Source organism: Psychrobacter sp. 78a-MNA-CIBAN-0178 (genome assembly GCF_040309625.1).
In the GTDB taxonomy this organism is placed as follows: Bacteria; Pseudomonadota; Gammaproteobacteria; order Pseudomonadales; family Moraxellaceae; genus Psychrobacter; species Psychrobacter okhotskensis.
Map to the genome: position 1 here is coordinate 1 of NZ_JBEOOZ010000012.1, position 57,671 is coordinate 57,671.

At 44.2% G+C, this 57,671-nt stretch carries 45 protein-coding genes and 2 tRNA genes (1 of these 47 running past the window's edge); 27 read left to right on the forward strand and 20 right to left on the reverse strand.

What is annotated here, in order from left to right; genetic code table 11:
- Window positions 1–88: 88 nt before the first annotated feature.
- Window positions 89–349, reverse strand: a complete 261-nt coding sequence (locus AAEY80_RS08410) for a DUF1289 domain-containing protein (RefSeq protein WP_173240416.1) — start codon at window positions 347–349, stop codon at window positions 89–91.
- Between the two features lie 187 nt (window positions 350–536).
- On the opposite strand from AAEY80_RS08410, the gene AAEY80_RS08415 reads away from it, so the two are divergent.
- From AAEY80_RS08415 to AAEY80_RS08425, 3 genes are all read left to right on the forward strand, one after another.
- A complete protein-coding gene (locus tag AAEY80_RS08415; protein WP_025653178.1) occupies window positions 537–1,169 on the forward strand; it encodes a YqiA/YcfP family alpha/beta fold hydrolase in 633 nt (210 codons plus the stop codon).
- A gap of 110 nt (window positions 1,170–1,279) precedes the next feature.
- Entirely contained in the window at window positions 1,280–3,166 is a 1,887-nt protein-coding gene (gene parE / locus AAEY80_RS08420) for a DNA topoisomerase IV subunit B (protein WP_025653179.1), read from the forward strand.
- 143 nt (window positions 3,167–3,309) lie between these two features.
- On the forward strand, window positions 3,310–4,005 hold the full coding sequence (locus AAEY80_RS08425; RefSeq protein ID WP_051395076.1) for a lysophospholipid acyltransferase family protein: 696 nt from the start codon (window positions 3,310–3,312) through the stop codon (window positions 4,003–4,005).
- 82 nt (window positions 4,006–4,087) lie between these two features.
- Here AAEY80_RS08425 and budC read toward each other — a convergent pair whose 3' ends face one another.
- Window positions 4,088–4,870 (reverse strand): meso-2,3-butanediol dehydrogenase, encoded by a 783-nt coding sequence (gene budC / locus AAEY80_RS08430; RefSeq protein ID WP_025653181.1) that lies wholly within the window; start codon window positions 4,868–4,870, stop codon window positions 4,088–4,090.
- 417 nt (window positions 4,871–5,287) lie between these two features.
- Between budC and AAEY80_RS08435 the strand changes: the two genes are divergently transcribed.
- A complete protein-coding gene (locus AAEY80_RS08435; protein ID WP_025653182.1) occupies window positions 5,288–6,730 on the forward strand; it encodes a hypothetical protein in 1,443 nt (480 codons plus the stop codon).
- A gap of 294 nt (window positions 6,731–7,024) precedes the next feature.
- Here AAEY80_RS08435 and AAEY80_RS08440 read toward each other — a convergent pair whose 3' ends face one another.
- Entirely contained in the window at window positions 7,025–8,728 is a 1,704-nt protein-coding gene (locus AAEY80_RS08440; protein WP_025653183.1) for a mechanosensitive ion channel, read from the reverse strand.
- A gap of 498 nt (window positions 8,729–9,226) precedes the next feature.
- Between AAEY80_RS08440 and bamJ the strand changes: the two genes are divergently transcribed.
- Complete coding sequence (gene bamJ, locus AAEY80_RS08445; protein ID WP_025653184.1) at window positions 9,227–9,958, forward strand: BamJ family beta-barrel-assembly machinery protein; 732 nt, start codon at window positions 9,227–9,229, stop codon at window positions 9,956–9,958.
- A 139-nt stretch (window positions 9,959–10,097) separates the two neighbouring features.
- Here bamJ and argA read toward each other — a convergent pair whose 3' ends face one another.
- Window positions 10,098–11,420: an amino-acid N-acetyltransferase gene (argA, locus tag AAEY80_RS08450; RefSeq protein WP_025653185.1), complete on the reverse strand. Its 1,323-nt coding sequence runs from the start codon at window positions 11,418–11,420 to the stop codon at window positions 10,098–10,100.
- 468 nt (window positions 11,421–11,888) lie between these two features.
- Between argA and AAEY80_RS08455 the strand changes: the two genes are divergently transcribed.
- Complete coding sequence (locus AAEY80_RS08455; protein WP_025653186.1) at window positions 11,889–12,488, forward strand: hypothetical protein; 600 nt, start codon at window positions 11,889–11,891, stop codon at window positions 12,486–12,488.
- A 306-nt stretch (window positions 12,489–12,794) separates the two neighbouring features.
- Here the strand turns inward: AAEY80_RS08455 and AAEY80_RS08460 are convergent, their stop codons facing one another.
- Window positions 12,795–13,814, reverse strand: coding sequence for a patatin-like phospholipase family protein (locus tag AAEY80_RS08460; protein ID WP_350588177.1), 1,020 nt, complete (start codon window positions 13,812–13,814; stop codon window positions 12,795–12,797).
- Window positions 13,815–14,172: 358 nt separating this feature from the next.
- Between AAEY80_RS08460 and recG the strand changes: the two genes are divergently transcribed.
- From recG to AAEY80_RS08505, 9 genes are all read left to right on the forward strand, one after another.
- Window positions 14,173–16,536: an ATP-dependent DNA helicase RecG gene (recG, locus tag AAEY80_RS08465; protein ID WP_350588178.1), complete on the forward strand. Its 2,364-nt coding sequence runs from the start codon at window positions 14,173–14,175 to the stop codon at window positions 16,534–16,536.
- 437 nt (window positions 16,537–16,973) lie between these two features.
- A complete protein-coding gene (locus tag AAEY80_RS08470) occupies window positions 16,974–17,885 on the forward strand; it encodes an OmpW/AlkL family protein (protein ID WP_350588179.1) in 912 nt (303 codons plus the stop codon).
- 360 nt (window positions 17,886–18,245) lie between these two features.
- Window positions 18,246–19,607, forward strand: coding sequence for an efflux RND transporter periplasmic adaptor subunit (locus AAEY80_RS08475; RefSeq protein ID WP_350588180.1), 1,362 nt, complete (start codon window positions 18,246–18,248; stop codon window positions 19,605–19,607).
- On the forward strand, window positions 19,604–22,708 hold the full coding sequence (locus tag AAEY80_RS08480) for an efflux RND transporter permease subunit (protein ID WP_025653193.1): 3,105 nt from the start codon (window positions 19,604–19,606) through the stop codon (window positions 22,706–22,708). Before AAEY80_RS08475 ends, AAEY80_RS08480 begins: the two co-directional genes overlap by 4 nt.
- A gap of 168 nt (window positions 22,709–22,876) precedes the next feature.
- Window positions 22,877–23,491, forward strand: a complete 615-nt coding sequence (locus AAEY80_RS08485) for a YceI family protein (RefSeq protein ID WP_025653194.1) — start codon at window positions 22,877–22,879, stop codon at window positions 23,489–23,491.
- A gap of 557 nt (window positions 23,492–24,048) precedes the next feature.
- Window positions 24,049–25,071: a DUF1852 domain-containing protein gene (locus AAEY80_RS08490; RefSeq protein ID WP_025653195.1), complete on the forward strand. Its 1,023-nt coding sequence runs from the start codon at window positions 24,049–24,051 to the stop codon at window positions 25,069–25,071.
- A gap of 63 nt (window positions 25,072–25,134) precedes the next feature.
- Entirely contained in the window at window positions 25,135–26,163 is a 1,029-nt protein-coding gene (locus tag AAEY80_RS08495) for a methionine synthase (protein WP_350588181.1), read from the forward strand.
- 205 nt (window positions 26,164–26,368) lie between these two features.
- Entirely contained in the window at window positions 26,369–26,872 is a 504-nt protein-coding gene (locus tag AAEY80_RS08500) for a flavin reductase (protein WP_025653197.1), read from the forward strand.
- Between the two features lie 66 nt (window positions 26,873–26,938).
- Window positions 26,939–27,754, forward strand: coding sequence for a sulfite exporter TauE/SafE family protein (locus tag AAEY80_RS08505; RefSeq protein WP_201575389.1), 816 nt, complete (start codon window positions 26,939–26,941; stop codon window positions 27,752–27,754).
- A 146-nt stretch (window positions 27,755–27,900) separates the two neighbouring features.
- Here AAEY80_RS08505 and AAEY80_RS08510 read toward each other — a convergent pair whose 3' ends face one another.
- The 8 genes from AAEY80_RS08510 to hisF form a co-directional block, all read right to left on the reverse strand.
- Window positions 27,901–28,710, reverse strand: a complete 810-nt coding sequence (locus tag AAEY80_RS08510; protein WP_201575387.1) for a hypothetical protein — start codon at window positions 28,708–28,710, stop codon at window positions 27,901–27,903.
- A 396-nt stretch (window positions 28,711–29,106) separates the two neighbouring features.
- A complete protein-coding gene (gene glmS / locus AAEY80_RS08515) occupies window positions 29,107–30,951 on the reverse strand; it encodes a glutamine--fructose-6-phosphate transaminase (isomerizing) (RefSeq protein WP_201567171.1) in 1,845 nt (614 codons plus the stop codon).
- 191 nt (window positions 30,952–31,142) lie between these two features.
- Window positions 31,143–32,519: a bifunctional UDP-N-acetylglucosamine diphosphorylase/glucosamine-1-phosphate N-acetyltransferase GlmU gene (gene glmU, locus AAEY80_RS08520; RefSeq protein WP_101210847.1), complete on the reverse strand. Its 1,377-nt coding sequence runs from the start codon at window positions 32,517–32,519 to the stop codon at window positions 31,143–31,145.
- Between the two features lie 163 nt (window positions 32,520–32,682).
- Entirely contained in the window at window positions 32,683–33,264 is a 582-nt protein-coding gene (locus AAEY80_RS08525; protein WP_101210846.1) for a phosphatidylglycerophosphatase A family protein, read from the reverse strand.
- Between the two features lie 3 nt (window positions 33,265–33,267).
- Window positions 33,268–34,311 carry a thiamine-phosphate kinase gene (gene thiL, locus AAEY80_RS08530; protein ID WP_201599763.1) on the reverse strand — a complete coding sequence of 348 codons (1,044 nt, stop codon included), beginning with the start codon at window positions 34,309–34,311 and terminating at the stop codon, window positions 33,268–33,270.
- 2 nt (window positions 34,312–34,313) lie between these two features.
- Window positions 34,314–35,426, reverse strand: a complete 1,113-nt coding sequence (gene nusB / locus AAEY80_RS08535) for a transcription antitermination factor NusB (RefSeq protein WP_350588182.1) — start codon at window positions 35,424–35,426, stop codon at window positions 34,314–34,316.
- A gap of 262 nt (window positions 35,427–35,688) precedes the next feature.
- Window positions 35,689–36,210: a 6,7-dimethyl-8-ribityllumazine synthase gene (ribH, locus tag AAEY80_RS08540; RefSeq protein ID WP_025653207.1), complete on the reverse strand. Its 522-nt coding sequence runs from the start codon at window positions 36,208–36,210 to the stop codon at window positions 35,689–35,691.
- Window positions 36,211–36,508: 298 nt separating this feature from the next.
- On the reverse strand, window positions 36,509–37,291 hold the full coding sequence (hisF, locus tag AAEY80_RS08545; protein WP_201599761.1) for an imidazole glycerol phosphate synthase subunit HisF: 783 nt from the start codon (window positions 37,289–37,291) through the stop codon (window positions 36,509–36,511).
- Between the two features lie 188 nt (window positions 37,292–37,479).
- Between hisF and AAEY80_RS08550 the strand changes: the two genes are divergently transcribed.
- The 5 genes from AAEY80_RS08550 (at window position 37,480) to AAEY80_RS08570 (ending at window position 41,720) form a co-directional block, all read left to right on the forward strand.
- The gene (locus tag AAEY80_RS08550) at window positions 37,480–38,730 is read left to right on the forward strand and encodes a homoserine kinase (protein ID WP_350588183.1); all 1,251 of its coding nucleotides are present in this window, start codon (window positions 37,480–37,482) and stop codon (window positions 38,728–38,730) included.
- Between the two features lie 47 nt (window positions 38,731–38,777).
- Complete coding sequence (locus tag AAEY80_RS08555) at window positions 38,778–39,110, forward strand: hypothetical protein (RefSeq protein ID WP_227523180.1); 333 nt, start codon at window positions 38,778–38,780, stop codon at window positions 39,108–39,110.
- Window positions 39,111–40,019, forward strand: a complete 909-nt coding sequence (locus tag AAEY80_RS08560; protein WP_201575373.1) for a class II glutamine amidotransferase — start codon at window positions 39,111–39,113, stop codon at window positions 40,017–40,019.
- Window positions 40,020–40,092: 73 nt separating this feature from the next.
- Window positions 40,093–41,256 carry an AAA family ATPase gene (locus tag AAEY80_RS08565; RefSeq protein ID WP_350588184.1) on the forward strand — a complete coding sequence of 388 codons (1,164 nt, stop codon included), beginning with the start codon at window positions 40,093–40,095 and terminating at the stop codon, window positions 41,254–41,256.
- Entirely contained in the window at window positions 41,253–41,720 is a 468-nt protein-coding gene (locus tag AAEY80_RS08570; protein ID WP_025653214.1) for a type II toxin-antitoxin system VapC family toxin, read from the forward strand. The genes AAEY80_RS08565 and AAEY80_RS08570 overlap by 4 nt, the downstream gene beginning before the upstream one ends.
- 3 nt (window positions 41,721–41,723) lie before the next feature.
- Here the strand turns inward: AAEY80_RS08570 and AAEY80_RS08575 are convergent, their stop codons facing one another.
- Entirely contained in the window at window positions 41,724–42,293 is a 570-nt protein-coding gene (locus AAEY80_RS08575; protein ID WP_025653215.1) for a YchJ family protein, read from the reverse strand.
- A 45-nt stretch (window positions 42,294–42,338) separates the two neighbouring features.
- Complete coding sequence (locus AAEY80_RS08580; RefSeq protein WP_025653216.1) at window positions 42,339–43,055, reverse strand: metal-dependent hydrolase; 717 nt, start codon at window positions 43,053–43,055, stop codon at window positions 42,339–42,341.
- Window positions 43,056–43,168: 113 nt separating this feature from the next.
- On the opposite strand from AAEY80_RS08580, the gene AAEY80_RS08585 reads away from it, so the two are divergent.
- Together AAEY80_RS08585 and AAEY80_RS08590 are read left to right on the forward strand one after the other, a co-directional pair.
- The gene (locus AAEY80_RS08585) at window positions 43,169–44,221 is read left to right on the forward strand and encodes a DUF3025 domain-containing protein (RefSeq protein WP_025653217.1); all 1,053 of its coding nucleotides are present in this window, start codon (window positions 43,169–43,171) and stop codon (window positions 44,219–44,221) included.
- A 288-nt stretch (window positions 44,222–44,509) separates the two neighbouring features.
- Window positions 44,510–47,347, forward strand: coding sequence for an aconitate hydratase (locus AAEY80_RS08590; protein WP_201616825.1), 2,838 nt, complete (start codon window positions 44,510–44,512; stop codon window positions 47,345–47,347).
- A 179-nt stretch (window positions 47,348–47,526) separates the two neighbouring features.
- On the opposite strand, the gene AAEY80_RS08595 is transcribed toward AAEY80_RS08590, so the two are convergent.
- Window positions 47,527–48,180 (reverse strand): LysE family translocator, encoded by a 654-nt coding sequence (locus AAEY80_RS08595; RefSeq protein ID WP_025653219.1) that lies wholly within the window; start codon window positions 48,178–48,180, stop codon window positions 47,527–47,529.
- A gap of 402 nt (window positions 48,181–48,582) precedes the next feature.
- Between AAEY80_RS08595 and AAEY80_RS08600 the strand changes: the two genes are divergently transcribed.
- A complete protein-coding gene (locus AAEY80_RS08600; protein WP_201567449.1) occupies window positions 48,583–49,482 on the forward strand; it encodes a DMT family transporter in 900 nt (299 codons plus the stop codon).
- A gap of 317 nt (window positions 49,483–49,799) precedes the next feature.
- Here AAEY80_RS08600 and AAEY80_RS08605 read toward each other — a convergent pair.
- From AAEY80_RS08605 to gltX, 4 genes are all read right to left on the reverse strand, one after another.
- A tRNA-Glu gene (locus tag AAEY80_RS08605) sits at window positions 49,800–49,875 on the reverse strand.
- A gap of 155 nt (window positions 49,876–50,030) precedes the next feature.
- Window positions 50,031–50,106: transfer RNA gene (locus AAEY80_RS08610), tRNA-Ala, on the reverse strand.
- Between the two features lie 122 nt (window positions 50,107–50,228).
- Window positions 50,229–50,588 (reverse strand): hypothetical protein, encoded by a 360-nt coding sequence (locus AAEY80_RS08615; RefSeq protein WP_201567447.1) that lies wholly within the window; start codon window positions 50,586–50,588, stop codon window positions 50,229–50,231.
- Between the two features lie 127 nt (window positions 50,589–50,715).
- Window positions 50,716–52,245, reverse strand: a complete 1,530-nt coding sequence (gltX, locus tag AAEY80_RS08620) for a glutamate--tRNA ligase (protein ID WP_350588187.1) — start codon at window positions 52,243–52,245, stop codon at window positions 50,716–50,718.
- Between the two features lie 383 nt (window positions 52,246–52,628).
- Between gltX and rsmH the strand changes: the two genes are divergently transcribed.
- The 4 genes from rsmH to AAEY80_RS08640 form a co-directional block, all read left to right on the forward strand.
- Window positions 52,629–53,672 carry a 16S rRNA (cytosine(1402)-N(4))-methyltransferase RsmH gene (gene rsmH / locus AAEY80_RS08625; protein WP_407074196.1) on the forward strand — a complete coding sequence of 348 codons (1,044 nt, stop codon included), beginning with the start codon at window positions 52,629–52,631 and terminating at the stop codon, window positions 53,670–53,672.
- Between the two features lie 526 nt (window positions 53,673–54,198).
- A complete protein-coding gene (gene ftsL, locus AAEY80_RS08630) occupies window positions 54,199–54,681 on the forward strand; it encodes a cell division protein FtsL (RefSeq protein WP_101211361.1) in 483 nt (160 codons plus the stop codon).
- Window positions 54,678–56,768: a peptidoglycan D,D-transpeptidase FtsI family protein gene (locus AAEY80_RS08635; RefSeq protein WP_101211360.1), complete on the forward strand. Its 2,091-nt coding sequence runs from the start codon at window positions 54,678–54,680 to the stop codon at window positions 56,766–56,768. The genes ftsL and AAEY80_RS08635 overlap by 4 nt, the downstream gene beginning before the upstream one ends.
- Before the next feature lie 70 nt (window positions 56,769–56,838).
- Window positions 56,839–57,671 carry the 5' portion of a UDP-N-acetylmuramoyl-L-alanyl-D-glutamate--2,6-diaminopimelate ligase gene (locus AAEY80_RS08640; protein WP_025653230.1) on the forward strand. 877 nt of this gene lie beyond the right edge of the window, so only the first 833 of its 1,710 coding nucleotides appear in the window; its start codon is at window positions 56,839–56,841; its stop codon lies off the right edge, out of view.

Here is a 57,671-nt window from a genome sequence, read left to right on the forward strand (position 1 = left end):
TTTTATGATTATGTTTGATGATCGTATAAGCAGGCATTTAATCTAAATGGCAGTTACACAGAATCTGGGATGGACTCCCTTTAACCTTTTAAAACAACTCACCAATCTCAATCACTTCTTCAAAATCAAATCCTAGCTGTTCGCCTTTACGCTGTTTCATTTGTTCGATACGTTGCTTGCGTCCAGCGACGAGCCGTAATACCTCACGGCGCTGCTCAGTCGTCATGTCATGCCATAACTGCCGCTCAGGACGACTGCGCAGGCAACCAAAGCAATAGCCTTTTTTATTGCTCGTGCACACACCAATACACGGATTGGCAATCTCGAACAGCTCAAACTGTTGATTCATGGCGGCTCCATCGCACTTATCGTTATTCCCTTAACTTGTCTTATCTTATTTTGAAACACTATTATGTCGTAAATAACGAATAATAGTGTGCCGCTTTATTGTTACTGTTTTTGGTGAGGCAATGCTATGCTTAGCTTTTATAGTCTATATAAAGTCATCATAACAAAATTAATAAGTGAGATTGTACGTGAACATTATTTATATTCATGGATTGGATAGTGATGCCAACTCGACCAAAGGCATATTATTAGAAAGCTATGGCCAGCAGCATCATGCTGATATTAACGTATATCGCCCTGATCTTAACAGCGCCCCTGAGCAAGTGTTTGAGCAACTAGTTAAATTGGTAACCGAACTCAATAAAGAAGACAAAACTGTACTGATTGGCAGCTCGTTAGGAGGCTATTTTTCTACCTTGGTGAGTAATCATACAGGTTGCCCCGCACTATTGCTAAACCCTAGCACTCAGCCTCATGTTACTCTACAGCGTTTTTCTGACATCTCAGTATCAAATAAAAAAAGCAGTGACGAGTTATCTCATAGTAATGTCCTGCATACGACCGCTGGCGGTTGGGAAATAACCCCTGCGGATTTACAATGGTTTGCAGATCATCAATTGGTATCCATTAATTATCCGAATAAAATTGAGGTCTTGCTAAAAGAAGATGACGAGCTGCTAAGTGCTGAGCTATCAAAAGACTTTTATCAAACGCAGGGAGCGACGGTAACTGTGCAAGCGGGTGGCGATCATAGATTTACGGATTTTGGTGAGCAATTACCGATGGTGATAGATATGCTACAGCGTTTGTTATCGACTTAAAGAGACGACATTATCTGACGTGAGCGATAGACTATTGGCCTTAACATCGCTATTTTTCGTTATAATGGTTCAATAGAATGAATGATCTGTGAATATTAAGGGAAGCATTTGTGAGTGAATATAATGCGCAATCGTTAGAAGTTTTAGAAGGGCTTGAGCCGGTACGTCGTCGTCCCGGTATGTATACGGATACCACGCGCCCCAACCACTTGGCACAAGAGGTGATTGATAACTCAGTGGATGAGGCATTGGCGGGTTATGCTAAAACCATCAAAGTTCAATTGTATAGTGATGGCTCGCTGTCAGTTGAGGATGACGGGCGCGGTATGCCGACCGATATCCATCCTGAGTTTAAACAGTCAGGGATTGAGCTGATTTTGACCCGCTTACATGCTGGTGGTAAGTTTTCGACCTCTAATTATGAAGTTTCAGGTGGTCTGCATGGCGTTGGTATCTCGGTCGTCAATGCGCTATCCACGCGAGTGGAAGTCACCGTATGGCGTGATAGTACCCAGTTTGAAATGGCCTTTGAAAATGGTGCACCAGTTACGCCTTTGACGGAAACGATCAGCTCAAACAAGCGTAAACGCGGTACTAAAGTACATTTTTGGGCGGATGGTAGTTTCTTCGATACGCCAAAATTTAATGTTAAACAACTCAAGCACAATCTAAAAGCCAAAGCGGTGTTGGCCGCGGGTTTGACGATTGAGTTCGTCGATGATATTAATAATGAAAAAGTTGTCTGGCAGTTCGCTGATGGCGTCGTTGAATATTTAAATGAACAGTTAGATGGTCTTGAAACTTTGCCTGAAGCACCGTTCTATTATAATTACGATGCGAAAGCGGGCGAACGTGCCGCCATTACCTTTGCCTTGTCTTGGTTGCCAGATGGGGGTACGCCCATTCAAGAAAGCTATGTGAACCTTATCCCGACGGCTCAGGGGGGCACGCATGTTAATGGTCTGCGCACAGGTATTTTAGAGGCCTTACGTGAGTTCTGTGATATTCATAACTTATTGCCGCGTAGTGTCAAGCTGACCGCAGAAGATGTATGGGATGGGGTCAATTATATCCTGTCGCTTAAGTTTTCTGAACCGCAGTTTTCAGGGCAAACCAAAGAGCGTTTATCGAGTCGAGAAGCCGCTGGCGCAGTACAGACATTGGCAAAAGATGCCTTTAGTTTGTGGTTAAATCAGCATGCCGATATGGGTGCTCAGATCGCCGAGTTGGCGATTAATAAAGCAGGACGTCGCCTAAAATCTGCCAAAAAAGTCGCGCGTAAAAAGATTACTCAAGGTCCTGCCTTACCGGGTAAATTGGCTGATTGCCGTGGTGATTTACGTGATGGTGCAGAGTTATTTTTGGTGGAAGGAGATTCGGCGGGCGGTAGTGCCAAACAGGCACGAGATCGTCATTATCAGGCTATATTGCCACTGCGCGGTAAGATTCTAAATACATGGGAAGTATCCTCAGATACCGTGCTGTCGAGCCAAGAGATCCATGATATCGCCATCGCTATCGGTGTCGATCCAGCGTCAGACGATTTGTCGGAATTACGCTACGATAAGGTGTGTATTTTAGCGGATGCGGATTCTGATGGCCTACATATTGCCACGCTCATCTGTGCGTTATTCGTCAAGCATTTTCCAGCGTTGGTTGATGCAGGTCACTTGTTTGTAGCCATGCCGCCGTTATATCGCGTGGATGTCGGTAAAGACGTGCATTATGCGTTAGACGAGCCTGAACTTGCACACATTTTGGCCAATGTACCCGGCAATAAAAAAGCACAAATTACCCGCTTTAAAGGGCTGGGAGAGATGAGTGCAGAGCAGCTACGTGAGACGACCATGAATCGTGATACCCGCCGCTTAGTCCAGCTAGACATGGACGACATGGTATTAACCAACAGTGTGATGGATATGCTGTTGGCGAAAAAACGCTCTGCGGATCGTAAGACTTGGCTTGAGGACAAAGGTAACTTGGCTGATATCTCATAAACTATAGTAACAACGAGCATTACATAGGCTGATGCTCGTTGTACGATTGAGTAAGAGGCAGCACAATAAAAGCCTGCAAAAGGAAATTTAGTGACATAAGGTTAATGTTATTATATCGCTATCTTTCATTATCTGGTGCCGTCATGACATCGAAGTTTAGCCGTCGTTCTAAGCCTATTGCCGCTAGTTCTACACGCTCTAAAATATTACCAAAGCTTAGCAGAAAGGATTTGGGTGACTTAATTCCCAGACGTGGCGGTGCTATTACGCCAGTTATCGGTGCGCGTTTGTTAAAAGTATTAGGCTGGCGTACTGTTGGCGATATTCCAAATGTGTCGCAAGCAGTGGTATTGGCTTTGCCGCACACTTCTTATTTGGATGGCCTCTATGCATTGCCCGGTTTGTTTGCTATTGATTTAAAAGTTAGCATTATGGGTAAGCACACACTATTCAAAGTCCCAGTACTGTCACAGATATTACTATGGTTGGGTATTATTCCCATCGATCGTGGCAATAAGGGCTCAGTGCTACAAGCAAGTATTGCTAAGTTTAAGACTGGTGAGCCGCTGTTTTTGGGGCTATCTCCAGAAGGCACTCGCGATTATAGAAAAGAGTGGAAAACCGGTTTTTATTATTTAGCAGTGGGCGCTGATGTTCCTATTTTGCCAGTGGCATTGGATTATAAAACCAAAGAAATACGTTTTTTGACCGCTGTCTATCCTACTGGAGATATCGAGGCTGACTTGCCAAAAATCTATGCTCAATATAAAGGCGTATTACCAAAATATCCTGAGCGCTTGTCGCAGCCACTACAGGATGTTAATCAATCAGCCGATTAGATATGTCTTGCGAATATGAGTATTTAAGCCTCTTAGGGATGGCTAGCAAAATACTCATATTCAATTACAAAGAGAGCAATAGCTAAAACTGAGGCTGACCGTTAGAAGCACTAACCCCGCCGTCCACCGCAAGATTGACGCCAGTAATCATCGACGCATCGTCACTTGCCAAAAAAGTAATGGCAGCGGCAATGTCCTCTGGCGTGGCCAAACGACCAAGTGGACAACGATCTAAGAATTTATCGGTCTTGGCATCATTATCTTGAATGGCACTGGTCATGTTTGTCTTAGTCACGCTCGGATTAACCGCGTTGACACGTACCCCATCAGGACCATGATCTAAAGCCAGCGTCCGTGTTAGATTGCTAACGCCAGCTTTGGCGGCATTGTAAGCTGCCATATTCCAATCACCGCCGACCCCTGACAATGATGAGACATTGACGATATTACCTTTGGTTGCTATCAAGTGCGGCATGGCTGCCTGACAGACGTAAAAAGTACCATTTAAATTCACATCAATCGCTGACTTCCAGTCTTCAGCCGTTAGCTCAGTAATTTTACCTTGAGTGGCTTTGCCCGCATTGTTGACCAAAACATCGATTTTTTCAAACTTATCGATGGCTCTTTTAATCATTTCTTGTACTTGGCTCTGCACACTAATATCACAGGTAATGGTCATATAATTATCGGTATGAATCCAAGTGCGATCTGTCGGAAACTCCTTAGCGGTTTCTGCCAAACTGTCAGCTGTACGTCCTACTAAAACGACGCTAGCGCCTTCTTGAGCAAAACGAATGGCAGTTGCGCGACCGATACCTGAGCCGGCCCCTGTGACGATGACGGTTTTTTCTTTAAAACGTTTCATGATGTTCAGTCCTTGTTATCATATGCAGATAATAGTCACTACATAAAAAATGAGTAAGCAAACCCTAAGTGGTGGGTGAGTTATAAATCGATGCATCAGCTTTGCTGCTTTTATGTCATCATAACAAGTCATTGCTTTGAAAGCGACTTTGTATAATTGCACTTATGTATAGTCAGTGAAAAGTAATATTGATACCTCACGCACTGTTGATATCCATTTTTCTTGCTTGCTGTGTCTACGCTGACAGAGGCTATAAAAAATTGATATCAGCAATAAGGTCGCGTTTTTAGGATATTTTGACTATAGTTTAGTTTTTCTTTAGCGAAGAATGCTTATTATCCTTGCAAGAAGGGCATTATCGTTCTCAGTGGCATTATGGGATGCGTTATATTCAATTGATAATAAAAGGTTGGAACTGTGTTAAATTCGACTACTGCCACATCTGAATTGGGTTATTTAGCTGATGAATTGGTTTGTTATCTGCAAGCAGCTGCGTCAGAGATTGTTTTACCTAATCTCCAAACCATAGAGGCGCGTTATGAGGCTCGGCAGTATCACTATCGATTGCCATTAGGTAAGCTCCAACTATTAACGCTCACGGTAACTCTGCCTTCTGAGACGAGCTTGGCTAAGATTGAGTCAGTGCGGATGGCAGCAGTCAAAGCAGCGCTGGCATGGCATAAGAGTTACACCTCTCAAAGTAAAGACGCTCAGCTGCTCAGCTATGACGTATTGATCGTCGATATCCAGTTCGGCGAGTATGCTAAAAGTAGTGACAACAATGATAGTGACAATAACAGTGATAGTAAAATTAATATTGAAAACAATCGTCGGTCGAGTGATTTAGTAAAGCGTGTGACGCATGAATTTGCTGCACGCTACTTTATGGAAGATTTAGTCGTTGATATAAGTGACAGTGGTCAGCAACTTCAAATATTCAGCTGGCATGATTGGTGTTCGATAATGCTAGCGTTGCAGACACCATGCGAGCTATGGCGGTTTTTGGGATATCATCTAGAGCAGCTACAGCAGTCGGTATCTAGTCACATCGCGAGCTTTGAGTCCGAAGAAAGAATTATCAGGCAGTTTTTAAGCAGTGTATCTTTATTTAACCACGCTATCACGGTCGATAACGCGCTTATCAAGTACGGTATTCAGCAAGCGCCCAATTCTGCATTGATAGCCATGAGCCTAGCGCAAAAGAATCAAAGCAAAACGGCACCGATGTATGAGAAACATATGGCGCAGGCCGCGACACTTTGGTCGCAGCTTAGTGCGCAGATGATTCATACGGTCAGTGCAGAGCTAAAAGCTAAGGCAGATAAAGAGTCAATAACACCCTCATTTTCTGTTTGGCAGCAGCAACTCTTAGATGAGTCTTTGTTTTCGCGGCATGAGCTTATCCGCACTTTATATAGACACCCAAAACAACAGCAGGCGTTGCAAAAAACTGGCTATGTAGTACATCAGCATTCGTATGAAAATCTCGGTCGGCATTATGTGCTGATATTCTATGGTCAAGATGGGCAGGGGCAGAATAGTAAGGCGGCTATTCAGCCAAACTTACAGCAGATTGCGCAAGATGTTGCCACGCGGCTACCGATGGCTGAGCTGCATCACGTCATTGTACTTGGTATAGACTTTATCTCTGAGGCAGGCGAGACCTTTATAGATATCGATCTGTGGATTCAACCTATGAATAGTATGACCCAGCGCGAGCGTCAACTTACCAAGCAAATACAGCGCCTTAAACAACAAGGTACTGAGCAGCCTACGAGCAAGAAATTGACGCAGCAAGCAAACGATTTGCCTCAAGTTCGTCTCAACCTTTCTATTCCAGCCCGCAAAGATAAACCATAAATAGTGGCACGCCTTGGTAATTAGGTAAATGCGTAGGCGTTCAATCTTAAAAAGTATAGTTGAATCACTATAAAAAAATACAGTGCTGCTGGTAATATTAGCGTATCGGTTTTATGTCGAATTGACTACATCTATATAACTATTGAAATAACCAACACGAACCAATATAGTCAATGGAAAGTAATATTGATACATCAGCAATACCGTCGCGTTCTTAGGATGTTTTGATTATACCCACAAAAAAAGACAGCCTAAGCTGTCTTTTTTCATGCAAAATTATACTGTCATAAAGACTTATTTATTAGTGTTGTCGATAAGACCACTACCAGGTAATAAATCATTATCTGTCTGAATTCCAGGAGTTCTAGTCGTTCCAACATCAGTAGTATTTACAGGGTCAGTACCAAGTTTTGTGGTATCGACTGTATCTGTACGTAAGTTAGTTGCCGAGGTAGTTGGTGCACTCGGCGTATTCTCACGAACTGAATCAGCAACTTTGTCTTGCGTCGATGAATTAGGCGTCAAAGCAGACTTCGCTTTTGCTTCAGTACGCTCTTTGTCCATTTTATCCTGCATCTTGCGGAGGAAACGTGCTGCTGCTTCTTGACCACCAAGACCGAATGATAGAGCAAAGGCAACCGCAACGGCACCTAGTGTTAGACCAAATGCTAAGTTCACAATAGAGTCAGCAATACCCATCGCTTTTAGACCCATGGCTAGTACCAAACCCATGATTAATACACGTACGATGTTTGCTAAGAACTGTGAGCCTTGCTCAGAGCGCTCAACGACACCAGCAATGATATTGGCAAGCCAAAAACCGATGAATAGGATAATCGCGCCCAAGATGATGTTGGCACCGAAAGCAATAAACATCGCGATGATAGCTGAGATAGGCTCAAAACCCAATAAATCAGCGGCAGCGATAGAAGCGAATAACATCGCAAAGAAGATGATCGCATAGCTAACAAGGTCTGAAACTTTCTTATCGCCCATCGTTTCTTGCAAGCCAACTTTGGCAGGCAATTGGTTGATCTGAGTGTTTTCGATCAAGCCTTTGATGATGTTAGCGACCATACGTACCACGTAGAAAGTCACAACGAGGATAGCAACTGCCATAAAGATATTTGGCAACGCTTCCATGATTTTGTTCAGCATGTTCGTCGCAGGACGAGCAATCACTTCGATTTTTAACGCATTTAATGCTGCGATAATCGTTGGGATAATCACAACTAAAAAGGCTAATGAACCCGCAATATTAGGTAGGCTGTTTTGTTCGCTTAAACCTGCTTTTGTTGCCAGTTTTTGCACATCAAAAGTAGAAACAAGGTTGGTCACAATGCCGCGTACTACTTTAGCAATGATATAACCAACGACAAACACAACACCAGCAATTAAGATGTTCGGAATAAAGCTGAAGATTTTATCAACCATATTAGTCAATGGTGCAAATAGACCATCAAGCTCTAATTGACCCAATACCATGGTTAGAACAACCAATAAGATGAACCAATAAACCATATCAGCAATTGTGCTGCTCATTGGTTTGACGCCAGCTTGTGCACTTAAACGCTCATCCATTGATGTTTTGGCCAATGCAGCATTGATCGCTGTGCGGGCAACAGTTGCCACTACCCAACCAATCACACCAAGGGCGATAGCACCGATAAGGTTAGGGATAAAGGCCAATACTTGGTTGACCATGTTTGCAAATGGTGCCGAAATAGAGTTCAAGTTCAATTGGCTAAGAGCCCCTGAAATTGCGATGATAAAGATAAACCAAAAAACAATCTTAGAGATAATACCCTCTAGATCGTAGGTTTTACCAGTGGAAGAGTTCATGCGTTGGTTAAGGTTCACTTTAGACAACACACCACGTACCAACGCCGCGATACCTAGTGCCACGAGCCAGCCAATAATAAATATCAAAATCGCGCCAATGATAGAGCCGATGGGCCCACCAAGATAACCGTTAAAAGATGTAAACATTGGATTCATCTTATCCTCCTTTAATCATCATACATGAGCCACAAAATAACAAGAATAGCTGGCACAATTGTCATGTACCCAGCACCGTTATTATTCAGCAAAACCATATAGATGGTAATTATAAATAGTATTTTTAATTTAAGTTATACAGGGATATTATAATGACTGAATCAGTAATACTATTATGGTAAACATAGGCTTGCGCTGATGATACATTTGTACTGCGCAGCGCTGCTACCGATACCTAAACATATATTAGTAAAACTTACGTTCAGTTACTTATCACCTTAACTAATTTAGCTTAGCTGATGTATTGATAGATTTAAAGACAGAAAGCTTAACCTGTTACTATATTTGTGTGATAACTTGTTATTTTTATGATAAATTTTAACACAGACTGTACATTAGCCCGATAATTTTATCCTAACCGTGGCTCCTAAAACTAAGATTTGTTATTATAGAAATATGTGACATCTCGCCACTATTCTTACAATTTGAGAGTAATATATGAAAAAAATCACCACTTTAAGCGTTAGTGCACTTGCTAGTGCTATGTTATTAGTTACCGGTTGTAGTACTAATAATGGTAATCAAGAAACTTCTACCCAAAGCGTTTCAGTCACTGAAAAAAGCCCAGCCAATGAAAAAGTAGGTTATAGCTTGGGCTATATGATGGCTGAAGGTAACAAAGAAGCGGTCGGTGATCTAAATCTTGATACCTTTGAAAAAGGCTTCCGTGATGGTTATGAAGGCAATGATTCCGCATTGACGCAAGAGCAAATGCAAGAAGTATTGATGACCTATCAAAAAGAGCAAGAAGCGAAGTTTGTCAAAGATATGGAAAGCAAAGCGACTGACAATAAAGCTGCTGGTGAAGCATTCTTAGCGGCAAACGCGAAAAAAGAAGGCGTAAAAGAGACGGCTTCTGGCTTACAATATAAAGTCATCACCCCAGGTACTGGTAAATCACCAAAAGCAACTGACGTGGTCGAAGTAAACTACGAAGGCAAATTGATTGACGGTACGGTATTTGACAGCTCTTATGAGCGTGGTGAGCCAATTGAGTTCCCACTGAATCAAGTCATCGCTGGCTGGACCGAAGGTCTACAGTTGATGAAAGAGGGCGGCAAATATGAGTTTTATATCCCATCAGACATCGCTTATGGCGAAGCGGGCAACTCAGGTATCGAGCCTAACAGCACATTGATCTTTACGGTTGAGCTGTTAAAAGTAAAATAATGCGTTATTAGACTTTTAACCTATAGTGGTTATAAGAAATAAGAAAGCCCTCATAACTATTATGAGGGCTTTTTCGTGTGCGGTAATTAAGTGAGCTTTTAACGACTTAACCTAGGCGCTGACTATAGAGATTTTGGTGCTATAGCGTTTTTTGGAACACTTTAGAGTTACGACCGTTATTATATTTTTTACGGCGCGCTTCTGGTAAAGCGCTTGCCTCAACTTCCGCAAAGCCTTGCTCAACGAACCAATGCGCGGTACGAGTCGTCAGAACAAATAACTTATGCAGACCATGGCTGCGTGCTTGCTGCTCTAAAAATGCCAGCAAGTCAGCACCGCGGCTACCGCTACGATATTCAGGATGAACCGCGACACAAGCCACTTCTGCAGCATCCGCATCTAATGGATAGAGCGCTGCACAGCCCAAAATCATACCATCACGCTCAATGACACTATAATGATCAATCTCTTGCTCTAAGCGTTCGCGCGAGCGGCTGACTAAGATGCCTTGTTCTTCTAATGGCGATAACAGCTCAATAAGTCCCACGACATCGTCGATATCTGCGCGGCGAATCTCTTCATAAGGGTCGTGGCTAATGAGCGTACCAGAGCCATCACGGGTGAATAGCTCTTCCAATAGCGCGCCATCTTTGGCGTAAGAGATAATATGGGTGCGATGGACACCTTGGCGACAAGCGTTACTGGCGCAATTTAAAAAGTAGTTAATCTCACAGTTTAAGTCCCGATCCCGTAAGAAGCGATCGACTTCGTTTGGAATCATCTCGCGTAGCAAGCGGTCATCGTCATTGATGCCGGCTTCTTCACCCAAAAATATAAGCTTGTCCGCGCCAAGTGCCACCGCAGCGCTCAATGCTACATCTTCGGCGAGTAAATTAAAGACTTCACCTGTCGCCGAATAACCCATTGAGCCTAAAATCACAATATGATCGTGGAGTAGGTTATTTTTAATCGCCTCAACGTCGATAGAGCGCACTTCACCGGTCATCTGATAATCGACACCATTACGAATGCCATAGGGACGAGCAGTGACAAAATTGCCCGAAACGGCATCGATGCGCGAGCCATACATGGGTGAGTTGGCCAGTCCCATCGACAGCTGTGCTTCTATCTGTAAGCGGATGGCACCAACGGCTTGTAAGATAGAAGGCATCGCCACACGCGGCGTCACTCGAATGTCTTCATGCAACGGCGAGGTGATATCAGTCCCTTGCAGGTTCTTTTCGATCTGCGGTCGTGCTCCATGTACCAAGACTAGCTTGATACCCAAGCTATGTAACAAGGCAAAGTCATGAATAAGCGTGCTGAAATTCGAATGATTGACCGCTTCACCACCAAACATAATCACGAAAGTCTTACCGCGATGGGTATTAATGTAGGGGGCAGAGTTGCGGAACCAATGAACGTATTCAGGATTAATCTGTGGCATGGCGCTAGTAGTCATAATAGGAGCAATAGTAGTCAGAATAAGAAAAGGGGCGTGACAAAAGATACCTGTCGCTAAAGAATTACCATAGCAAAAAACGCCGTTATGAGCTATCTTTTATTTCAATAGCGTTAATCAATCTTTATAGTAGATTGACGATATACACAACCTCAACACGCGGTTAGTGTACCTACAAACGCTTTTTGCTATGCTAATCGCTATTGCTTTACAGACGGCTAACGCAGATAATCAATAAAAATGAACGTTACTAGCATGGAGCGTATATGATGATAGCCTGCTCATAATCTGAGATGTCGTCATTAAGTGTATTGCTCATATAAAGTCTCGTCTATCCAAACCGCGAGAAAATTAAAAAGTTAAAGCGATAAGTGTCAGAGTTTAAAAAGCATTGAAAATGCATTAACCAGACAGTCAGGTTTTGCCAGCTGCGTTTTACCGATATATTAACTAGGGATAATGAAAGTCATGAAAAAAAGTAACCATCTTGCCAATCCTTTTAGCGCTTTTAGCGGCCACCGCTTGTTTCACGTGATAGCCGGTACGCTCGTCGGTGTCATGGCGGTCACCCAAGCATCAGCGATGCTGCCGACCCCAGAGCAAGCGATCGATACTTCAGTTGCTGTGCAGTCCAACAGCAATCAAGCAAGCACCAATAGCGGTAACTCTACCGTGCAAGCCGTTAATAGCAAAATTACCGCCTCGCTGATTAGTGTTGATGCCAATGGTCAAGAGGTCTTGGTGCCGGTTAATGCCAATACTCGTTTGCAGTCAGGCAATGTCTTAGAGTATCAAGGGTATTTTACCAATACCAATGCTGATCGCGTCCGTAAAATGACGGTCACCATGAGTATCCCTGAGCAAGTAGAACTATTGCGCGCGGTCTCTCCTGACTTTCCCTATGGTAGCACCGATGGCAATACTTTCGCCCGTATGCCGCTACGTGGCAAAGTAGACAACCAACTGCAAGAAATCCCATTGAAATACTATAAATCGGTACGCTGGGATATCGAAGGGGTTGGCCTTAATGACACCGTGGCAGTGAAATATCGCGCCCGCGTTAAATAAATTTGCTTATTAATTGATGCCGTCTGTTTAAGCAGAATTGATCTAGCTAACAGTAAAAAGCACCACGATTTATGACTGCGGTGCTTTTTTAATGGCTGAAATTCTAGGGCGTGTCCTCATTTTAAAAATGGTGATAAAAGTGAGGTCAATTGCAGTCATACAAGGAAAATAGCGCAGATAATATCGAGACATTACGCACTGCTGATATCAATTTTCTTTGCTGTAATGTACCTGCGCAGACAGAGACGACAAAAAATTGATATCAGCAATACCGTGGCGTTTTTAGGGTATTTTGATTATATATCGCTATAGAGTCGCATATTTACTCTGCGATTTTGCTTTAATTAATTGCTTAATTGCATTGATTTGTGGTGTGGTGGCTTGCGCGCCAGCCGTAATAAGGGCACTACGTTGACTGGTATCTAATGAGCTGATATGACCGACATCAGGGGTAATGACGATGTCAGCGCGCCCGCGTTCATTGCGTATCGATGCGCTGTGTTTGGCGTCTGCATAAGCAACGTTGGAAGTGGTATTAGGTGCTACATTAGAGGACAGATTGTCTTCAAGTAATGCCCAAAAGCCACTCAATGAGGTGATAGCAGGTAAAAGATTGTTCGTTACGTTCTTTTTGCTAGTAGGCACTGTCACGTCGACAGCGATGATGATATCTGCCCCCAAATCACGCGCGCTATCGACAGGCACTAAGCTGACCACACCGCCATCAATATATTTTTTGCCAACTTTTTCGGGAATACGCGGGGCAATAAAAATATTGGGCACGCTACAAGACGCTTGAACGGCAAGTCCAGCATCTCCCGTGCTAAAGACCGCTTTTTTTAGTGTGTGCTTCTCAGCCGCGACCGCAGCGAAGTGTATGGGAAAAGACTCTATAGGGCGTCCGCCAACTTTGGTATTAATAAAGTTTTTGAGTTTGATACCTTCTATAAAGCCTTGGTTGGATAAGGTAAAGTCCGTCAATTCGCTATCAGTGGTGGTCAATGCCAAGCGCTCAAGCTGTGCTGGCGTGTAACCGCTAGCATATAGACTACCAACCAAGCTGCCGACGCTAGTGCCAACGACCAAAGTTGGTTTGATGCCGTTTGCTTCTAACGCCTTAATTACGCCAACATGCGCAAAACCTTTGGCACCGCCGCCGCCCAATACTAATGCAACTTTTGGTGCATCTGCTATGGGTGCTACTGATGTTGGTGGCGGTGTCAGCGTGCTACAAGCGTTGATACTTAGGGACAATATGGCAAGCACAATGATACGCAGGAATAGCAAATGATGATAAGATTGAGGCAGTAAAGTGGGCGCAAACATAAAAAAGACCTTATAAAATCATCATAAGTTAGGGCATTGGTTGATTGTTTATACGTTTAATTCTTGAGACATTTATTTATCAAGCAAGCTATTTATCGATAAAGTTTCTTATCGGTAAAGTTGCTAATCCATAAAGGATAGATTGGATGTATGTCTCCACAAAGCATCACAGCATCTAGACGCAGTATTACTAAATAGCTTAGCATAATCAATCATATTGTCAGTTATAATGAGTCTGACTCAGTATTTTTATAGCCAGTTGATTATCATCGCTTTTATAGGTCGTAAGTAGTATCAGAGTGCCTAATAAACTATTTTGCACTTACGCAATGTAAAACCAATATCGTTAGGATTTTTGATGCCCATATCGGTTAGTCACGCCTCATCACCTTCCTCAACTCAGTCAGCCGAGCATTGGAGATCTGAGCAGCCTATGTCGGCACTCGATATGCCAGTGACGGCGCTGGCAGGTGTTGGCTCCAAGGTTGCCGAGCAACTGGCACAGTTGAGTATTGTGCGAATCTTTGATTTGCTACTGCACCTGCCACGAGATTATGAAGACCGTAGCCGACTGGTATCGATAGCAGACGTGGGGCATGGACAAGCAGCGTTAATCACTGGGCGCGTGGTACACGTCGATGTCAAGCGCAGTGGCATGACCGTGATTGTAGATGATGACACTGGGACGATATCTTTACGGTTTTTTAAAGTCTATCGAGGTCTGGCGCAGACCATGAGTTTGGGCACGCAATTGCAATTGTTCGGCGAAGTAAAAGTCAGCCGTTATGGTAAGCAGATGCATCATCCCGAGTATCAAATCATTACTGATAGCAGCGCCATGACCAATACTGGGTTGCAGCCCATTTATCCTAGTGTCAAAGGCTTGCATCAGAATAAATTGCGTACTTTGATTAAGTTGGCGCTACAAACTGTGCGCAGTCAAGGTCTACCGATGACGCTGTTTACCAATGAGGATTTTGCCGTGGTCGCTGATTTACCGTTAGCGCCCTTTGAGCCTACTAAATCAGCAATTGTAGAAGATGATTTTCCGGACGATATTTTTTCAACGCTTGCCCGCAGTGTGCCTGACAATTCGATTAATAATAGTGTCAATAAAACCAGCCCTTCTACTTATAGTGCAAATAATGAACCCCATACAGCCGCTGCTAGTATTGCCAATAGTAATGTCTATAACCTGACGATATTTGAAGCCTTAGTGTTATTGCACACGCCGCCCACTTATACCGATGCTGGTCGGCAATATCAGCTGCTCACTCAATTAAGTGCTCGTACTCATGCGGCATGCCAGCGATTAATCATTGAAGAGTTAACCGCGCATCAACTCAGTTTGTTATATCGACGTCAGCAATTACATCAGCATAAAGCACCTAAATGTGCCGCTCAAAGCCCGCTTGCGGATAAGTTGTTTGCCGCTTTACCCTTTGATTTAACAGGCGCACAGCAACGGGTGATGAAAGACATCACAGCTGATATGGCGACTTCTATTCCGATGTTGCGACTGGTACAAGGCGATGTGGGCGCTGGTAAAACGTTGGTCGCGGCAGGTGCGGCAGGCTATGCGCTCGACAGTGGCTGGCAAGTGGCGGTTATGGCACCCACAGAGATTTTAGCAGAGCAGCATTTGGTCAATTTTAAAAACTGGTTTGAACCCTTAGGTGTTGGGGTCGGCTGGTTGGCTGGCAAACAAACCGCGAAGCAGCGCCGCGAAGCATTAGAGGCGGTGAGTGAGAATACGGTGCAAATAGTGGTTGGGACTCATGCGTTGTTTCAAGAAACAGTACAGTTTGCCAAGTTGGGCTTGGTCATTATCGATGAGCAGCATCGTTTTGGCGTTGAGCAGCGTATGGCCTTGACCAATAAAGGCGTAGCCAATAGCACGCCGCATCAGCTGATTATGACGGCAACGCCCATTCCGCGTACGCTCGCGATGAGCGTCTATGGTGATATGGATACCTCTATCATTGATGAGTTGCCACCCGGTCGTACACCAATTACGACAGTGACCATTGACCGTAATCGCCGCGATGAGGTGATTGAGCGTATTGCGATTAATTGTGAGGCGGGCAGGCAGGCCTATTGGGTCTGCTCATTAGTAGAAGAATCTAGTGTGCTGGATGCGCAAGCGGCGGAAGCCACTTATGAAGACCTAAATGAGCGCTTAAATATTCGCATTGGTCTCGTCCATGGCAAGATGAAGTCCGCTGACAAACAAGCCATCATGCAAGCATTCAAATCCGGAAATCTTGATCTGCTCATTGCCACAACGGTCATCGAGGTTGGCGTCGATGTGCCGAATGCGTCGCTCATGGTCATTGAAAATGCCGAACGTTTAGGGTTGTCACAGCTACATCAATTGCGTGGACGCGTCGGGCGTGGTTCGACCAAAAGCTACTGTGTGTTGTTATACCAAAAGCCGTTGTCAGAAACAGGCACGGAGCGCTTAAATGTATTGCGCGACAGTACCGATGGCTTTGTCATTGCCCAAAAAGACTTAGAGCTGCGCGGGCCGGGTGAGCTGCTGGGTAAACGTCAAACGGGCAATGTCGGTTATTATTTGGCCGATCTGATTCGTGATGCGCAATTATTTGCCATTGCCCAGCACCTTGCCAAACACTTAATTGCTGATCCTGCACGTAAAGCAGATGTCAGTCAGCTTATCCATCGCTGGATGCCAGAAGCCAGCCGTTACACCAATGCATAGCAGGTTTTTTATCCGTATAGTCAATCCTATATAAATTAGACTCATTAAGTTTACTACTTGTCTTACTTTCACTCGTCTTCCTTTTACCTGAATTATCTTGAGCCAACCATACTATTATCGAATAATTTATAAAGTTATGTTTTATTACTGTTTATATTTATTAGCTAATATCAATTTATGAATATAAAATATGATTATAATCAATTGTTTATAGTTTATCTGTATTGCGATAGCTTGCGCTCAAATATTCGCGCTCAAATATCTTAATAAACTAATATTGACTTATTTGTTCGATAATTTCGGTTGATATATGTTCACTACTATGGCAGTTTATGTTGCTGCATCACTACTTGTGACCGTGCTGGTTTGCTAGTATGTGGCTGTTTTGGCGTTTTAGTTAGAACGAAAAGTGGCCAAATAATACTATAGTCGTTGCTTTGATAGCTTCTAACAGGACGTTAGAAAATGGTAGTGTACGTATCTCAACGGTTCGAGAAGTCATCGACCCTGATCAAGATTCCGGCACATTAAGAGCCGTAAATGGGCTGTTAGGTATTTTGCCAGCTGATACGGATCTAGGAGAGTTGGGTGCATCGGGCACAGTCAACGTTAATGGCTTAGAGAGCTGGACCAGTGCTGGTACGGGTCTTGAGGCCGATGATGTCGATACGTTTGGTCTGTTATTTAACTATTATATGAATGATCATTGGTCGATTGAGGTCAAAGCCGGTATACCGCCCAAAGTTGATATTTTAGGGCAAGGGCAAGTATATGCACCGCTCTCGGGCAAAGTCAGTCCTAGCGGTATTGCAGGCGGATTATTGGGCGATTTTGATATTTCAAAAAATATTCCCATTACTGATTTAACCCAAGGCGGCGGGGTATCTTCAAGCGCTCGCGCGTGGCTGCCAGCAGCTGGGGTGCAATATCAATTTGGCAAATCTGGGGTCAATAAATTTCGCCCCTATGTCGGCGCAGGGGTGATGTATGCTTATTTTAATGATATCGAGCTCAATGACGGTATTCGTAACGATTTAGAAATGGCTGGTCATCAAATCCAAAATATTAAGGATGGGAAAGCGGGCGCTGCATTAGAAAATGTAAAATCGGGTCAGGGCATGAGCGTAGATGTTGAAGCAGACAGCGCCTTTGCACCTATCGTGACGCTTGGCGCGACTTATGACTTTAATGACAAATGGTTTGGCGTTGGATCTGTATCCTATGCAAAACTCGATAGTGATACGACCATCACCGTTCAAAACGATAGTGGTGAAGAGTTGATTCGAGCGAAAACCAACCTTGATATCGATCCGTATATTACCTATCTTGGCGTTGGCTATCGCTTTTAATAAACGAGTTAAGAAACATTAAGTTAGTAGCATCTTGATAAATATAGCGCACATTCTTAGGGATGTGCGTTGTGCTTTTTAAAAGTTAAAAAGAAGTTTGATTTAGACAAATTTATCAAGCAGTCGTTTTACTTAGTTATCATTTTTATCCGCTTCGCTTTGCCAGTTTTACGCCCGTCCTTTATTAATAGAAGCAGACTTACGAAGCTAAAACACGATATATAAAAATAAGATGATGACTTAATATATGCTATCCTCAATAAATTTATAGACTATTGTAATCATAAATAGCCCCTTTTTTAGCTATAATTTTTCTAACTTTATACCCTTTCTAATTGCCTGTATTGACAGAGAGTTATCATGAGCGATGTTGAAGACAACAAGCTGCCAGTTGAGTCTGAGCTACCACCTTACCGCCAAGCGGACGCACGTGCGCCCAAATCATCATCGAAATATCCTTGGTGGTTATTGCCAGTATTAGCCGTAGTCCTTGTGATTGGGGTTTTGGTCGGTAAGTATTGGGGCGGCGATAAAGATGCGAGTGTTGATTCATCAGCGGCTAACAAGGCACAAAGCGCAAATGCTGTCCCAAAAGAGAGTAGCAATCAACAGGCAGTGCTTTCGGTCGAAACGGTGATGCCAAGCCAAGACAGTATTGGCAATACCTTAAGCGCTGACGGCACCATCAGTGCCAAAGATGTCGCTAATGTCAGCCCTAAAGTAAATGGTGTGGCTATCGAGCAGGTGTTGGTTGAAGAAGGCGATCGGGTCAAAGCGGGGCAAGTCCTGGCGATATTTGATACTGATGCCATGCGGCAGCAAGTCTTGCAGGCAGAAGCCGATGTTGCCGAAGCCGAAGCAACGCTTGCCAATGCAACTGCCGATGCCGCTCGTGTCCTACCGCTGATTGAGATTGATGCCATTAGTAGGCAAGAAGCGGATCGCTATCGTACCTCAAAGCTACAGGCAGAGGCGGCCTTGCAAGCGTCGAAAGCGCGTCTTAGTACCCAACGCTTGAGTGTGAAGAACGCCAATGTGCTCGCGCCAGTCAGCGGTGTTATCAGTGAAAAAATGGCGGAAGTCGGTATGGTTGCTGGAGGCGTTGCTGGAGGCGTTGCTGGAGGCGAGCCATTATTTACCATTATTAAAGGCGGTATTTTAGAGTGGCGTGCGGATATCGATCCTAAGCTGCTAGGCGAAGTCAGTGTCGGTACGCCAGTGCGCGTCAGCTTGCCAGCCGGCGATTCGGTCATGGGTAAAGTTAATCGTATTGCGCCAACGGCCGATGATAATCGCCAAATCACCATTTATGCTAGCCTTGCGCCAAACTCAAAAGTACGCGCGGGCATGTATCAAACGGGCGAGTTCTTGTTAGGTAGTGCGAGCACTCAAACCGTACCCAATAGTGCGATCGTGAGCAACGATGGCTATGACTATGTGATGCTAATCACCAACGTTATGACGAAAGACGGCAAAACCATGGGCCGTGTCAAACAACAAAGAGTGACGTTGGGCGAGCGCCTCGGTGATAATGTGGCAGTCGCCGAGCCGTTAGCGGCTGACAGTCAGATTGTTAAGCAAGGTGGTAGCTTTTTGAATGATGGGGATTTAGTGCGTATCGTTGATGGGCTGAACCAAATCAATGACAAAACAGGCAAGCAAACGGATGCTACCACCGCGAATAAAGCCGCTACTAACACAGCTACGCAGGCGCGCTCATGAGTTTAAACGTATCAGCTTACTCGATTAAAAACCCTTTAGTGGCTATTTTGCTGTTTGTGCTGCTGACTTTGGGCGGTCTCTACGGCTTTATGCAAATGAAGGTGCAGCAGTTTCCAGATATTGATTTGCCAGCGGTCGTGGTCACGGTGACTTTGCCGGGTGCCGCACCGTCGCAGCTCGAAAACGATATTGCCAAAAAGATAGAAAATAAGCTCACTAGTATTGAAGGTGTCAAGCATATTCGGACGACGCTACAAACTGGGGCGGCCACGATGGTCACTGAGTTTGTCTTAGAAAAAGATATCCAAGAAGCGGTCGACGATGTGCGTTCAGCGGTCGGTGAAGTGCAGGGCGACCTACCAGCAGCGGCCAATGATCCTATCATTACGAAGGTCTCAACTGCCGGATTCCCAGTCGTCACCTATTCGGTGGCTGCTGATAACATGAATGTAGAAGACCTCTCTTGGTTCGTGGATGATACCGTTACCAAGCGTCTCTCTGACATTCCGGGCGTCAGTACGGTAAGCCGGATCGGTGGTTTACAGCGTGAGATTACCGTCGCGGCGGATCCTATCGCTTTGAGTGGGCTAAAGTATTCTATTACTCAGCTGTCGCAACAAATAGCGGGTATTCAACAAGACAGCTCAGGTGGTGAAGCGGAAGTGGGCACAACCACGCAAACCATTCGGGTGTTGGGTGCGGTCGAGCGCGCAGGTGAGCTGAATGATCTGCAAGTAGCTGTACCAACAGGTGGCACCCAAGCGCTTGGGCGTATGGCACAAATCACTGATGGCGCGGCTGATCCAAGCTCTATTGCCAAACTCGATGGACAAACGGTGGTGGCGTTTAATATTACGCGCTCACGCGGCGCCAGTGAAGTTGAAGTGATGGAGCTGGTCGATGCAGAGCTTGCCAAGCTGTCCGCAGACGTCGGCAATATCAATATTGAAAAAGTCTATGACCGGGCCACTCCCATTGCAGAAGACTATCAAGCCTCACTACGTATGCTCATTGAAGGCGGTTTGCTCGCCGTAGTAGTGGTATTCCTGTTTTTAAAGAATATTCGTGCCACCATCGTAGCGGCAGTGGCGTTGCCGCTATCCGTCATTCCTACTTTTTTAGGCATGTATCTGTTTGGCTTTAGTCTCAATATTATCTCCCTGTTAGCACTGTCACTGGTCATTGGCGTACTGGTCGATGATGCCATCGTTGAGGTCGAAAACATCATTCGCCATCTGCGTATGGGTAAGACGCCTTATGAGGCGGCGATGGAAGCCGCCGATGAGATTGGGTTGGCAGTAGTCGCCACGACTTTTACCCTAATTGCAGTATTTTTGCCCACCGCTTTTATGGGTGGTATTGTCGGTCAGTTCTTTCGTCAGTTTGGTTGGACGGCCGCCTTATCAATTTTTGCCTCATTAATGGTGGCGCGTTTGATCACGCCCATGATGGCGGCCTATATCCTACGACCAGAAAAAAAGTACGTCGAAAAACAAAGCAAAATGATGACGTGGTATCTCAAGATAGTCTCATGGACGTTGCAGCATCGCTGGCTCACGATGGGCGCAACCTTGGTCTTGTTTGTGGCCTCGCTGGCATTGGTAAAACTGCTACCGACGTCTTTTATTCCCGATAACGATATTAACCAAACGCGTGTGGCAATTGAGCTTACGCCTGATGTGGCCTTAGAGGATACTGAGCGCGTTGCCGCACTGGCCAGTGCGCGTATTTTAGCCATGCCTGAAGTGACCAATATCTTTACCTCAGTGGGGGAAGCGCAGCAGGAGATGGATTCCGCTTCAAGCGGGGGTAAAGCAGAAAACATCGCTGGCTTGGATATTGTGCTAGCGCCGCGAGCAGAGCGTATCTCTAAACAAGAGATTGAACGAAAAATTAGTAATATGTTGGCAGAAGTACCGGGTGCTCGTTTTACGGTCGGTCTATCGAGCGGCGGTGAGACAGGATATAATTTTTCTTTAACCAGTACCAATCCAGAAGTATTAGAACAGACCGTCCAGCAGATCATGTCAGATATCCGTGCGTTACCGAGTGCTGGATCAGTGACCAGCGACCGCAGTTTGCCGCGTCAGGAGCTGACAGTGACGCCGAACCGATTGGCGATGGCTGATAAAGGGGTGACCACCCAAGATATCGCTACCACGTTACGTATAGCGACCGTTGGTGACTATGAGCAGCGTTTATCCAAGCTGAACTTAGACACGCGGCAGATACCTATCGTGGTGCGCTTGCCAGATATTGCCAAGCAAAATGTCAGCCAACTAGAGGGTTTGTATGTGCCGAATACCCAGCCTGCAGGTCAAGGGGTGCGGGTCGGTGAGGTTGCGTCGCTAAACTTTGGCACAGGACCTGCTCAGATTAATAGGCTTGATAGAGAGCGCGCTATTACGATTACTGTCCAGCCTGCCAGTGGCGAGCTGGGTGATTTGGTGCAAGCGGTCAAAAGTACACCGACGATGCAGCAACTACCATCGTCAATTACTGTCATTGATCAAGGTCAGGCAGAAAACATGGCCGAGTTATTCAGCGGCTTTATTATCGCTATGTCTGTCGGTGTGGTCTGTATCTTAGGCGTGCTTATTCTGTTATTTGGACGTCTGCTACAACCTTTCACCATTCTGATGGCATTGCCTTTGTCTATTGGTGGTGCCTTCGTCGGCTTGGTGATTACCAATAGTAGTCTGTCTATGCCATCGATGATTGGCTTTATCATGCTAATGGGTATCGCTACCAAGAACTCTATCTTGCTGGTCGATTATGCGCTGATTGCACAGCGTCGTGGCATGGCACGTTTTGAGGCAATTATTGATGCCTGTCATAAGCGCGCGCGTCCTATCATTATGACCACTATTGCGATGGGTGCTGGCATGTTGCCATTGGTGTTTGGCTGGGGCGATGCGGATCCTACTTTCCGTCGTCCGATGGCAGCTGCTGTTCTTGGTGGTCTGGTAACCTCCACATTATTAAGCTTAGTGGTGATTCCAGTGGTTTATACCTTGATGGATGATTTGTCAGGCTGGTTTGCTAAATGGCTAATGCCGCATGGCAAAGAAAAGCAGGCAACGATGGAGGAAAAGGTCTAGGGCATACCCTATTGTAGGGCATTAATAGGTCGTGAATGATGACATGATGATGGCGCAAGACAATATTTATTGCTTAAATAGGGTCTTAGCGTCATTATATATGGACAAAGTTGTTGATCACAGCGGACGTGATTGACCTACCATAGACCGCTACAAAGGAATGTCGTTATGCGTCGATTCTCACTACCACCCGTCGTTTTATCTTATCGTAAGCCTCTGGCAGCGCTTCTATTGCTTGCTTTAGGTATCACTAGTAGTCAAGCTACCACCTATAATATCGATCCAACCCATGCCAATGCCCGCTTTGCGATTGACCATTTTGGTACTTCTACCAATACAGGTGGCTTTTACAATATAACGGGTCAGGTAGAGTACGACCCAGAGTCTAAGCTAGGCAATGTCTCGTTGGTTATTCCGCTAAACAGTCTAAATACTGGCAACAAAGAATTTGATAACACTCTTAAAAGTGCAGATTTCTTTGATATTGAAAAGTTCCCATTGGCTTCTTTTAAGTCTACTAAGTGGCATTTTGCAGATGAAAAAGGCAGCGCCGGGGTCACTAAAGTTGATGGCATGCTGACAATGCATGGTAAGACCAACCCTATTACGTTAACAGCAACCAAATTCAACTGCTATTTTAGCTTTATACTAAAAAAATCCGTGTGCGGTGGAGATTTTAAGACGACGCTTGATCGAACCAAGTGGGGCATTAGCAAATATACCTTGTTAGGTATCACTGAAAAAGTTGATTTGGATATTCAGATTGAGGCGGCAAAGCAGTAGATTTCTAGGGCGTGTCCTCATTTTAAAAATGGTCATAAAAATAAGATAAATTGCCGTCAAAAGAGGAAAGTAGCGCAAATAATATCGAGATATTAATCAGCTATTTGACAATGTTTGGCAAAATTTAGCCATTTTTAGTCCATTTAGATACAAGCGTTTGAATTGAGGACACGCTCTAGGCTTAGAAGCAGATTTTTTATGTAACCGTGTGAAGTATATTTGTCATGGTAAGCAGAAAAACCAAGACTTATAGAGTTTTGGTTTTTTTATTGAGTCATTACTTATCGCCAGACTCTTCCTATCTTCCTTATTGGTGCCTACTTAGCTCTTGCATTAGATAGGGCTGCCGTATCCATCATATAGTCAAAATATCCTAAAAACGCGACGATATTGCTGATATCAGTTTTCTTCTATCGTGTGGCAACTCTTCTAACATGAATAATATTCATCTTATATTAAAATTGTATCGTTTTTATTCATGTATTGATTTAGGTATGATTACCACATACAAAAATTTGGTGTTATCTCAGTCAATGAGATTAGGGTAGGAGATTATCATGAGTAAACAATTTACATATTCCATCTCGAGCATTCGTTTTGATGAAAACTATCAGCCAGCAGACAGCACACGTCTGACGACTAACTTTGCCAATTTGGCGCGTGGCGAGAGACGTCAAGAGAACTTACGCAAAACGCTGACTATGATAAATAACCGTTTTAATGATCTCGCGCATTGGGATAACCCAACAGCCGACCGTTATTCCGTTGAAGTTGATATCATCTCTGCTGACTTGGATATCGAAGGCAATGGTCATACATTCCCAGTCATTGAGACCTTAAAAACAACGATTGTGGATCATAAAGAAAACAAGCGTATTGACGGTATGATTGGCAATAGCTTCTCCTCTTATGTGCGCGATTATGACTTTAGCATTGTACTGCCGGAACATTTTGAGAAAAACCCAAAATCGCCACCAGCAGCCGATTTTGGTGATTTGCACGGCAAACTGTTTCAACACTTATTGAACTCAGAGGCCTATCAAACCAACTTTGATAAACAACCTGTGATTTGTCTGAGTGTGTCAAGTAGTAAAGTCTATCAGCGTACTGGCAATCAGCATCCTGTACTAGGGCTTGAATACAAGCAAGATGAGTATTCCTTAACCGATGACTATTTCCATAAAATGGGCTTAACAGTGCGCTACTTTATGCCTGCCGGTAGTGTGGCGCCTTTAGCATTTTATTTCGCGGGCGATTTGCTGAGTGATTACACCGACCTTGAGCTAATCAGTGCTATCAGTACGATGGAGACTTTTCAAAAGATTTACCGCCCTGAAATCTATAATGCCAACTCAACCGCTGGTCACGTATATCAGCCAAGTTTGAAATACCAAGATTATTCACTGACTCAAATTGTCTATGACCGCGAGGAGCGCAGCCAGATGGCGGTGACGCAAGGCAAATTTACCGAAGATGAGTTCATTAAACCATATCAGGCTATTCTTGATGAGTGGGCGGCAAACTATGTAGTGACAAGTGAGACTGTGCAAAAAGAAGCGGTAAAAAAACGCGCGGCTTAATAGACCTTTATCAACAGACATATAAAAAAAACTAAAAGACTAAAATATAAAAGAGTAACCAATATGGAATTATTATTACCAACCTCAACCGCTGGCAGCTTACCGAAACCTTCTTGGTTGGCAGAACCTGAGAAAATCTGGTCACCTTGGGCATTAGAAGGGGAGCAGTTAAGTGAAGCCAAACAAGATGCACTACGTTTGACATTGCAAGAACAGAGACATGCAGGGATAGATATCGTCAGTGATGGCGAGCAGACCCGCCAGCATTTTGTGACCACCTTCATTGAGCATCTAGATGGCGTCGATTTTGAGAATCGTAAAACCGTTAAGATCCGTGATCGCTATGAGGCCAGTGTGCCGTCAGTCGTTGGGGCGGTGAGCCGTCAAAAGCCAGTGTTTGTAGACGACGCTAAGTTTTTGCGGGCGCAAACCGATCAGCCAATCAAATGGGCGCTGCCAGGGCCTATGACGATGATTGATACACTGTATGATGGCCATTATAAAAGCCGTGAAAAATTGGCGTGGGAGTTTGCCAAAATTCTGAATCAAGAGGCGAGAGAGCTTGAGGCAGCTGGCGTGGATATTATCCAATTCGATGAGCCTGCGTTTAATGTGTTCTTTGATGACGTAAACGACTGGGGTATTGCCACTTTAGAGCGTGCTATTGAAGGTCTAAAGTGTGAAACGGCGGTGCATATCTGCTACGGCTATGGCATCAAGGCTAATAATGACTGGAAAAAAACACTGGGTTCCGAGTGGCGTCAATATGAGCAAGCGTTTCCAAAATTGCAGCAGTCAAGCATTGATATCGTCTCGCTTGAGTGCCAAAACTCGCACGTGCCGATGGATTTGATTGAACTGATTCGCGGTAAAAAAGTAATGGTCGGCGCTATCGATGTGGCAACCAATACTATTGAAACCCCTGAAGAAGTGGCAGATACCCTACGCAAAGTTCTACAATTCGTCGATGCCGATAAGCTCTATCCCTCGACCAATTGCGGCATGGCACCTTTGCCTCGCGAGGTAGCACGCGGCAAGTTGAAAGCGTTGAGCGAGGGCGCGGCAATCATTCGCAAAGAGCTAAGCGTTTAGCATTTCTTAACAAGCCCTAGCTTGTTTAAGCCCATGAATGGCCTCAGTTATTACTAAACAAACTTATAGCTATAAAATTTAATTATTGTAGGCTGGGTTTTTAACTCAGCTTCTATATTTTTAAAAATACAATGCTGGGTCAAAAACCCAGCCTACAGCTGAGCGCGTTTTAAAAATAATCTGTGATAAATTTAGGACTGAAATTATGATTGAAGCCACCGACTTTAGAGATGCCATGTCGCTATTGACGACTGCCGTTAATGTGGTTACCACAAAAGGTAACTCTGGTATTCATGGGTTTACGGCATCTGCGGTATGTAGCGTCACAGACACACCGCCTACCTTGCTGGTCTGTATGAATCAGACCTCTCGCTCACATGCCCACTTTCTTGAAAATAAAACCTTGAGTGTCAATGTACTAGGCGCACAGCATGAGCCAATATCTAATGCCTTTGCCTCAAAATTAAGTTCGGAAGAACGATTTAAACAGGGCGCTTGGACGCAATTAGCGACAGGTGCGCCTGTTTTAGAGGATGCGCTGGTCAGTTTTGATTGTGAGATTGAGCATATTCAAGAAGTAGGCACACATAGCGTCTTTATGTGTCGTGTAGTCGCCATCAAGCACGCCGTATCACAAGGTGGCACTGATGAAAGTTTGGTGTATTTTAATCGTGCTTACCATCAAGTAGGTCAGATAGAAATCGTTTAAGATAACGTATCTATTTTATTTAGCATCGACTATAAAACTATCCTTTAACCGAGAAGTAACTATCCCGTGGAAATACTCATTTTTTTAATAATTGGGGCGCTGGCAGGTTTTGCTGCAGGGCTATTTGGCGTGGGCGGTGGCACCATCATCGTACCATTATTATTTATTGTCTTTACTCAAATGGGCTACAGCCCTGACAATATCATGCATTTGGCGTTAGGGACATCACTAGCAACCATCATTGTCACCTCTATTAGCTCGCTCATGGCGCATAATAAAAAGGGCGCGGTCATGTGGCCTGTCTTTAAAAATCTCGCACCAGGTCTAGCGCTTGGTTGCTTTTTGGGCGCAGGAATAGCAGGGCAAATATCTGGGCTATATCTCCAGCTTATCGTTGGCGTATTCTTACTTTGGGTCGCTTATAAAATGTTTTTTGGGGGTAAAAAGCAGGTCGCTAGTCATTCTAATGATGTTAATCCAGAACTGCCGTCTAAGCCTAAGCAATTAGCAGCAGGCGGGGTTATCGGTGTCGCTTCTGCCATTTTTGGTATCGGTGGTGGCAGCTTAACCGTTCCTTATCTCACGCGTTATGGCGTGGTCATGCAAAAAGCCGTTGGCACATCAGCAGCCTGTGGATTGCCGATTGCCATTGCTGGTGCGTTGGGCTTTATGATTTTTGGCATGCAGCAGCAAGTCGATGTGCCCAATACCATTGGCTTCGTCCATATTTATGCCTTTTTAGGCATTAGTATTATGAGCTTTTTCACCGCTAAGCTAGGGGCGAAAGTCGCTCATATACTGTCACCACAATTACTAAAAAAATGTTTTGCGTTATTATTAACCGTGGTAGGGTTTTACTTTCTTTATAAAGGGCTGGTTTAAATATTGACGTATTTAAGATGCAAAGTTGATGAACGGAATTATATTACTTAGTGCCGAAAATCATATTTAGCTTAGTGGTCTGTTAATAGGTTTGAAGGGTGAAATAGCTGGTTTCCTTGGGGTATAGCTTAAAGAAGCCACATATATTAGACCCTGAAGAATCTAAGAAATGACCGTTTTTTGAGGCCTCCTTCAAAATTTGGTTTTTGTACGTTGGGCATATTGTCATAACACTTAAGAAGCGTCTGTTCTGGCGTTAAATTTTTATCGTTATGCCAATATACTATTTTTAACCACATAGCCGCTGTAGAGTACTGACCATAGCCTAGCCATGGGTGATCTTCCAAATTAGCTACCAATAATTTTCTACCTAACTCAATCATAGTTGCATCATTATGAACGAGGTTTAACTTATTTTGACAAACTAAATAACCATAGTATCTAGGTGTTATCGTTTTTGTTTTTAACGAAATTTTTTTCTGCCCATGATATTTTTCAAATTCATCAATTCCAGCTTGATAACTTTCTGCTTGGATACATAAGGCTAAATAATTGTCCAAAGCATCTGTTCTTAGTTTCCTTGTTTCGTACCATTTCCCAGAGGTATAGTTATCAACGAAAAGAACCCTAGCATGTTGCCAGTCTTTTTGGCTATCTACGCCTGTATATAACCATTTAGCAAGTGCTAAGTGTTTATATAGGTTATATTTATGGAAAGTTGCACTTTCATAAGGGCCATCAAAAACCTCATTAGTGTCAATAGCCATTTGTAGCCACTCAATGCGACTGGGTAGAATGACCTCATTTTCTGGTTTTAAGCCGACTATCCAATCACCAATAAGCATATTTATACCGCTCAAAGCAACGTTACCCATCGGTCTTTCTGCATCATATTCAGTATTTATCAAGAAATCGATCATTGCAGTTTCTCTTCGTCTCACTGGATTGAATAGCATGCGTTACTCCAAATAAATATTTTACACCATCTCTATTTTTGAATTCGTTATCTCAAATATTATCCAGTACTTTACTTTTAATACCTAGGCAAAGTTTACTACCTTAGATCACTACCTTTCACTATCTAAAATGGGCAGTAGAGAACCCAAAAACCCCTATTGCTTCCATAACGGTGATTATGGTAAATAGGTTGAAAAACGAGTATTTTAATTGTTTTCGACATGTTTATCGTCTTAATAGTAATCTTATATTAAGTCATTTTCTAACTAAATTGGCTCTATCTATTGTTGTTATCCATAAAAAAATCCTGCGTCATCTCGTTATAAAGATAGCGCAGGATTCAGCAGTACATAATACTATTATAGTTAAATATGTATTAAAATCAATGTCTTAATCTACTCAACCGTAACTGATTTTGCGAGGTTACGTGGCTGATCGACGTCAGTACCACGCATGACTGCCACATGATAGGACAATAGCTGGACGGGTACACTGTAGACGATAGGGGCTAGCGTCTCGCAAACATCAGGCACATAGACCACGTGCATTCTATCTTCTGCGACCATCTTGCTTTCTTCACTGGCGAATACAAACAGCTCACCGTGACGCGCATGTACTTCTTGCATGTTGGCTTTTAGCTTATCAAACATACTGTCTTTGGGCGCTAGTACAACGATGGGCATGTCTTTATCGACCAATGCCAATGGACCGTGTTTCAGCTCACCTGCTGCATAGCCTTCTGCGTGAATATAAGAGATTTCTTTTAGCTTCAATGCGCCTTCTAAGGCAATTGGGAACTGCAGGCCACGACCTAAAAACAAGCAGCTTTTCTTATATTCAAAGTGTTCACTCATGGCTTTGATAGGGGCGTCGAGGTTTAAGCTGGCATGCAGTTGACCACGTAGTTCTTGTAATTGACCTAGCAGGGTACTCAAGTTTTCGCCAGTCATACGCTCTTGCACGACACCCACTTTTAAGACCAATAGCATCAAAGCGGCAAGCTGAGTCGTAAAGGCTTTGGTAGAAGCAACGCCGATCTCGGGACCGGCAAGCGTGGGTAAAAAGATATCCGTCTCACGTACCAGTGATGATGTCGGTACATTACACAAGGCCAAGCTGACCAGACCTATTGGTGCTTGCTTTTGAGTATCACGTAGCGCTGACAAAGTATCGGCCGTCTCACCAGATTGCGAAATACAAATGACTAATGTGTTATCAACGACGACCGGATTACGGTAGCGGAACTCACTAGCGACTTCAACGGAACAAGGCACACGAATTAGGCTCTCAAACCAATATTTTGCCACCAAACCTGAGTGATAACTGGTGCCACAAGCGATGACTTGGACATGTTTAATGCCTTTTAATTGTGCTTCATGACGCTGTAAAAAGTCATCGCGCAGTTTAGACGGCTCATCGCTATCTAACGCCATCTCAACCGTACGAGCGACCGCATCTGGCTGCTCATAGATTTCTTTGAGCATATAATGCTTAAACTCGCCTTTATCAGCATTATGCTGGGCGGCGTCGATCTCATGTATTTGACGTTTCACCTCGACACCCTCGGCATAAACTTTAATGCTGCTACGCGTCAATTTGGCGATATCGCCTTCTTCTAAATACATAAAGCGATTGGTCACGGGTAAAAGCGCTAATTGGTCGGAGGCGATAAAGTTCTCACCAATGCCCACACCGATGACCAGTGGCGAGCCCAAACGGACGGTAATCAGCTCGTTTGGGCAATCAATATGCACAATACCAAGGGCAAAAGCACCATGTAATAAAGGAATAACCGCACGAACTGCTTCTAATAAATCAGGTGTGCTTTTGTAGATATCATTGATTAAATGAGCGACGACTTCGGTATCGGTTTGCGAGGTGAACTCATAGCCTTTAGCAATCAGCTCTTCTTTTAGCTCGGCGTAGTTCTCAACGATACCATTGTGGACAACAGCAATTTTACCGGATACGTGCGGATGGGCGTTACGTTGGGCGGGCTCGCCATGCGTGGCCCAACGTGTATGCGCAATACCAATATGACCATCAAAAAACTCTGGATTGACTGCGACGGCATCGACCAAGGCTTGTACTTTGCCTACTTGACGCTCACGGTGTAATTCGCCATCACGAATGACGGTCAAACCGGCGGAATCGTAGCCGCGATACTCTAAACGTTTAAGACCTTCAAGTAAGATATTAGCGATATTACGCTCAGCAACTGCCCCGACTATTCCGCACATAGTGATTCCTTAAATTCGATGTTTCATGTTTTGATGTTTCGATATTTCAATAGTTTAGATTTTGATGATGTTTCGATATGTAATGATGTTTGTTTAATCTATAAATATAAATAAGCAGCACCACAAATCATTGTCGTACTGCTTAAGTTTGCTCAGAGCTAGCTTCATTGAACTAACTGTCAAAGCTGCCGTTATTTTTTAGTCGGTCGCTGGAAGTCATCTTTTTGCGTTTGGCGCGCGCGACCAAAGGCTAATGCTTTACTATCGACATTTTTAGTAATCACTGAACCTGCTGCAACCGTAGCGGTATCACCAATGGTTACTGGCGCGACCAAGCTGGCGTTAGAGCCGATAAAAGCATTGTCTTCAATGATGGTTTGCGATTTATTGGCGCCGTCGTAATTACAAGTAATGACACCAGCACCAATATTGACGCCTGTACCAACCGTGGCATCGCCAACATAGCTTAAATGATTGACTTTGCTGCCATGACCGATCGTCGATTTTTTGATTTCGACAAAATTTCCGACCTTGCTATTGTCAGCCAATACGGTTTCTGGACGCAAATGGGCAAAAGGACCAACATCGACACCTGCACCAATCTCAGCATGATCAATCACACAATAAGGTTTGATATGACAGGCATTACCAATTTTCGCGTTTTTGATGACACAACCCGCTTCGATATAAACGTTGTCACCCAAGACACAATCACCCTCAAACACCACGCCAACATCGACGAATACATCTTGACCTGCGCTCAAGCTACCGCGAATATCAACGCGCGTCGGATCAGCAAACTGGACGCCCGCTTCTTGTAAGTCTGCAACCAGTTTACCCTGCCATGTGCGCTCCAAGCTGGCCAGCTGTTGACGGTTATTGACACCTTCAATCTCAAACGTATGTTCAGGCTCTATCGCGGCAATCGTAATGCCATCAGCAACGGCCATTTTGACAATATCAGTGAGATAATATTCTTGCTGCGCATTGTCATTAGAGAGCTTTGGTAGATATTTATGCAGTAGGGCATTGTCAACGCAATAGATACCGCTATTAATCTCTTGGATATTCTGCTCATCAGCGCTGGCATCTTTTTGCTCGACGATGGCTTCGATATTGCCGTTTGTATCACGTTTGATACGACCGAGGCCAAATGGATTATCAACCGTTAACGTCAGCATCGACATGCCACTAGTGTTAGCTGCCTTCAATGCCGCTAGCGTCTGGCAGCTGACCAATGGCACATCACCATACAGAATGAGACTCTGTCCCTCTGCTGGTAAGTCAGCTAAAGTTACTTTGACCGCATGCCCTGTGCCTAATTGCTCAGTCTGGGCGACCCAAGTAATTGAGGACTGCGCATATTGGCTGGTAATTTCTGATTTTACTTGCTCGCCACCAAAACCATGGACGATGATAGTCTCATCCATCGTCAGCTGATGACAGGTATCTAATACGTGGCTTAACAATGATTTGCCAGCCAGTGTCTGTAGCACTTTTGGCTTAGCCGACTGCATACGCGTACCTTTACCGGCAGCAAGGATAATGACAGAAAGAGGAGAGGTCATAGTAGCTCGTTAAATGTAACAAAATATAATCTATTATTATAACGCAAATGTTAAGACGAAAAAACGCAATGCCGTGCAAGCTTTGTAACTTAAAGTTATATAAAAAGTTACATAACAATTAATATAAGAAAGCCTAATTACGCATCTGCTTATAGAGTATTGACTATAACAGCATACCGAGCATCACAATTATCCATACCGCTGCCGCCATTACGCCAGCAATAATATCATCAAGCATAATACCGAGACCGCCAGCGACCTTCTTATCTGCCCAACCAATTGGTGGTGGCTTAATAATGTCAAAAAAGCGAAACAAAACGAAAGCGATGATAAGCGCAATGACCGATAAGCTCTGTGAGATGTCTTGCCAATAACTGGCAGTAGAGACACTCATATAAGAAAATGGCAGTAAAGTAATCCAGATACCAGCCCATTCGTCCCAGACGATATGCGGATCATCATGACCTTGCATCAGCTCAGAGGTACGACCACATATCCAAATACCAATGAGGCAGGATAGGATAGTAATAATCAAAAATGGCACAAAACCTAAGCTCATTAGAGGTATGGCGACGATTAAACCACCCACCGACCCCCAAGTACCGGGCGCACGGCGAGGCAAGCCACTACCTAAACCAATACCAAGCCAATAAACCGCACGATCAAGCAGGCTAGCATTTGCTGGTAGCGGTGGGCAGTCATTTGCTTGTCGGATATCAGGCTTGGAGAGGTCTTGATCGGTCATGGATTAACCTGCAAAATGTTGGTAACCAGTAAGGTCGGGCCATGTTGAAAATGGCGCGGAATGAGTTGGGGTGACTAGTTGTCCTTGATAAAATAACTCAGGACGTAAAGCGGTAGATGTGTCTGTGTATTTATGATTTGTCATCGCAGTCACCTCACCGATACAGGTGACTGGCGTGTTGCTGTTGTTATTAACACGAGGTTCGATATCAGCAGGCAAAGTAAAAGCCAATTCGTAATCATCACCACCCGTCAGTTGGCATAATAAGCGCTCAGATAAATCTACGCTTGCTAATGGCTTGCTAGTAGGTAGCTGCTCCAGATTAAGGCGCATACTAACGCCGCTTTGCTGGCAGATATGGCTAAGGTCTTGATAGAGACCGTCAGAGATATCTATCATCGCGGTAGCACCAATTTTTGCTAAGGCTGCCCCTAAGGCAATACGCGGGGTCGGCATGTGCAATCGATGTGCAAGCTCTAGGCCTTGAGCATTGTCAGGATGTTGTAGGGCATAGGCGGCATCGCCGAGCGACCCTGATACATATATTTTATCGCCCACTTTCGCCCCTGAGCGGTAAACAGCTGCCGTGTTGGCATCAAGCAATCCTTGTGCGCTGACACTTAATATTAAGCTATCACTACGCGTGGTATCACCACCAATAAGGGCAACCCCGAATAATTGGCAGGCATGAAACAAGCCTTTAGCAAATTCACTTAACCATTGCTCATTTGCCAAACGCTCAGGTAAGGCCAACGCTAGCAGAATGCTATGCGGGGTTGCACCCATCGCAGCAATGTCTGAGACGTTAACCGCAACCGCTTTATAACCGATGGCAAATGCCAGTTCATTGACTTGTTGCCAATCAGCGCTAAAGTGACGACCTTGGACGAGTGTATCGATGCAACTGACCAAGCGCGCGCCTGCAGGCAAGCTCATCACCGCGGCATCATCACCAATGCCTTTTTCGACACTGCCTTTTTTGACAATGCTGGACAATGACTGTGGCATTTGGGAAAATATGCGCTCGATCAGCTCAAATTCGTTCATGGTTAGTCTTGGCTTTTTGCATCAGGGCTAACAATCTCATCAGAACTAACAGTTTCGTCAGGACTAACAGTTTCATCAGAACTAACAAGATTAGAGTCAATTAGACCAATATCAACGGCCGTATTTTCTTCGTTGCTGTCGTTATTGACAGCGTCAGCAGCTACCTTTTCTTCTGCAGGCTGTTCATCAACGACGACATCTTTTTTAACAATGCTTTCTTCAACAATGCCTTCTTCAACAATTGGTTCTGCCGCAGTCGCTGTTTTAACAGTATCATTTTCAACCGTGTTTTCAGCAGCATTTTTCTTAGTTGCCTTAAAGTCACTAATATTCGCACTGGCTTTACTAGCGCTGTTGCGTTTGACGGTGGCATTATTGGCACTGATACGTGGCTTGTTTGAAGCAGTTGACTTTTCTTCAATACTTTGTGTATCAGCACTATTTTCTATATTGCTATCAGTTTTTACTGCAGGTTTAGCAGCCGCTTTTTGTGAGGTGCGTAGATTGGCTTTACTATCTGCTTCTACTTCGACAGCACGTAGCTCAACCGCCATTTTATCAAGGACGGCGTTAATCAGTTTATGAGCGTCAGTGGCACCAAAGTGATTATTCAGCTTCATCGCTTCATCAAGCACGACTTTATAAGGGATTTCTAAATGATTTTGCAGCTCATAAGCACCAATCAAAAGAATAGCGTGTTCAACGGTATCAAGTTTATCGATTTCACGGTCAAGATGCTGGCTAATAAGCGCATCTAGCGCTTCAATCTGCTCTGGAATATCGTGCATCATTTCATGATAATAGCCAATATGTACCGTATGCATGGCATTGGTAGCACGCGTACGAGCGGCGATATCATGCGGCGCATTGGCCTTCCAGCCAAGCTTACCACTAGTGTCGAAGCGGCGGTCTGTGACGAGCCATTCGTATAGACCTTGCATCGCAAAGCGTCGCGCTTTACGGACAGCGGTGTGACTGGTCTTATAAGAAGACTCACTCATATCGAAGGTTTGATCACCCGCACTGCTGCTCGCAATACGCGTGGCTTCAGCTTGACTATCATCGGTTTGGGCAGTTTTCGCAGCACTAATAGCGCGCTTGAGTTGGTCAGTCATAAGGGGTCTATACCTAATTCTAAAGTAATAAGTTTTAAGATAAGAAGTTTTAAAATAAAATGTTAAATAATAGTCGGCTGGTAAATTTACCAGACAGTTTTGGATACTGCTGTTGAACATTTACACTGCATATTTAGGGCTATCGCAATAACCATAGCCCTAAATAGTTTAATCAACAATAATGCTTATTAATAATCAACGATGCTTAATCTGACTTAAAAATACTCAAATGTTAATGAGTATGAATAAGTAACGAGTTTAATTAAGCGTCATCGCTATCGTCATCAATGTCTAGCTGTGATAGCACTGCAATCATCTCTAGCACGACCATGGCGGCTTCTGAGCCTTTGTTACCGGCTTTCGTGCCAGAACGCTCAATCGCTTGCTCGATGCTGTCAGTCGTCAATACACCGTTGGCAACAGGAATATTATAATCAATCGCAACGCTGCTTAGGCCTTTGGCTGATTCACTCGCCACAAAGTCAAAATGCGGCGTGCTACCGCGAATAATCGCGCCTAACGCAATGATGGCGTCAAAGCGATCTGACTCAGCCGCGCGTTGGGCAACCAATGGCAACTCAAATGCACCAGGTACACGGATGACGGTAATATTGCTACCCAATACACCATGGCGCAGTAGGGCATCGATTGCGCCATCTACCAATGATTCAACGACAAAACCGTTAAAACGACCGACGACGATACCAATACGAGCGCCTTCATTTTGATGCAGGTTGCCATCGATATGAGTCACGTCATTGCGTTGCTGTTGTAAATTCGACATAAAAACATCCTTCGCCTTATGGGCTTTTAATTAAAATGTAGGAGTAGCTAAATATAATGATAGATTCAAATAATACCAAACCCAAAAAGTACGATTAGCTGTGTCAAACTTGTTTAGTCTACAATGCGTAGTCCTTACACTCGTTTTCCTTGCTACTCTAATTTTTGTGATTGGTATCACTTATTCGATTGGTTATCACGCAAACGAATTGAGCGTTAAATGAACGAAAACCAAATGATAATAAGCAGTTAGCGCTATGATAACATTTTTTCTAATTTATTTGCATTTTACCAACGTATTACAGGCGCATCTGTATCCCTTGCGCTGCCATATATTCTTTGGCTTCTTGCACCGTATATTCACCGAAGTGAAAAATACTGGCGGCAAGTACCGCATCGACGCCGCCTTCTAAGACGCCTTCTGCTAAATGTTGCAGGTTGCCGACGCCGCCTGAGGCAATGACAGGCACATTGACGCGGCTGGTAATTTGCTTCATTAAGGCCAAGTCATAGCCTTTTTTAGTACCGTCACCGTCCATCGACGTCACTAATAATTCGCCAGCGCCGAGTTCAGCCATTTTACTTGCCCAAGCGACGGCATCGATGCCCGTTGGCTTGCGACCGCCATGGGTAAAAATCTCCCAACGCGGCATGATGATGCCATCAACATCAATATCCGCGACGCGTTTGGCATCGATAGCCACGACGATACATTGATTGCCAAATTTTTGTGCCGCTTCCCCGACGAACTCTGGGGTAAATACTGCTGCTGAATTAATTGCTACTTTATCCGCGCCTGCATTGAGCAAGTTACGAATATCCGCAATTTTACGCACACCGCCGCCGACCGTTAGTGGCACAAACACGGTTTCTGCCATACGTTCAACGGTATGATAGGTGGTGTCGCGCTCGTCATTGGTGGCCGTAATGTCCAAAAAAGTAATCTCGTCAGCGCCTTGTTCGTTGTAGCGTTTGGCGACTTCAACAGGATCGCCTGCGTCTTTGATATCGACAAACTGCACACCTTTGACCACGCGTCCATTATCAACGTCCAAACAAGGAATGATACGCTTTGCTAACATAGGGTCTTTCACCTTATAATCAATTCTCTCAATGCGCTAGTCTAGCAAAATCACCGCCATATCAGGCAGATTTTCGCAAGATTATTACGCTTTTCGCTATCGTTTGCCCAAGCGCGCTACAATTGTCGCCATTGCTGTTTAAATCTATCCTATTTAACTTTTTATTTAATTGCCAAAAGTGAGATGTCATGTCCGTCTATACCCAGTTAACCAATGATCAGTTTGCCGCCTTTTGCCAACGCTTTGGCGTCTCGTTTGCGCGTGCCATTCCGATTACCCAAGGTATCAAAAACTCTAACTGGTTTATTCAGACGACTGATGATGTAGATGGCGCGCACTCTTATGTATTTACTTTATTTGAAGAGCGTCCACCAGAAGACATCGAAAAGATGGCGGTTATCCTCAATCAATTGGATGGTAAATTACCGGTCGCCGCGCCGTTAGCATTGCTTGATTTAGGCGCTGATAGCGCAGAAAAATGCTATGTCATACGCTATGATAATAAAGCGATTACGCTAGTGCCTTGTTTGGCTGGCGCGCACCCACAGCAGACTACACAAGCCATGTGTCATGAAATTGGCGCCGCTTTAGCCATGCTACATGAGACTTTGCAAGCATTACAGCCTGCGGAAGAATATGGCGTACCTTTGTATCCATGGTCAGAAGTACGTGACCGTGAAATGCAGTTTATGCCCGGTGACGAAGCCAAGCTCATGAGTGATATTTGGCAGTCATATAGCGAATTACCGCTTGCGACCTTGCCAAAAGGCTTGTGTCATCTAGATATGTTTGCTGATAATACGCTGTGGAACTTATCGTTAAATAATATCCAAAAAGGTGAAGAGCGCCTCACAGGCTTGTTAGACTTTACCGAAGTCAGCGTCGAGCATTATGTGATGGATATTGCCATTACGATTAATGATTTTTGTACCACGTGGGGCGATGCTGAGCAAGGCGAGTCGGTGAATTTTGATCGCAGTAAAATGGTGGCTTTTTTGCAAGGCTATGAGTCAAAACGTCAGCTTGGCGAAGATGAAAAACGAGCGTTGCCTGTTATGCTGGCCAAAGCGGCGGTTATTTTTTGGCTATTGCGTTTAAACGTTATCCATTACAACCGTACCGAAGGGCGTACTGGCGATAATATCATGGTCAAAAACCCTGACCTGATGAAACGCCTTGCTGCTTATCATTGGTCACATGTTGAAAAAGCGCAAAATACGGTGTTTGTTTTAGAACACGCGCTTTATAAAGACGATGATAAAAACAACGATGTCGAAGATTTTAAATTAATCGGCGTATTTGCTACTGAGCAACAAGCGCAAGCAGCTATCAACCAATTAAAATCACAACCTGGTTTTAAAGAGTATCCAAACGGTTTTCATATTGATGCTTATCCGCTAAATCAAATTAACTGGTCATCAGGTTTTGACTTCTATTAAATTCATCTGTATTAACAAGACATTTAACTGTTTAAAAGGAATTTACCATGACCGATCAAGTTGATAACTGGCACAAACTGGCACGCTACGACACCAATATGCAAGGCGAGCTGCATGCCAATCTGCTGCGCAACAATGGCATTACCGTGTCCTTGCAACCGCTCAGTGCGATTCCCGGGATGAATTCTGGTGTCGTGCTGTGGGTAGAAAACACGGATTTGGCACAAGCCCAGCGTATCCTAGATGGTGTTGAAAGCGATGACAATACTGGGGCGGATTTGTTGGCTAGTATGAGTGATATAGAACTTGGTATTGTGTCAGGTAATCCGGTTAATCATGACGCAGCAGACAATCAATATAATAAAGGTGGTAACGCGTAAATGTGTCAACTCTTAGGAATGAACTGTAATACCCCGACGGATATTGGTTTTAGCTTTGCAGGATTTCGTCGTCGCGGCGGTATGACTGACAGTCATGAAGATGGCTTTGGCATTGCGTTTTTTGAGCGTAGCGAATGCACTAATAGTGAAAAACCAGAGAATGCTTCAACTGGTCTACGCTTGTTCCACGATAATAAACCAAGCCATCTATCACCAGTCGCCGACCTAGTCAATAATTATCCAATCAAGGCCATGAACGTTATCGCGCATATTCGTAAAGCGACTCAAGGGCAGAATTGCTTGGCGAATACCCATCCGTTCGTCCGTGAAGTGTGGGGCGAGCAGTGGGTGTTTGCGCATAATGGGCAGATGAATAGCGAGTTTATTAAACGCTGTCAGCGCTTGCAAGACAACGGTAACGCCTCACATTGCCAGCCAGTAGGCAATACTGACTCTGAAATGGCATTTTGTTATCTGGTCAATCGTCTAAAAAGTAGCTTTAAAACCCGTCCCGATGATCAAACGCTGTTTAACTTTTTGACCACCCAATGTCGTTATTTATCCGCTAATGGCCTCTTTAATTGCTTGATATCGAATGGTAGCTGGCAATTGGCTTATGCGGGTAGCTTATTGTTTTATCTCACGCGCCAAGCACCTTTTGGGGAAGCCAAACTGGCTGATGATGATTTGGCGATTAACTTTGGTGATGTGACCACAGATCAGGATAAAGTCACTATCTTAGTCACCGTGCCATTGACTGAAAATGAAAAATGGCAACAACTGGCGGTCAATGAATGTCTCATCTTCCAAGACGGCGAGATCCTCTTTAAAGACAGCCCAAGCCAGCGTAAGTTTTTGACGGTTGACGAAGGAATTGCGGTGGCACGGGCGGTTGGGGCGAGTGTTTAGGATGGTTGGCTTGTATTTTTAAATTGGTTGTTCCACTATGAAATTAATAGTTTAATAAAAATTAGGTGAAGCCATGTTAGGCAATGACATTCAAATAAAACAGCTAGTAGGGGTAGGGGATGTCCATCTTAGCTTTCAGCCTGAGCAGAGAGTATATTGCCTAATCGGTGAAAATGGTATTGGTAAGACTAAGTGTTTAGAGGCGTTGTTCAAAGCATACTTTTCAACTAATAAGTTATTATTTGATTTGTATTTTAAAGGGAATCATTCATTTGAATATGTTGATAAGGAAGAAAATAAATTCAAAAGTATATTTACATTTGGCAATACTAAAATTTGTTTATATCCTGAACCCAAAGAAGTTAAAATAAAAAATAGTGCTGTGTTCTTTCCTCAACATGAATTGCCTCTAGTATATGTGGATACATTCGAACGTACTAGTCATCATAATAATCAGGTGGGGATTAGAAGAATTAATGAGCTATTCTTAAGAAGAAAGTATTACTTAGATGATTTGAATGAAATTGCTTACAATAATTCTGAGTATATTAGCTTTAAAGATAGAAGTAATTTGCATGAATGGATCATTCAACGTGCACAATCAGCTAACCCTTATCAAGCTAAAGAAGACAATCGTGAAATTGAGATTACGACACTGCTTTGTCTGTTAAACAAAATTGATGAAAGGTTTCATCCAGAATTTCTCGAAATTACAGGTGACGACAGGGTATCTTTCAAAGTTGCTGATAAAAAAACTGAACTATCAGAACTCTCTAGCGGCTTTGCGTCAATATTGAAAATCATACAATCTATCATTGCAGGTTATAGCTATTTTACTAACGAAACCAATATTGCTCATGTAAAAGGCGTGGTATTTATCGATGAAATAGAAAGCCATCTTCATACCAAATGGCAAGCGACTATTATTCCTACCTTGAAACGTCTATTCCCTAATACTACCTTTTATATCACTACTCACTCCGCAATTGTTTTGAGCCAATTACAACATGGTGAAGCTTATGAGTTATACCGTGATAAAGCAGATGGCGTAGTAAAAACGGAACTGATAAATCATCCTAATAATGCCGCATTTATAGACTTGTTAAAAGATGCTTTTGATATTGATATTAATCAGCTTAAGTTAGCGCGAGATAATGCGCCACAGCAAGCAGAAGCAAAGCAGATGCTTATAAGTTTATTAGATGAAAAAATCAAACAACTAGAGGCAGGGCAATGATGAGTGAAAGAGAACTATTGCTTGATGCCAATTATTTAATTTATTTACTAGAGGGTAAGGTTGACGAAAATGACGCTAATCTTTTGCAAAAATTAAAGACTTTACGTGCTGAAATAGCTTCAAATAACGTCGAAGTAGTCATCACACCACTCATCCGTTATGAGTTTCTAAGATACTTTTTATGGAAGAAAGGAGATGACGAGGTTAAAAGATATGTTAACGTGATGAACATGCTCACCACTTTAGATATCAGTCAAGATGTCGCAGATTTAGCTGCTGACTTATACCGACTAGATAAATTTATTGCCAACGAAAATAATGTCAATAAAAATATTGATAAACGTCAGTTTGATATATTTCATTTTGCTACGGCTAAGGTTAATGATATCGAATTGCTATCTAATGACAAGCACTTGCCGCAGCTTGAGAAGCTATATACTCTTTACGAAGGAAAACTAATTTAGTTTCTAACTCAAGTACACCCCACAACACCTCTTAAACTTTTCACCTGACCCGCAAATACACGGCTGTTTCTGTGTGATAGACATAGCAACGGTCGGATCTAAAAAATACCAACTCGCATCATTATCAGCTTTGTTTTTTGTTTTTACAAAAGCAGACAACTCATGATGTGCTTGCAAATCTTCATTCGTCTTAAAATAGGCTTTAAACTCAACCTGCGAATGGCATTTACCCAGCTTTGGCGTGTGCTGTACGATTTCTAATCCTGCCCAATCTGTTTCTTTTGCCCAAGACTCAATCGCCTTGATATCTAGCAAGCCTTGCTGCGCGGTTAGCGTAGTCTTGACGATATAGTCTGGCTTAATCAACACAAAGGCACTATAGCGCGTGCGCATGAGACGTTCGGCTGTCTCCGCTTTTATACCATCTGCTTTGCCAACCTCACCAATATAAAGAGCATCATTATAAACAGCCTCATGATAAGGCTGACAGCAATCTTTATACAGTAGCGGTGAGCTGATAGCGCTTGATGATGGATGAATTTGGCAAGGGCAAACGTGTAGATTAGGTTGCATGTTTTATTCTCATTTTTGCTTGGGTTTTATTGCTTTACCGTATCTTTATCGCAGCATGTTTTTTATTAGTTCTGGCAATATGCCAACTTTTAGTTGTGCCCATGGTGCTGGGTCACGCAGCTGCTGCCAAAACGCATCAAACGGCGGGGCAAAATAGACCAACATGGCGAGCAGTGTATATAGTAATAAATACCACCATTTATCTTTAGGCTGATAAAACTTCATCGCTGTACCTGATGAGCGCTTCATTTTCATATCGGATAAATTGACGCTATATAACTCGTCCAATGTCAAATGCACTAGCGCGCCACCGAATAAAAATAAACCGTAAAACCAGCTTGCCGTCAGTGGAAGGTGCAAGACGTAGTAGCTTAAATAAGTCAGCCCCAAACCCAAAATTGCCATATAAGGCACGGAGTGAATCACACCGCGATGCACGGTCATATTCGTAAAAACGGTAAAAACCACATAACGCATAAAGCCGTAGCCAGCTAACCATAGCGCAATGAGCGCCAGTAAACTCAGCTCACTGCGCCAATGCATCACCAGACCAAAGGCGAATATAAACGAGATAATATTAAAACCCAGCTTAATCGGTGTCGAATTATCAGAATCCAAATCAGGCAACAGCCCACCGATGGTACCGAGCGCCACGCACATCAAAAACCCTGAATCATCGATCAATCCCGCTTTATAAACCGTCAAGCTGAGCGTACCACTGGCCATGAATGCGACATTTAAGTGGGTATTAAAATTTGCCATAAAGATTTGCCATAAAATATCGCTAAGGAGGGTGTTTAGAGCCGCCTATCTAGCAGCAAAAAAGCGCTCTATGATACCATAGACAAGCCCTACGTCTAATAGAGATAGTGAACATGACCGCCACTGATTTACCTGCCAAACCTTATTCAACAGCTTCTTCTGAAGCGCCTATTACAAGCCTGTCTACACGCGACAGCAGTCTTGACAAAAGCTTTGCTGAGATTGATTGGCAAGTGCCGTGGCTGGCTCATTTGCAGCAGTTGGACTATATCAGTAACGCCATCGCTCAGCTCGGTGGGGCAAACGCTGAAGGCTTTAACAATGCTGAAGGCTCTCATGAAGTTGAGGGCTCTAATGAAGCTAAACTAAAGAGTCGGCCTGACGTGATCGCTAAGGTTTTAAACAAAGCGTTAAACCAGCAAAGTGAGCATTTGCAAAGCCAATTACCTACCACTAAGTCCACGCAAAACAATCAAGCACATGCGCTAAACTTTGTTTCACAAGAGGCGTTGTCAGAAGGCGAAGCATACGAAAGCTTTATTGGCACTAGTGGTAAGATTCCGACACGTGATAACTTGCATGATTTATTTAACGGCAGTATTTGGCTGACTTTTCCAAAGACTAAAGCGCTGCTTAATTATTATCATATGGTAGAGATTGCCCAGCAGGGGATTGGCGCTAGCCGAGGTCGTGTCCGCGATACCATCACCGTATTCGATGAAAATGGGGCGGTACTAGTGACGTCTGAGCCGCGTATTGGCGAGGCTTTGATTAATTTCGATTGGCAGGCAAGTTTGATAGAGCCGCGCGCGCAGTGGGACAATCCACAACAACTGAATAGTCAGTCTCGGGCTGCGGTTTATGTTTTTGGTCATGCACTGCTTGAGCAATTGATAAAACCGCGCAAACCTTTATGTGCGCACAGTATCGTCATCCTTGTGCCGCAAGATTTTTTTGCCTTGCCGCTATCTGCACGCATGGTCTATCTAGATGGCAAAATTGCTCAATATATGGATAAATTGCTGTCACAAGATAATGTCACACCGCGCCAGCTGGCTCCCTTGCCTATTTTGGGCGTGCCACATTTTTGGGCAGAAAATGCTGATATGAGCTTTTATGAAGATAACTATGTGTTTCGTCATGGTCGCCGTCAAAAGAAAAAGTGAAAAATCATTGAACACCTTATTAATAAACCGCTAAGCGGCTGTTACGTTTACGATTGTGCCACGATTTGACACCGTCTAGGCGTTAACAAAGGGCTCGAAATTTGTTATGGTGAAGGGGACTCGTTATAAACGACGGAAACACTATTTATCTTTTTCTTTGATTCCAGTGGTCAGTCGATGCAAATTTTATCAGCCTTTTTTCTTTAAGCTCATAAATTCACAGTTAATCTAGCCACCAGTTATAACAATAAATTCATAACAATCTACCCAGTAGATAAGGAAGCTACCATGAGTGATATCTTTAACGTAAAAGACACCTTGTCGGTCGATGGCAAGGAACATACCTACTACAGCCTGCCTGAGCTAACCAAAACCTATAGCAATATCAGTAAGCTGCCATATTGCATGAAAGTCGTATTAGAAAACCTACTGCGTAACGAAGATGATGGTCAGTCTGTGGGCAAAAACCACATCGAAGCTGTCGCCAATTGGGACGCAGGTGCTGAGGCGTCAAAAGAAATCGCCTTTATGCCTGCTCGTGTCGTCTTGCAGGATTTCACTGGCGTGCCATCGGTCGTCGATTTGGCCGCTATGCGTGATGCCGTGGTTGAGCTGGGTGGTAAAGCCGAGCAAATTAACCCGTTTATTCCCAGTGAATTGGTCGTCGATCACTCGGTACAAGTCGATGCTTATGGCCGCGAAGATGCGCTAGATTTGAATGAAAAGATCGAATTTAAGCGTAATAATGAGCGCTATGAGTTCTTGCATTGGGGTCGTAACGCCTTTGAAAACTTTGTCGTCGTACCACCAGCGACCGGTATTGTCCATCAGGTTAACCTTGAGTATTTAGCGCGTGTGGTGATGGCCGCTGATGTCAACGGTGAGCTTACTGCCTATCCTGATACGGTGTTTGGTACTGACAGTCATACCACCATGATTAATGGTATTGGCGTGCTTGGTTGGGGCGTGGGCGGTATTGAAGCAGAGGCTGCCATGCTTGGACAGCCATCATCGATGTTGATTCCACAAGTCGTTGGTTTTGAGATGACGGGTAAATTGACCGAAGGCGTCACCGCCACGGATTTGGTATTGCGTGTGGTTGAAATGCTACGTGCCCATGGTGTGGTTGGTAAGTTTGTCGAATTCTACGGTGAAGGCCTGCACAGCATGCCGCTTGCCGATCGTGCGACGATTGCCAATATGTCACCAGAATATGGTGCAACTTGTGGTATTTTCCCAATTGACCAAATGGCGATTGATTATCTGCGTCTATCAGGCCGCGACGAAGCGCAAATTGAGCTGGTCGAAAAATATGCTAAGGCGCAAGGCTTATGGCACGATGCCGATACACCTGCGGCGACTTATTCGAGCAAGCTAGAACTAGATCTATCGTCAGTACAGCCAGCACTTGCTGGTCCGAACTTGCCACAGCAGCGTATCAATTTGTCTGATATGCATGAGAAGTTTGGTGAAACGCTAGAAAAAATGACCAAAGACCGCAAGTCAGAAGTAGAAGGCAAAGTACGCTTTGATCAAGAAGGCGGCGAGCAAGAGCAAGCTGAACACTTAGCTGCTGAGCCGAATATCGAAGTTGATACCAGTGATGATAATGCAGGTTATGCGCCAGCAAACAATGTCTTCTCAAATGTCAGCATCGATGACAAACAACATAAACTACGAGACGGGTCGGTAGTTATTGCCGCCATTACTTCTTGTACCAATACTTCTAATCCAGCGGTAATGATTGGTGCAGGTCTAGTGGCCAAAAAAGCTGCTGCCAAAGGGCTTAAAGCCAAACCTTGGGTTAAGACATCGCTCGCACCGGGTTCTAAAGTCGTAACCGATTATTTAGAAAAAACCCATCTAATGGATGAGCTAGAAAAAACAGGCTTCTACTTAGTAGGGTATGGTTGTACGACTTGTATCGGTAACTCAGGGCCATTATCAGAAGAGATCGAAAAAGGCATTGAAGAAAACGACTTAGTCGCGGCAGCGGTACTGTCTGGTAACCGTAACTTTGAAGGTCGTATTCACTCGCATGTTAAAGCCAGTTATTTAGCATCACCACCGTTGGTCGTTGCCTATGCATTGGCAGGTACTGTTGATATTGACTTGACGACTCATCCGCTCGGACAGGATCAAGATGGCAATGATGTGTTCTTAAAAGATATCTGGCCAACTTCAGAAGAAATTAACGAGCTGATTGCCAATAATATCGACGCTGAAATGTTCCGCAAAAACTACGGCGAAGTGTTTGACGGTAGTGCTGCTTGGAACGCTATTAGCTCAGCCGATAGCCAGCTGTATCCATGGGATGAAGGCTCAACATACATTAAAAACCCACCGTTCTTTGATGGTATGACCATGGAGCCAGAAGGTATCCCTGATATCGAAGGGGCGCGTATTTTAGGTCTGTTCGGCGATTCAATCACCACCGATCACATCTCACCAGCGGGCAATATCGACCCAGACTCGCCTGCAGGCAAATACTTGCAAGAGCGCGGTGTCATGCAAGCCGACTTCAACAGCTATGGCTCACGCCGTGGTAATGATGCGGTCATGACTCGTGGTACCTTTGCCAACATCCGTATCAAAAATACCATGATGGGCGGTAAGGAAGGCGGCTATACCTATTACTTCAAGGGTGACAGCGCGACGCTACAAGATGGTGAAGAAATGGCCATCTATGATGCCGCGATGAAGTATAAAGAAGACAAGCGTCCGCTCGTTGTTCTTGGCGGCGCGGAGTATGGTTCTGGCTCTAGCCGTGACTGGGCAGCCAAAGGTACTATTTTGCTCGGTGTCAAAGCGGTATTGACCAGCTCATTTGAGCGTATTCACCGCTCGAACCTAGTGGGCATGGGCGTGTTGCCATTGACCTTTAAAGAAGGTGAAAACGCTGAGACTTACAAGCTTGATGGTTCAGAAGTCATCAGCATTAGTGGTCTCGATAATGGTGAGAGCAAAACTGCCAAAGTCACTGCTACTCGCGCTGATGGTTCAACTGAAACCTTTGAGGTTAACGTCGGTCTACAAACGCCAAAAGAGCGCGAATACGTGCGTCATGGCGGCGTGTTGCACTATGTACTACGCCAATTAGCAGCAGAGAGTAAAGACGCTGCTTAATGGTTAATTAAAGTTAGAATCATATAAAGCCCAGTCTCCTTAATATAGGGGACTGGGCTTTTTTATTGGGTGAGAAGGAATAAGTAAGTATTGGGAAGTTTATTTCATTGAATTATCTGAAGTTCTCATTCCAATTCTCTTTAAATACTTTATGTCCTCTACTCTTTATTCCAACTTGCTTAACCTTTGTCAGTCAACAATTTAACGCCCAGTCCCATAAATACGACACCGCTGATTTTGTTCAAGACAGACTCAATGGCAGGGTTTTTTCTTAGGTTTTCGCTGAACTTTGACGCCAATAATGTCAAACACGAGCACCATATCAAACCCGTGGTGGCAAAGGTCAGCCCCAATACCAAAAATGACAACATGCTATGAGCATAACTGGGGTCGATAAACTGAGGAAAGAAAGCGACAAAAAACAAAGCCACTTTGGGGTTAAAGGTATTGGTGAGCACCCCTTGTTTGTATATCTGCCAATAATTGAAAGGCTTCATAGTTGCAATGTTTTTGTGGTCTTGCACGTTATTCGTTATCAAAGGTGCTTGTTTACTTGTTAGCATCTTAAAGCCTAAATAACACAAGTAGCTGGCACCAATATATTTGACGATCATAAATGCTATTGGGGAATTGGCCAATAATACTGATAGACCTAGCGCCGCTAATAAAGTATGAATCAACGCACCGGAAGTCACGCCTAGTACTGAATAAAACCCAGCTTTTTGCCCTTGTGAGACACTACGAGTAATGATGTACATGGTATCCGAACCAGGTGTTAGGTTTAATAAAATGGCGGCAGCGATAAATCCTAGATAATTTTCAATACCAAACACAACAAGCACCTCCCTTTGATGGCTCTAGATATCCCTATGTTATAGAGTGTTTATATATTTTATAAGTTTTTTATAGGGTAGATAGTAGTGAGCTTAAGTTGAATTAGCAAGAACACCCATCTTTCGTCAAATCCTATCACGCCGGACATCCATAAAATCAATCTTGTTCAAACCAATCTCATTCAAACCAAGTTATCCCAATCATTACAAACCTGCGCTACATTCAAATTTTCGTCTTGCCAAAACTCAAGAAGTCTTGCCTATTTCTTGATATCTATCCCGCAAAAATACATAAAAACAGCATCTCTAAAGCCATTAAAGCGTTATCATCACGATATTTTTTATGACTTAACCAACCCAGTCAACACCGCTACATAAATAGCCTGCCAAATTGAGTGAACCATGACTAGACGCGACCTTATTACCTTCTTTGTGCTTTCCTTTATGTGGTCGCTCTCATTTATATTTTATCGAGTGGGCGTCCCTGAGTTTGGCTCGTTGGCGTTTGCCAGCCTACGGGTGATATTTGCAGGCTCCATCATGGTGGTCTTTTTATTGCTCAGCCCAAAAGACCGAGTGGGTATTCTTAAAAAATGGAAAATGCTTACTATCGTCGGATTATTCTCAGCCGCCATTCCCTTTACATTGTTTTCATTTTCAGCACAGTCAGTGAATGCGGGGGTGTTAGCAGTACTTAATGCTGCTGTACCGATGATGAGCGGCTTTATTGCCAGTACCTTTTTTAATGAAAAGCTCGCTAAAAAGCAAATATTAGGCTTAGTGATTGGGATTATTGGCGTAGTGATTTTGATGAGTGAGAACTTGTTTGGTGAGCAAGGAGCACAAGATCTAAGCTCAACGCTACTACCAATGGGGTACGCTTTACTTGGGGCAGTAGGATATGCAGTAGGCGCTAATGTTACTAGGAACTACTTAGAAGACCTCTCGCCGATTGCGATCACTGCAGGTTCGCTCATTATCGCCAGCCTAGTCATGCTACCTATAGCTGTTTATAATTTTCCGTATGGCGCAAGTATTAGCGCAAAAGCGTGGCTATCCGTGATTTGTATTGGGGTGTTTTCGACCGCCATTGCCCTTATCTTTATGAACCAGTTGATCAAAAATATCGGCCCGATGCGCGCGACCAGTATTACGCTGGTTATCCCTATTTTTGCGATATTTTTTGGTTATATCTTGCTTGGCGAAGCACTGGATATCGGCGCGATCATTGGCTCAGTCGTGATCTTGTTTGGCACTTATTTATCATTAAACTTGTCATTAAAAGGCTTGGTCAAGTCGTAAACTGCTTTATCGGACAGGCTAAAGGTTTGTCCGATAAACGCTCAAGCGATGAATGGTATAGTCGGTTCAATATAATTTGGATACAAGGAAGACGAGTGAAAGTACTGCAAATAGTAGGCTAAGCGAGACTGACACCGTATCTGAGTTGTATAGGATTGACTATATTTGAAGTAAGTTGCAACAAGCCATTATAAAAACGACAGACGTAAAAAAGCCCAGTCGCCGTATGATGACTGGGCTTTTATATTGTTCGCTTATTAGTCTTACCTGATGCTTAAAGGTACTAAGCAAAAGTGCTAATAAGTGACGCCGTATAGTGGCGTCCCCAGGGGGATTCGAACCCCCGTTACCGCCGTGAAAGGGCGGTGTCCTAGGCCTCTAGACGATGGGGACGCATAGAGTGTCATAACCAAATGGCTACAACGGTACTTCACAATATCAGAGAGCTTATCTATTAATAGAGCAAGCCTTGCCTAGGTGCTGATATCGTCCTACTAGCGAGTATTTATTCTAAAGTTTCAGTAAACTGAGCTTTGTCGTAAATAGTATGGTGGAGCTAAACGGAGTCGAACCGTTGACCCCTTGCATGCCATGCAAGTGCTCTACCAACTGAGCTATAGCCCCTCGCTAAGAGTGTGCGTATTTTAGGTAACAGCAGCAGTCTTGTCAACCGCTATTTTCAAAATAATCGATAAATATGCGAAAAAAAGCGTTTAAAGCGGATTTAGCTACTTAATAAGCCTAAATTAGCGTGGATTTTGCTGACTAGCAATCTCTTTAATGGCTTTATCGGTAAAGAATTCTTCTTCGGTGCCATCTAAAAAAACAATAGCAGCACATTCTGTGGGGATATATTGCCCGCCTTTTTGTTGTACTGTGCTGATACCTTTAAAGCCTATAATCTCAGACTCATTTAATCGCGCTGATTTATTATAATCAGAGTAAGTCGTATATATCCACTTTAGATCTTCAAAATCTTGACCCTTTGTCAGGGTGAGTTTGGCATCATAAAGCTCTTTTACGATGGTATCATAGTATTTCTGCGCTTCTTTTAGGGTGTTGAAGACATAATCTTTACTTTCTATCGTGACGGTTTTGGCGGCCATATTTGTTTCCAATTCGTATGTTTAATAGTATGAGAGTAGTAATACTGACTAAAAATGAAAAAGGGTCAGAACTGGCATGACCCTTTCAAATTCAAAATTTCAGCTAATTTATTATTCGGCAGAGAAGCTATTCAGCCGCCAAAAAGTCTGGCAACTCAGCCGCTTGTTTCTCTAGTTTTTTAAGCTTCTTTTTACCCAAGCCGCCTAGTACATCAACCGCATGACGCAAGCGCGTCAACGTCATATCAGCACCGATAATCGCCATAGAGTTCATGACGGGTGTCGATGAGGTGCTACCAGCGATAGCGATAAAGAACGGTGCCATAAAGTCACGCATCTTAATATCGAGATGAGCCGAAAGCCCTTTTAAAGTGGCGTAGATATTTTCTTCTGACCACGTTGGCAAGACTTCTAGCTGCCATAATGACAGCTGAAGCATCTCGATAATTTGCTCAGGTGTCAATGATTTATGGGTAAAGCTTTCGGCATTAATATCCGGGAGGTTTTGAAAATAAAAGCCGCCCCAATTGACTGCATCAGACAGTAGTTCGATACGTGGCTGAATGGCTGCTGCGATAGCCGTTAATTTATCGCTATTACTTGCCCAGTCGAGGATTTTATTTTTTAGCTCTTCAGGAGTAAGTGCACGTAGCCATTCGCTATTGACCCAATTAAGTTTCTCAATGTCGAAAATAGGGCCACCAAGCGATACACGCTGAATATCAAAGCTGGCAATCATCTCGTCCAAGGTGAATTTTTCTGCTTCGTCAGGCATGGAGTAGCCCATACGTCCAAGGTAATTCAGCAAAGCTTCAGGTAGCACGCCAGCATCACGATAGTAGGTGATAGAGGTTGGGTTTTTACGTTTCGACAGCTTTGATTTATCTGGGTTACGTAACAGTGGCATATGGCAAAGAACCGGCATCTCCCAACCAAAATACTCATAAAGTAGCTGATGCTTCGGTGCAGAGTTCAGCCATTCCTCACCACGTAGTACATGGCTGATATCCATCAAGTGGTCATCGACAACGTTGGCTAAATGATACGTTGGCATGCCGTCAGTTTTGAGAAGCACTTGCATATCGACTTGGGTCCAAGGAATCTCAACGGTACCGCGCAGCATGTCATGTACTTGGCAGATGCCTTCAGTGGGTACACGCATACGAATTACGTGAGGCATGCCTGCTGTAAGAAGTCCAAGAGTCTTCTCAGAGCTTAAATGTGCACAGCGACCGTCATAACGTGGCGTCTCGCCATTGGCCATTTGCTCAGCACGCATGGTGTCTAGATCTTCACTGGTACAAAAGCAGCGGAACGCATGATCGTTTTCTATCAGCTGCTCAGCGTGTTTTTTGTAAATATCGCTACGCTCGCTCTGACGATAAGGCGCGTGCGGACCGCCGATGTCTGGACCTTCCGCCCAGTCAAGGCCGACCCAACGCAGCGCATCCAAAATCATTTTTTCAGATTGCTCCGTTGAGCGTGTTTGGTCGGTGTCTTCGATACGTAAAATAAACTCGCCGCCATGGGCTTTAGCGAAGGCTAAATTAAATAGGGCGATATAAGCAGTGCCGACATGAGGAAAGCCAGTCGGTGAGGGTGCAATGCGGGTACGAACAGGGCGTGTGCCGCTAGTAGAAGTCGATGGTTGCATCATAAAAATCTCAGAATAGGGTAGTTAATGAATAGGGCAGTGAAAAATGCTAATCAAAGCTTTGAACAAAAAATACGGATGAAACAATAGCCGTCAAGGTAGAAAAATAGCGTAAAATATAGCGCTAGTATAACAGAGAGATGGGATATTTTTAATGAAAAGCCCTTCTAGCGCTTGACTACAGATGTATCCTTGCGATAATAATGCTAGGCAAGGCATAACTTGTTTATTTTCATCCGATTTTTTACTATTACTGGCCACGATGGTCGTCATCTACTGAGTTGTTTGTGTCATTATCAAAATCTAAGCCAAAGCCAAATGTTAACGCCAGTCCTGCTGCTACCGATAGCGCTGAGTCAGTGGTTAGCCGATCTTCTGTGGAAGACATTTCTGCGCAAGATTCTAGTCAAGGCCATAAAGTGTCGGATGAATTAAGTTTTGTCCACGATGCTGTGCTGCTACAAGAAGCGGTCGCGGCGGTGTTGGGTGTCAAATCACTGCCCAAGCAAACCGGCGACGCAGGACAAAACAGTGACAACCAAAGCAGCTTACGAATGAGCGGCATCTACGTCGATGCAACCTTTGGCCGTGGTGGCCATAGCCGCTTGCTATTAAGCCAGCTGGCTGACGATGCCACCTTGATTGTGTTTGATAAAGACCCAACAGCCATTAGTGTTGCGCGCGAACTAGCAAATACCGATAGTCGCGTAAAAGTGGTGCATGACAGCTTTGCGACCTTGACGGACAGCTTAGCCGCTATGGGTATCACTGAGGTCGATGGTCTGATGGCAGATTTGGGCATTTCTTCACCGCAAATTGATGATGGTAGTCGCGGTTTTAGCTTTATGCGCGATGGTGCGGTCGATATGCGCATGGATACCAGTCGTGGTCAATCCGTCGCTGAATGGCTTGCCAAAGTCGATGATGAAACCTTAGCCAATGTGCTTTATGAGTTTGGCGAAGAGCGTCACAGCCGTCGTATTGCACGTGCAATTAAGCAGATGGACAGTTTTGAGTCCACACTTGAGCTGGCAGAAGTGATAAAAGTGGCGCATCCAAACTGGCAGCGTGGTAAGCATCCAGCGACGCAGAGCTTTCAGGCGATGCGTATCTTCATTAACAATGAGCTTGGCGATGTCGATGATTTTTTAGCACAAAGCATCCCGATTCTAAAGTCAGGCGGGCAGCTGGCGGTCATTAGCTTTCATTCATTAGAGGATCGCCGCATTAAGCAGTTTTTGCAGCGTCATAGTAAAGGGCAGTATCCAGAAGACGAGAATTTGCCGATGCCGCCTAAGCGTCCGCGTTATTTTAGCAAGCCTAAACGCGTGGGCCCTAGCAAAGATGAGGTGAGTCAAAATCCACGCTCACGTAGCGCATGGTTACGCATGGCGACTCGTACCGATACTGAGTATCAACAGACGCTATAGCAGTAAAAGCGTTTTTAGCTCATTTAGATCGCTATCAGTTGAATTCAGGACACACCCTAGTATGCTGTTTAGTGAATGTGACTAAATGTCTTAATGTTTACGCAACTGTTAAAAAGCTGTAAATATTATCTGCTAGGCTCAGCAGCTAGTTTTTTGTTTATGTCTGCGCTAATTTAGCGATGATCATTAGCTATTATTTTCTTTGTCAGCTTAGAGTAGAAGACAGTTATAGTCAGTAAAAAGTAATATCGAACCATCACGCACTGCTGATATCTATTTTTCTGGCTTGCTGTGCCTGCGCAGACAGAGGCGACAAAAAATTGATATCAGCAATAGCATCGCGTTTTTAGGATATTTTGATTATAGCTTGTAGAGTAAATGTCAATCATAGCGGGTTTTTATGGCTATCATTGCACAGCGCGTTTGGTTTTATTTTTATTGAGGGTACTGATCAGGGATGAGATTTTTATAACCCTTATACAGTCGCCGCTCTTTTATATTTGAAGTTTACTTTTTTGAGATCGTCATGGCAATATCTGACAAACCTGCAAACCGTCGCGCCGCAATGGCCAATACCACTGATGTTGGCGAGCTATTCGTGCGCCGCTTTAATGTGGTCAGCATTTATGTGGCGGTGTTGTTGCTATTGGCAGCAGCCATCGTCTGGAGCGGTATCAAAACGGCTGAGGAAGTGCAGCAATATCATCAGGATTATAGAACCTTGCAAGACATGAAAAAACAAGAACGCAAACTGCAAATTGAGCACCAGCGCCTATTAATTGAACAGCAAACCTTTAGTGCCACACCGCAAATTGCCAGTCGCGCCGTTGCCGAGCTTGGTATGTTTTCACCCACTCTCAAGGATAAGCTGATCATTCAGCCGGGTGCGGCCGTCGCATTGGCACCAGCCCAGCCAACTAGCGCAGAGCTGATTAGAGCCAATGATTCAGACGTTGTCGAAACCGATGCTCCCGTGAGCGACGCCAATCTTGCGGAGGCAGGACAATGAGTGATAAAAAGCCAAACGCCAATGGTGGTAAAACATCAGCAAAAAACCCCAGCAAAAAACCCGCCAGTGGCAAAGTAACCAAACCATTACGCCGAGCCAGTGCTGCTAAATCTGGGCAAACTGACAGCAAATCTTCAGACAATCGCAAAGCCAAGCTCTTTGGTCGCCTCAAAAAGAATGAAGATCAAGGCGCGTATACCAGTGTCAAAAACCGTAAAAAAATTGTATTTAATAAGGCCACTGGTGCCTCCTCTCGTGGCGGCTTTGAGTATGACAAAAACCGATTCCGTACCGTTTGGGGCGTGGCGCTTGTGGTGTTGGCGCTACTGATAGGGCGTGCCTACTATATTCAAGTGGCTAACGCACAGTTTTATCAAGATAAAGGTGACGAGCTTATCACCAGCGTACGGACGCAAAAGTCCTATCGCGGTATGATTACCGATCGCAATAATTTACCCTTAGCTGTTAGTGCGCCGCTTGCGACTGTCTCCTTTAGTCCGCATGATTATTCGCGCGAATACTATGAGCTTAAACGTATCAAAATTACCAATCCGAATAGTCCACAGTTACAAGCGCGTATGCAAAAACGTCTGGATAATATGGATCTGACTCGGCTGGCAGCGGCCGCCAACATTCCGGTCAGTGAGCTAAAGAAAGTCACTGCTGTCGATGACAGTATTGATGTGACTGATGAAGAAGCGGTAAAAGCCGCCCTGCCATCGGGCGCAGGCTCGCATTATTTGCCACTACTCAACAAAGTCACGCCTGAAATAGCCGAAAGTGTTAGCTCGCTTGACTTCCCGGGCGTGTATGAGAAAAACTTCTTTCAGCGTTATTATCCGCAGCCACAACCAAACTCGCAGCTGTTGGGTTTTATGGGGCAAAATGCCAACGATCCTGAAGGTGGTTACGAAGGACGGGCGGGCATAGAACGCCAATTCGAAAAAGAGCTGGCGGGTGATGATGGTAAAGTACTGGTACTCAAAGACGCCAAACAAAACAGCCTAAAAGAGATTAAACAGATTGAGCCAGAAATACCTGGCAAAGATGTGGCGTTGACCATTGATTCGCGTCTACAGTATCTGCTCTATAAAGAACTAGAGAAAGTAGGACGTGTGCAAAAAGCGCGCTGGTCAACTGGTATGGTCGTCGATGTACAAACTGGCGAAGTGTTGGCACTATCGACATGGCCATCATTTAACTCCAATAACCTGAATGAGATGACTGGTGAAAACCAGCGTAACCGTGCGCTCCTCGATGTATTTGAGCCGGGTTCAGTCATGAAGCCATTTACCGTGGCTGCGGCTCTCAATTCGGGCAAATACACACCGACTACTTTAATTGATACCAATCCGGGTTCAATTCGTGTGCGTGGCTATACCATTCGTGATCATAATAATTTGGGCACCATCAATCTTGCCACACTCTTACAAAAATCAAGTAACGTGGCCTCGACCAAGATAGCCTTATCTTTGCCCGCTGATGCCATTACCAATATGCAAAAGCAATTTGGATTCGGTGCAAAGACACCGCTACAGTTCCCAGCGGAAGGCAGTGGGCTTGTGGTTACACCGGAAGAAAAAGAGACCTCACGTCGTGCAACGATCAGTTATGGTTATGGTATGGAGGCGACTGTAGCGCAGGTGGCGCAGGCTTATTCGGCATTAGCGGCAGGCGGAGTCATGCATCCTCTAACCTTGGTTAAGAGCGACAAAGTACAACCAAGCAAACGCATCATGGCGCACGAACAAGCCATGTCGATTGTCCAGATGTTAGAGAGCGTCACCGAAGAGGGTGGTACCGCCAAAGCAGCGGCGATTGATGGCTATCGAGTGGCGGGTAAAACAGGGACGTCGCGTCGTATCAACCCAAAAGGTGGTTATTATACCGATCAGTATCGCAACGTCTTTGCGGGCATGGCACCAGCATCAAACCCAAGACTGGTCGGTGTTATCTTAGTGGAAGACCCTCGAGGGCTGCATTATGCTGGTCTGACAGCGGCGCCAGTATTCCATAACGTCATGAAAGAAGCGCTACGTCTCTATAATGTGCCATTAGATAAACCCTTAAAAACTGAAGCCCAGTAGGCATGGATATGGATATTTACGTATTCAGCTATTAATGATTTGATTTGTTTTAACCGATTAGGATTTGCTCATGACCATGCTCAACTCATCGCTGACCAGTGCCACTGTTACCCTGCAACAGCTTATAAATGCTAGCAATTGTAATAGTCATCATCTAGCGCAGGCATTATCAGCAATGAGAATAGCAGCAGATAAAACATTAACGAACCAATCAGCCTCCAATCAACGACTTACGCTTGTCAATTTACCGTTTCAGCAGTTTCGTTTAGACAGCCGTCAGGTAGCGTCAAATGACGTGTTTGTACTACTAAAGAGCCATACACCAAACTGCCAAAAAAGCCGTGATTACCTTTATCAAGCCGCTAAAAATGCGGCTTTTATCCTATCAGAAATCGATCCTATCGCCTTGCTTGCCACGGCTAATGTGCCGCCACATGCCAATATTGAATTGATTGATAATGCTCAAGCTACGGCGCAGCAGCAATTAGATTCCTTGCCTTGCCCCGTCGTATACGCGCCCAACATCCGTGACTTTTTGGGTGACTTAATTCAAGCGCGTTTGCAGCATCAGCAGCCCGTAACATTACCAGCAGTGGTGGCGGTGACGGGCACCAATGGCAAAACCACCATCAGTCAACTGGTGGCGCAATTAACCCAGCTGACTGGCATGAGCAGCGCCGTCATGGGTACGGCAGGTAATGGTAGGCTTGGCACTTTGGTACAAGCCAGTCATACCACGGGCGATGCCTTAGCGGTTCAGCAATTTCTATATCAAATGGGTCGCGAAGGGGCACAGCTACTGGCGTTAGAGGCCAGCTCACATGGTTTGGATCAGCAGCGTTTGCAAGGCATGCCGGTGTCGGTGGCAATTTATACCAATCTTAGCCGTGACCACTTAGACTA

Bases quoted from the DNA above. Each gene is read 5' to 3' on its own strand.
- AAEY80_RS08410 (WP_173240416.1), bottom strand. From the start codon at position 349: ATGAATCAACAGTTTGAGCTGTTCGAGATTGCCAATCCGTGTATTGGT.
- AAEY80_RS08425 (WP_051395076.1), top strand. From the start codon at position 3,310: ATGACATCGAAGTTTAGCCGTCGTTCTAAGCCTATTGCCGCTAGTTCT.
- budC (WP_025653181.1), bottom strand. From the start codon at position 4,870: ATGAAACGTTTTAAAGAAAAAACCGTCATCGTCACAGGGGCCGGCTCA.
- AAEY80_RS08440 (WP_025653183.1), bottom strand. From the start codon at position 8,728: ATGAATCCAATGTTTACATCTTTTAACGGTTATCTTGGTGGGCCCATC.
- bamJ (WP_025653184.1), top strand. From the start codon at position 9,227: ATGAAAAAAATCACCACTTTAAGCGTTAGTGCACTTGCTAGTGCTATG.
- argA (WP_025653185.1), bottom strand. From the start codon at position 11,420: ATGACTACTAGCGCCATGCCACAGATTAATCCTGAATACGTTCATTGG.
- AAEY80_RS08455 (WP_025653186.1), top strand. From the start codon at position 11,889: ATGAAAAAAAGTAACCATCTTGCCAATCCTTTTAGCGCTTTTAGCGGC.
- AAEY80_RS08460 (WP_350588177.1), bottom strand. From the start codon at position 13,814: ATGTTTGCGCCCACTTTACTGCCTCAATCTTATCATCATTTGCTATTC.
- recG (WP_350588178.1), top strand. From the start codon at position 14,173: ATGCCCATATCGGTTAGTCACGCCTCATCACCTTCCTCAACTCAGTCA.
- AAEY80_RS08475 (WP_350588180.1), top strand. From the start codon at position 18,246: ATGAGCGATGTTGAAGACAACAAGCTGCCAGTTGAGTCTGAGCTACCA.
- AAEY80_RS08480 (WP_025653193.1), top strand. From the start codon at position 19,604: ATGAGTTTAAACGTATCAGCTTACTCGATTAAAAACCCTTTAGTGGCT.
- AAEY80_RS08485 (WP_025653194.1), top strand. From the start codon at position 22,877: ATGCGTCGATTCTCACTACCACCCGTCGTTTTATCTTATCGTAAGCCT.
- AAEY80_RS08490 (WP_025653195.1), top strand. From the start codon at position 24,049: ATGAGTAAACAATTTACATATTCCATCTCGAGCATTCGTTTTGATGAA.
- AAEY80_RS08495 (WP_350588181.1), top strand. From the start codon at position 25,135: ATGGAATTATTATTACCAACCTCAACCGCTGGCAGCTTACCGAAACCT.
- AAEY80_RS08500 (WP_025653197.1), top strand. From the start codon at position 26,369: ATGATTGAAGCCACCGACTTTAGAGATGCCATGTCGCTATTGACGACT.
- AAEY80_RS08510 (WP_201575387.1), bottom strand. From the start codon at position 28,710: ATGCTATTCAATCCAGTGAGACGAAGAGAAACTGCAATGATCGATTTC.
- glmS (WP_201567171.1), bottom strand. From the start codon at position 30,951: ATGTGCGGAATAGTCGGGGCAGTTGCTGAGCGTAATATCGCTAATATC.
- glmU (WP_101210847.1), bottom strand. From the start codon at position 32,519: ATGACCTCTCCTCTTTCTGTCATTATCCTTGCTGCCGGTAAAGGTACG.
- AAEY80_RS08525 (WP_101210846.1), bottom strand. From the start codon at position 33,264: ATGACCGATCAAGACCTCTCCAAGCCTGATATCCGACAAGCAAATGAC.
- thiL (WP_201599763.1), bottom strand. From the start codon at position 34,311: ATGAACGAATTTGAGCTGATCGAGCGCATATTTTCCCAAATGCCACAG.
- nusB (WP_350588182.1), bottom strand. From the start codon at position 35,426: ATGACTGACCAACTCAAGCGCGCTATTAGTGCTGCGAAAACTGCCCAA.
- ribH (WP_025653207.1), bottom strand. From the start codon at position 36,210: ATGTCGAATTTACAACAGCAACGCAATGACGTGACTCATATCGATGGC.
- hisF (WP_201599761.1), bottom strand. From the start codon at position 37,291: ATGTTAGCAAAGCGTATCATTCCTTGTTTGGACGTTGATAATGGACGC.
- AAEY80_RS08550 (WP_350588183.1), top strand. From the start codon at position 37,480: ATGTCCGTCTATACCCAGTTAACCAATGATCAGTTTGCCGCCTTTTGC.
- AAEY80_RS08555 (WP_227523180.1), top strand. From the start codon at position 38,778: ATGACCGATCAAGTTGATAACTGGCACAAACTGGCACGCTACGACACC.
- AAEY80_RS08560 (WP_201575373.1), top strand. From the start codon at position 39,111: ATGTGTCAACTCTTAGGAATGAACTGTAATACCCCGACGGATATTGGT.
- AAEY80_RS08565 (WP_350588184.1), top strand. From the start codon at position 40,093: ATGTTAGGCAATGACATTCAAATAAAACAGCTAGTAGGGGTAGGGGAT.
- AAEY80_RS08570 (WP_025653214.1), top strand. From the start codon at position 41,253: ATGATGAGTGAAAGAGAACTATTGCTTGATGCCAATTATTTAATTTAT.
- AAEY80_RS08575 (WP_025653215.1), bottom strand. From the start codon at position 42,293: ATGCAACCTAATCTACACGTTTGCCCTTGCCAAATTCATCCATCATCA.
- AAEY80_RS08580 (WP_025653216.1), bottom strand. From the start codon at position 43,055: ATGGCAAATTTTAATACCCACTTAAATGTCGCATTCATGGCCAGTGGT.
- AAEY80_RS08585 (WP_025653217.1), top strand. From the start codon at position 43,169: ATGACCGCCACTGATTTACCTGCCAAACCTTATTCAACAGCTTCTTCT.
- AAEY80_RS08590 (WP_201616825.1), top strand. From the start codon at position 44,510: ATGAGTGATATCTTTAACGTAAAAGACACCTTGTCGGTCGATGGCAAG.
- AAEY80_RS08600 (WP_201567449.1), top strand. From the start codon at position 48,583: ATGACTAGACGCGACCTTATTACCTTCTTTGTGCTTTCCTTTATGTGG.
- AAEY80_RS08615 (WP_201567447.1), bottom strand. From the start codon at position 50,588: ATGGCCGCCAAAACCGTCACGATAGAAAGTAAAGATTATGTCTTCAAC.
- gltX (WP_350588187.1), bottom strand. From the start codon at position 52,245: ATGATGCAACCATCGACTTCTACTAGCGGCACACGCCCTGTTCGTACC.
- ftsL (WP_101211361.1), top strand. From the start codon at position 54,199: ATGGCAATATCTGACAAACCTGCAAACCGTCGCGCCGCAATGGCCAAT.
- AAEY80_RS08635 (WP_101211360.1), top strand. From the start codon at position 54,678: ATGAGTGATAAAAAGCCAAACGCCAATGGTGGTAAAACATCAGCAAAA.